Origin of the sequence: Moorena sp. SIO3A2, from assembly GCF_010672265.1 — a bacterium.
Taxonomy (GTDB): Bacteria; Cyanobacteriota; Cyanobacteriia; order Cyanobacteriales; family Coleofasciculaceae; genus Moorena; species Moorena producens.
In genome coordinates, this window is sequence record NZ_JAAHHC010000025.1 from 57,429 (window position 1) to 114,248 (window position 56,820).

The following is a 56,820-nucleotide window of genomic DNA, read 5'->3' on the forward strand; positions in this document are numbered from 1 at the left end:
ACTACGAGGATAGGGGACAATAAACTCGCCAAAACTCGACTGATACTCTGCGCTATCGATATAAGAATCGATTTCAGCGTTGTAGCCAGCAGTGTTATAAATTTGAACGTGTTCGGCAATTTCTGTTTGATCCTGGGGAGCACGACCTAGAAAATGCTTGTAGTTCAGCTCAATGAAACGATACTGGGAAGCAGAATCAAAAAACAGGGACTTATACAAGTCTGATTTAGCGACCATGCGCACAAAGCCCCGTACACTGATGTCTCCATTGCGCAGCATCGCTTCAGCAGTAGTTAAGCGATCGCATTCCAGCAAGTGCGGGTTACCTAGAACCTGTTTGTAAACTGCCCGAATCACTGTCTGCACATCATCTTCTGTTGCACCAGGACGCAACTCTACCGGGTCAGCATCGATTACCCAAAGTGACATTTAAATTCCTCCTAGATTCTTTGCTCAGATTTAGCTGAATTACACAGCTATTCACTTACCAGTTATCAGTTATCAGTTAACAGTTAACAGTTTTTCTTGATTACCATTAACTGTTGACTTGTAAGCATTCAGCTATCAGCTATCAGCTATCAGCTATCAGCTAGCAGGCGCTTTAACTGAACGGGGTGGGATGAGTAAAACGAGCAGGGATTTTCAACTAGCTGTACCAGCCCGTAAGGTTGTTTACTAATTCCCGTTGATTAGCTGACGGCTGACAGCTGACGGCTGAATACTTACGTTGACTTAGTAACTGATAACCGGGCTACTCGATCAATTTAACTCAGTAATACTGAGAATCTTGCCACCGCTTTTATGAATACTCTGCACTTGTTCAGAGAGTTGCTCGTAGCTAACCTGATAGTTCAGCTTGCTATACTTATTCAACCGGGCTGCAGCAGCGCATGTGGAAACAGCAATCTGGTAACGCTTGCCAGTGTTGCCATAACCTGCCCCATTTCCAACCGCTGGAGCCTTAACTTTTGGAGATATATTACCAGCTACAGCAGTAATTAGCTGGGCTGGTTTTCCACTATCACTGGTAGCAGAGCCTCGCAGTAACGAGAACATCCGATTAAAGCCCACATTCTTAATTCCCAATTGGCTACGGATGCTGCGGGGGTAGGGAACGACGTTCTCCCCAAAATTCTGGAGATATTCGTCACTATCGATATAGGAATCGATTTCAGCCTCATAACCCTGTTGATTGTAAAGGCTGACGTGCTCAGAGATTTCAGCTTGATCTAGCGGAGCACGACCTAGCAAATGTTTGCAATTAAGTTCAATGAACCGATAGGGAGAAGACCCCTGGAAAAATCGGGATTGATACAGGGATGATTGAGCGACCATGCGCACAAAGCCACGGACAGTAATATCCCCATTGCGCAACATTGATTCCCCATTAGCGAGTCGCTCGCTATCCATCAGATGGGCATTGCCCAAAACCTGCTTGTAAACAGCTCGAATTACCGTTTGTAAATCATCTTCAGTGGCAAAAGGCCGTAATTCTAATGGATCACCTTCAAAGGCATCCAAGCCTAGAACAGCTGACCGAGTTAAATTTCCCATTTCTATCTCTCCTTTAAAACTTCCGAAAAGACCAAACCCCAGACATTAGGAGATTTCTGTAATGCTGACGATTGTCCCACTAGTGCGATTAATCCGCTGAATTTGGGGTGTCATCTTGCTGCCAGGAACAATGTACTCAGTGGTACTACGACGGCGACGACCGCTGTACATGGCACCCCGCACTACAATTTTGAACGTCTTTTCGGTAGCATCAGCATAAGCGGCAGCACGACCACCTGCCAATGGCACAATTTTGCTGGTGCTATTGGTGGCAACTGCTTCTACCAAGCAAGAGCTTTTGATGGAGCTATCAACTTCTGAATTACCCCTTAACAAGGAGAGGGTACGGTTATAACCCACCTGCTTTTGGCCGATTTGGCTACTAGAACCACAATAGTAGGGTACGGTATCATCCCCAAAATTATTTTGGTATTCGTCACTATTGATGTAAGAATCAATCTCAGCATCGTAGCCCTGCTCAATACAGATGCGGATGTGTTCCGCAATTTCTGTTTGATCCAGGGGAGCACGACCCAATAAATGCTTAAAGTTCAGCTCAATAAATCGGTAGGGCGCACAGGATTCAAAATAACGAGCGCGATAGAAATCTGATTTGGCCACAGCCCGGACAAATTCCCTGACACTGATGCTGCCATCGCATAATTGCGATTCAGCATTCACCAGCCGCTCGCTCTCCATAATGTGGGGGTTGCCCAAAACTTGACGATAAACTGCCCGAATTACAGCTTGTACTTCATCAATGCCACTAGTGGGCCATAGTTCAAAGATCAAATCTGAATCTAGACCAAACTTGGCAGTAGGCGCTGTACTGACCATTTAAATTTCTCCTTGCAAAAAACTTATTCAAACTAAAGGGGATTTTCCTTGCCAAAACAAAGCAACCAACCCTTAATTTCACTGCACCTCTACCTTCTTTGGCAGCAAACTAGTTGGCTTGCTGCCAAAGCACGCAGACATACACGAACTTTTCCAGATTAGAAACGTTTGAATCCCGATTGAATCCTAATTACACAACGGTGATGCTGGCAATCACGCCACCTTGCTTATGAATCCGCTGGTACTCTTTGGAGAGCTGATCAAACGGAACCAGGTAGACCTGGTTACTGCGCCGGAATTTGGATACCCGATTCACTGCACCAGGGGACTTATAGCCAGTGACCTCAATCCGGTAAACCTTACCTTCAGCACTAGCTCCAGCACCATGGCGAGTTCTGGCACCAAATGGTGTGTCTTGGAAAGACCAGCCAGATACACCACCAGACGGGGGAATCACTGCTGTAGGAATTTCTTGAATTACATTCTTATTTAGACAGGGAGTCTTGCCAGCCAAGCTTCCTTTGAAGTCGCTACTAGACGCTCCTCGCAACAGTTGGAACATGTGGGTAAACCCAACCATCTTCTTGCCTGTTTGGGTTTTGTAGCCCCGGTAGAAGGGAACAGTGTCTTCCCCATAGACTTCCTGGTACTCGTCACTGTCGAGGTAGGAATCAATCTCTGCCTCGAAGCCCCCTTCATCCCAGATAATACTGTGAGCTTTCATCTCCTCGAAGCCATCGGGAGCCCGACCAAGTAAATGTTTGAAATTCAGCTCAATTACCCGGTAACGGGGAGATTTGTCGAAAAACCGGGAGCTGTAAGCATCGGATTTAGCGACTGCCCGCACAAATTCCCGAACGCTGAGTTCACCTAGTTTAAACTGAGACTCTGGGACAGCGAGTCGCTCACTTTCCATGACATAAGCATTGCCCAAGACTTGCCTATAGACCGCCCGAATCACGGCCTCAGCGTCTTCGCTTGAGATACCTGGCCATACTTCAATTGGATCTGTGTCTTCAAATAGGCCGACACCTAGCTGTGATGCTGGTCCGAATGCCATTAACAGATTCTCCTAGATAGCAACAAATTTTTTAATCAGGGTTTTCTCAGGGTGTTTAAAAAACTTTACAAGCTTTTAAACAACAACATAACCTCTCTCACGACTCCTGATGGAGGAATCTTGGGAGCTCATAGTTCCTGTGAGCAAGATTGTGTCAGTGTTTTACACCTTCACACATTTATTTATACAATGCCCTGATCACCCTAAATTATCAAGATTTGTAAACTTCTGGGATTCTCTGTGATTGAAACTGACAACTATCTTAGAAATTATGAATTATCAAGTATGACTTATGAAGTATGACTTATGAAATATCGAAACTTTGATTGTTTTATTTTTCACTCATGCTTTTTAAGCTACTCTCAACCTAACCCCAAGGTCGAACAACCTCTAACCTTCAACCTTGGCCAAAAGGCCACGTTACGGGAACAACCTCCAACCTTCAACCTTCAACCCTTCAACCCTTCAACCTTCAACCTTCAACCTTCAACCTCTAACCTTCAACCTTCAACCTTCAACCTCTAACCTTCAACCTTTAACCCTTCAACCCTTCAACCCTTCTGAATTTGTGCGATCGCTACCTTGACCAGTTGGCGAATTTCCTCTCGCTCATCGCATAACTTGGCTGTTAAGGCAGGTAAAGCCGCTTCATCCTTCAGCTTCCCTAAGGATAAGATTGCCCTCCGCCTTACCTCTTGGCTAGGGTCTTCCAGTAACGGGATTAAATGGGGAACCCCTACCTGGGGGTTAAGTTGGCTCACCGATGTCGCTGCTTCTGCACGAACATTGACAGATTCATCTTTCAGTGCTACCAGGAGAATTTCTGTAGCCTGGTCATTACCCGGTTCATCCACCAAATTAGCGATCGCACCGACTACTGCCATCCGCACATCTTCTGATTCCGAGTGGATTGCCTGATACAGGTGCTCAGCTGCGTCTGACCCAATAAAAGCTAGTGCCCAAGAGGCATGACCTTTTGCCGTTTGGGGATAATCCGCTGATTCCAACACCTCAATCAACTTTGGCACAGCCGCTTCTCCCATTCTGGCTAAGGCTCCAGCCGCTGAACTCTTGACCACTGTATCCTCATCATTTAACAAAGCATTGATCAGGGTAGGAACCCCCTGGGGATCCCTGATTTTTGCTAAAGCCTTGCCACAAGACCTGCGCACCACCGGGTTTGGGTGATTAGCTAGTGCTTCGAGCAAAAACGGAGAAGCTGGCTTACCAATTTTGCCGAAGGCTTCCACGAATCCAAGTCTGACCATGCCCCGGCTATCAGCCAGGGATTCAACCATCTGTTTTAACTGTTGCGCATTATTATTAATGTCAACGTTTCCCTCAGCAAGTTGGCTATTAACATCAGCCAGCAAGCGGTCAGTTTCAGAAGGAGCTGGTGGTTCAGTTTGCGATGTAACCATGGGTAATTCCAGTTGCTTCAGTCAGTTGCTTTAGGATGATGGCAAAGAGGATTCCTGGGGGCGGAGATTTTCCAGAGCAGTGTCAATCTTTACAATTTCCGGGTGTTTTTTGATATGCTCCATGACCGCTTTTTTCGGCAATTTCACCTTCTGGGCCATTTTCATCACATCATTAACGAGTCTTTCCCGATATTTCTCTAGTTCAGTAATAACTTCCTCAATTTCTGCCGCTGATGGCTTGGCTTCTTGACTCTCAGACATTTTGGTGACGTTCTTAAATGGTGATTATTGTATAATAAGGTTAGAGCTTTCAAGTTTCAAGTTAAAGCTTACAGCTTACAGCTGACACCTTACAGCTTACAGCTGACACCTTACAGGTTTCAACCGCTTAACCTTGGCCAAAAGGCCACGGGTGCGCGTTCAACCTTCAACTACAATGACTGGCTCCTAAACTTTCCCGAGTATTACTTCGAGTATAGGGATTCCAGGTATCGAGTTCTTTATATGGTTGATTCAAAAGCATGGAACGGGTAGAATCACTGATGCCTTGAGCCATGGTAAAGTCAGCGCCAGCAATATTTTGTACATGGTTTAAATCTGCTCCAGTCAGGTCGGCCCCTCGCAAATCGGCTCCCTCCAGCTCCACGCCACTCATACGGGCATTGCGCAAGCAAGCCCCGGTCAGCAAAGCCTTCCGTAAGTTGGATCCACTCAAAGCAGCATCCTGCAAATTAGCACCAGTTAAATCCGCTCCGCTGAGATAACCTCCTATTACTCTAATCCCTTGCAAGTCAACTCCCCTGAGATTAGCGGTATTTAGAAAAGCACCATTGAGATTAGCACCAGGACCAACAGCACCAGAACTTTTGTAGCGAAATCCTTCTGGCCAAGTAGTTTCCCGGTCATACAGGGCTACTTGTAGGTTGGTTTCATTTAAGTTAGCCATCGTCAAATTAGCCTTCCTTAAATCCGCCCGGTTTACATAAGCCCCTTCCAAATCAGCGCCAGTAAGGTCAGCGCCAGTCAGATCAGCTCCCCTGAGATCAGCTCCCCTCAGATTCGCTTCGCGCAAAATTGCCTGACTAAGATTAGCCCCAGTCAGAGTAGCTTGGCTCAAATTAGCTTTATGTAGGTTAGCACCACGGAGGTTAACCTGGTACAAGTCTCTCTGACTCCAATCGATGCCCTCAAGATTAGCATCAGAGATATAGTCTCCGGCTTGGAACCGTTTTAAGATATCCATAGCTTGGTTGTTAGTGCGATCGCTTAACCGAGTTTGACTCATGGTAATTACTGAACTCTACCTGGAACTGCCAAGGTTAGTCTACCGTTGTGCTGGGAACACAGGATATTACAAATAATTACCATTTCCTGGGTAGGGACTAGGCTAGGGACACCAAATGATCGTACCCTAACCTAGACATAGAGATTAATCATCTCTAGCCATATACCACTATCCGGAGGTTTAAGCAAAAATGCGACTCAAGCCACCCATGACCATGATGGACTTCTTTCGTAAAAGCGAGGGCAAGTGGTTTACTCAACGGACAGTTCATCACTTTGATAACGCTGCCGATGAATCCGGAGAATCCAATCTGATTGTTCAAGTCATCGAAAAAGATAACCCTAAAGTCCAAACCGTGTGTGACCTCCAAAAGATTGACCCAAGCCAGGCGATGGGGGGAGCGAGCTTTATGTGGCAAATCAATTTAGATGACCGGGAACCAAGTTCAAAATATGCGGCAATTCTGATTGATGTTCCAGACGATGAAACTAAGCTTAGTGGTAAATTGATTCGAGACCAGGGCTATGTGGAAAGTATTCCGGTAGTTAGTCGGTATTGGTTTGGCAAAGACGGCATCCTCACCATTGATACCAATTATCAGAATAATCAGGGTCAAGAACGTTGTTGGTTTATAACCGATGATTTTCGTGTCCGAGTCAGCACTGTGCGCATGATGAATGGCGTCAATCTCATGACCTATTGCTCTGAACGCCGTTGTGTTTCTAGGGAAATGCTAGAGCAAATGATTGAAACTAATCGCGCTAGAGCTATGGCGGTGCAATAGTAATTAAAGCATCGAAATAATAATTCATACTAATAATTCAGAAATGATTAGTATGATTATAAATAACCATTAGTTGATTCTTTCGAGAATTGATCTTAAAAGTTACTAGACAAGCAATAATTTTGACTCCTAAGTTGTGACTACTTACTCCTAAATCGGAGCATATTTGCTTAGATCACTCCCAAGGTTAAATATAGGAGGCTAAGTAAACATGAAAATATTGCAATCGCTAGTAATTTTTGGTGGCATAGGTCTGAGTGGATACTATGGGATTACCTATTCAGCCCATCCCGTTCTAGCTCAGATTGTTCCGGATCATACCTTGGGGGATAATCCAAGTGTTGTTAAACCCAATGTAGAGGTTAAAGGACTTCCTGCTGACTTGATTGAAGGTGGAGCAACCAGAGGGGATAACCTATTCCATAGCTTTTCTGATTTTAATGTTGGGGACTTGCAGCGGGTTTACTTTGCCAATCCCGCTGGCATTAACAACATTCTCAGCCGAGTAACTGGTAGTAACATCTCCAAGATCTTCGGAACCCTGGGAGTAGATGGTGCCGCCAACTTGTTTTTGCTCAATCCTAATGGTATTGTTTTCGGAGCCAATTCCCAATTAGATGTAGCCGGTTCCTTTGTCGGAAGTACCGCTAATAGTGTAGTGTTTGGCAATGGCACCGAGTTTAGTGCTACCAATCCCGAAGAACCACCCCTGTTAACCATTAACATTACTCCGGGATTGCAGTATGGCCAGAATCATCCTCAGCCGATCGTAAATGCTGGCAATTTAGCTGTGGGACAGGGACAGAATGTCACCTTAGTTGGTGGGAGTGTGATTAGCACTGGGGATATCCTAGCATCAGGGGGTGAGATTAATATATTAGCGGTCCCTGCTGAAACCTTAGTGCAATTGGGGCAAGCTGGACAGATTTTGACACTATCCACCCCAAAGGTGCCATTAACACCATCCGCTCCGGCCTCTGTCACTGAATTTTTGAGTAGTTTGGACCATGACACTGGCGTAACAGTTTCCAGTGACGGTCAGGTAACACTTACCGATTCCGGTACTGTAGTGCCACTTGAGCCAGGAACGGTGATGATCTCTGGTACCCTAAGCGCTGCCAACCTCTCCCCAGGACAAACCGGCGGCAAAGTAACGGTATTAGGAGATAACGTTGGCTTGTTTGACAGTGCATCAATTGACGTTTCTGGAGACAGTAGTGGTGGAAATGCACTAATTGGTGGGGATTTCCAAGGTCAAGGACAGCTGCCATTGGCCACAGCTACCTATATCGCTCCTGAAACCACCATCAAGGCTGATGCGGTTAGCACTGGTAATGGTGGTCTGATTCTGATTTGGTCCAATCAATCGACTCGCGCCTATGGCACCTTAACGGCACTGGGGGGATCCCAATCAGGCAATGGCGGTTTAATCGAGACATCCAGTGCAAATTTTCTCGATGTTACGGGAGTTAGAGTCGATGCTAGCGCCCCAAATGGTTTAGCAGGAACATGGTTACTTGACCCGAGGAATGTTACTCTTGGCTTTGCCGATACATCCAATGGCACCTTTGATAGTAATTCCAATATCTTCACTCCCACTGGAGATGATGCCGTGGTGAATATCCCAGATATTGAAGCTCAACTCAATGCTGGCACTAATGTCACTATCACTACTGGAACCACAGGCGCTCAGGAAGGAAATATCACCGCAGATGGCTTTGGCATTACCAAAACTACACCAGGGGAAGTCACTCTAAGTTTGCAAGCGGCCAATGATATTAGTCTCAAAAACTTTGGCATCAATGCCAACAGTGGTTTCCTGAATCTAGTCCTGGAAGCGGATAGTGACAATTCCGGTAGTGGTGATGTGGAATTGATGAATGCGGGAATTGATACTGGCGGAGGAGCAGTCACCATTACTGCGGCTGGTGCGATCGCATTGGAAAGTATCGGAATTAATAGAAATAACAACCGTACCGATCAGGCACCACCAATCACCGTGATCAGTGATGAATCCATATCCCTCAAAAGTGCTGGAATCAATAGCCTCACCTCTGGGAATAATGGAAATGCTGGAGACGTTATCGTTCAAACCGGTACCCTTACCCTAGAAGAGGCGGGGATTGGTAGTACGACAGAGGGTAAGGGGGATGCTGGCAATATCACTGTTACTGCTGCTGACTCAGTTGTGGTCACAAACAACAGTGGTATTAGTACCAACACTCAAGATAACAGTAGTGGCAATGCTGGAGAGATCACCATCACCGCCGGTTCTTTATTGTTTGAAAATCAAAGTGGTCTTGGCAGCGATACTCGAAACAATAGCAGTGGGGATGCTGGAAAAATAACCATTACTGCTGACTCACTTGTGTTCAGAGAACAAAGTGGTATTGGTACCAACACAAGAAATAACAGTAGTGGCAATGCTGGAGAGATCACCATCACCGCCGGTTCTTTATTGTTTGAAGGCGAGGATAGTGGTATTGGCAGCGATACTCAAGACAATAGCAGTGGGGATGCTGGAAAAATAACCATTACTGCTGACTCACTTGTGTTCAGAGAACAAAGTGGTATTGGTACCAACACAAGAAATAACAGTAGTGGCAATGCTGGAGAGATCACCATCACCGCCGGTTCTTTATTGTTGGAAGGTCAGGAAAATGGTATTGGCAGCGAGACTCAAAACAATAGCAGTGGGGATGCTGGCATAATAACCATTACTGCTGACTCACTTGTGCTCAGAGAAGGCAGTACTATTGGTACCAGAACGATTAATGACAGTACTGGGGATGCTGGCATAATAATAATTAATGTTGACTCCATCTCCCTAGAAAACAATAGTGCTATTCTAAGTACTACCGAAACTACTGGCGAAATAGGAACAATCACACTCAATGCCAACTCCATTTCCCTCTCAGACAGCAGAATTACTACAGCTGTAGAGGAAACAGCAGTTGTTAACTCTCAACCAGACCCAGAGCCTAACATCATCATTCGGGGAAGCTCGCTCTCCTTAACCAATAACGCTCAAGTGACTGCTAGTAGTTCTGGCCAAGGAAATGCTAGTGACATCTTGGTAGAGGCTGACTCTATCTTCCTTGAAGAAAGTAATATCTCTACTGAAACCGTTAGCGGAGACGGTGGCAATATTACTCTGACCCTACAGGATTTATTACTATTGCGCAACGGTAGTCAAATCACCACTAGCGCCGGTACCGAAGACCAACCAGGAGATGGTGGCGATATCACCATTAATGCTGATTTAATTGTGGCCTTCCTGGAAGAAAATAGCGACATCACCGCTAATGCCTTTGAGGGCATGGGGGGTAATATTACACTTACCGCTGAAGGGATCTTTGGGTTCAACTTTCCGGATCAACTAACCAACTTGAGTGATATCATCGCCAGTTCTGAGCGTGGTGTAGACGGTGACATACAAATCAACATCCTTGGGGTTAATCCCTCTCATGGTTTAGTAGAACTCCCCACTACTGTAGTTGATCCATCTACACTGATTGCCGCTAGCTGCACCGACAATGTCAAAGTAGGATCAAACAGTTCCAAAGGGGATGAATTCATTATTACTGGACGGGGTGGCTTACCTCCGAGTCCCCTTGACCCAATCATCAGCCAGACGGTGATAGCAGATTGGGTGACCATAGATAACTCGGCAACAGAAAATGATCAGAGTCAGATCACTCCTGCTGCTAGGGAGGAGTCGGCTCGAAAGCTTCCAAGGCGGCGAATTGTAGAAGCTCAGGGTTGGCTGATTGGCCCTGATGGTACCGTTATTCTCACTGCTTTCCCTACCACCCCCGATACCTGGGCTAACTCTTCATTGAAATCCCCCTCTTGCCAGGATCTCAGGAGAATTAGTAATCGCTCCTAGGGATTAATCCTTTGGTGGGCAGTGCTTAGCTTGGCTATCACCAGGTTGATGAATCGGTCTGATGCACTGCCCACCCTACATCTCTGCCCACCCTAGATCTAGCTAGGGATTAATCCTGTGGTCGCTAGTGCTTAGCAACGCCCTTGGCCAGCTTGATCAATCTCTGTGTGGCCGATAAGCTCGACTAGCTCAGTGGGTTGGTTGCCCAATTTTGCCTAAGTGCTGATTGACCTGAAAGGGGGGATAATGGCAAGTGAGGTAAAAATCAATCACCCCTAATCTTATCATGTGTGCTACAATTCGGAAGAAGCTTAAGGTGAGCACTATGCAAGCTAGTACGGATTGTAAAGATAATATTTTAAATTCAAGATTGTAAATTTAAACCATTAACAGCCAAGGGGTCTTGGTAAGAATTCCTTGACTATCTAATTACCTAAGTATCTAATTCCCTGAGTATCTCGATGTTCTTACGTAAGTCGAAATTGCTAAAATACACTATTATTATCTAGTAGTAGCCCAGCAAGGGCTAAAGCGCTAGGATGGCTATTAGCAGGTTCAGATCAGCAGCGAAGGTTTAGATTATAGGCGTTCCCATGCTGGTGTAGATTATTCCACTTTAGGTACGACTGAGGCACCCCTTAAAACAAGTCAAGCAAAGTGAAACCTTCGCAGCTAATTAAGAGTTAAGCGTTTTTGAGTAGATGGCGGAATAGATTCTCCTTAACCATCATTTGACGCAAAACTTCCAAGAGATAGGACTGAGCCTCCTCCTGGCTCAAGAGCTTGACTTGGTCTTGGTAGATTTTCATCTGGAACTGTTGCTCCAAACTTAGCTTTCCAGGCGTTTCCATAGGTTTACTCCTAAGCTTACATACGTTGATTAGGGCAGGCGGACGAATGTTCCGACTGCTCTTTTTTTTGGCCGTTGTTAATCAATCTAACACACTTATAGAATACTGTCGATTCTGTCAAGCAATAAGTAATCAAAGATACAAATTGTAATAAAAATCCGGAAAGGCATTATTTACCCTTGTGCCTGTATGTCTGATAGGCTGAGCTCTTTGAATACCGATCATAAATAAATATTGATGGGGAGATGGGAAGATTTTGATTAAAAGTAATTATTCGGACATGATATTACGCAAAACCTGAGGCCAAACCCACCTATATAGTGGCACAATTCCAGTTAGTATCAGTATATGTAGCGTACCAGCGGAAAAGCTGATGGCTTGGGCATCGATGGCTTGTTTGGAAAAATCTCAGGAATATGCAAAAATTAAAGTTTAAGTAAAATTTAAGTAAAAACTCGGTAAACCAAATACTATAATATGGATCCAATTATTGATGCCATGGAATTTTTCCAGCTCAGTGCTGGCAACTGGCGATCGCAACGCACGACCCATCACCTAGCCTTCCGACAAGCAGAGAAGGGAGAGTTGGACATAAATGTAGCTACCTTAGAGGCTGCTCATCCCCAAGTCATTGAACTGTGTGAGCTTCATAAGATTAACCCGAGTTTGGCAGCAGGTGGAGCTTTGGTCAGTTGGCAGGGCACAATGGCTTGGGATCAGAGTGATGACGGTCACAAAGACTCGACGGTGATGGTGGTGGTTCCAGATGCCGACTCTCCTAGAAAAGGTAAGTTATTGCGGGAAAAAGGTTACGCTGAAACCATGCCAGTAGCTGGTCTTTATAAAATGGATGCTCAAGATGGGCTAGTGCTGATTACGGAATATGAAACCATGAGTGCTCATGAGCGTTTCTCGTTTATCACTCCATCTCGGCGGATGCGTACCAGTATAGTGAAACGTTTTGGTGGATTTAGCAGCGCATCATTTTGTATCGAAACCCGGATTGACTCTAATTTAGATAATGGGGCTAGTGCTGGCGCTAATACTGGGGCTAATATTGGCGTGACATCTCAAAAACAACAAAATGTCTTGGCACCGGAAGAGTATTATTCAATCTTGGGCTGGTGATTCCACCATCAGCGATGATCCTTTAATCCGGGGCTACCAGTATCTGAATGCTGTGGGTCAGCTGGCTTTAGACCCAAGTATGGTAGAGATCACTGATAATGTTAAAGAACGCGATCGCATTTATACCTGGATTGGCAATCACATTGATGCCATTAATGGTGAACTCCAGACTTGCCTAGAAGCCTGTCATAGCTGCTATCATGATTCCGGATCTCCCCCAATGCGGATTTTGGCAACCCCTTTAGGGGAAAAGTTTGGTATTGATGGCTTTTGCAACATCTTAGCCACTCCGGCGGTGATATTAATTGATGTCGGACGCATTGCACGGTCTGATTGGTTGAGTATTGTCATCCATGAATATGCCCATGCTCATTTAGGTTCCCCTGGTCACGATCAGCGTTTTTTTGATGTCATTTCCCATCTCTGTTTGGGTCTAGGATTAAAACCGCCACGCTGGCAGTTAGATCTCGAAACTTACCTACGGGATTGGCCAGAGTGTCCATCCAAGACTAATCCACTGTCTTTTTGGATGGGGTATTGAGGGTAGGAGCGATAGGCGAAGGTTAAGCCAGAGCCTAAGGAGGCTATTGTCTAATTCTTTTGGGCTATCCTAATAAATATTAAAAATTATTGCTTTGATTAACGTTTTAATTAATCAAAATTAATAACCTATTCGTGATTGAGGCGATTAACTTAAAAAGGGATACTCAGAGTAATCCCAAAAGAGTACCCTTAGTTGATGAACCGATGACTATTGGCTATTGACGGCTGTCCCGGCTATCACTAGTCGCTTTAGGGATTAAAATATCGATTAAAATATAATTTTTTTATAGACTGACACAGGATTCATTATATATTTGATTAAGGTTTGTAAGATTTTCTAAGAATACGGAGATAAAAACGTGGCTATTCCTTTACTAGGCTACGCCCCTGTGACGCAGAATGCGCGCATAGATGGGTATGAGATACCAGGAGAAGAGCAACCCAGAATTTATTCCACTGAAAACTTGCTCTCCCCCGGGGACATGGATGCCCTAATCGAGGCAGGATACCGTCAGATCTTCTTCCATGCCTTTGCTTCGGATCGTGAACCGTTCCTGGAGTCTCAACTCCGCTTCGGTCAGATCACAGTGCGGGACTTCATTCGTGGGTTGTTGCTTTCTGAAACCTTCAAGACCAGCTTCTATGACAAAAACAGCAACTATCGGGTTGTAGAGCAGTGCGTGCAGCGGGTGCTTGGACGTGATATCTATGGCGAAAGGGAAAAATTAGCCTGGGCAGTTATAATTGCCACAAAGGGTATCCAAGGCTTCGTCGATCAACTGCTCGACAGCGAAGAGTACATGGAGAATTTTGGGTACAACACCGTCCCCTATCAACGGCGTCGAGTGATTCCCGGTCGGCCTCAGGGTGAAACACCATTCAACATCAAATCTCCACGTTACAACGAATACTACCGTGCAGTACTGGGCTTCCCACAAATCATTTGGCAGACCCAGGTGCGCAGTTACGTCCCACAAGACAAGAAGGCCAAGTTAGGGGATCCGTCTCTGTATATGGGCATGGCACGGGAACTGTCTCCCCAAGGCAACACTATCCCACGAATATCAGCTATAAACATCGATTACGAATCCTTAGTGCCATATCGGGCTCAGGAATCTCCGCAAAAGGAACTAGCTGAAGCGAAGTCGTAGCACGTCTAAGAGTTTGATCAAGGCTAGGGGGGGAGGGGCAACAAACTCAATCCACTCCCCAGAAACGGGATGCTGTAGTTGTAGTCGCCAAGCGTGAAGTGCTTGACCCGGTAGATTAACACCGACAGAACGAGCACTGCTGTAAACGGTATCTCCAACAATGGGATGACCAATATAGCTACTGTGGACACGAATTTGGTGGGTGCGACCAGTTTCTAATTGGAAATGCATGAGGGTATAGTTGCCCAGTCGTTCTCGGACTTGCCAATGGGTAATAGCTGGGCGTCCCCCTTTTTCTACTGGCACGACAGCCATTTTCTTGCGGTCTACAGGATGCCGTCCAATCGGTTGGTTAATGGTGCCAGACTCAGCAGACGGAGCACCGTAGACTACACCTAAATATTGTCTTTGAGCAGTTTTGGCTTGGAGTTGGGCTTGTAGATGTCCATGAGCCTGGTCAGTTTTTGCGATCGCAATTGCACCAGTTGTATCCTTATCCAAGCGGTGGACAATGCCTGGACGCTGAACACCACCAATACCTGTAAGTTTAGGACAGTGGGCTAAAAGGGCATTGACAAGAGTACCACTTTCATGACCAGGTGCGGGATGAACTACCAAACCAGCCGGTTTATTGATAATAATCAGAACCTCATCTTCATAAAGAATGTCTAAGGGGATGACTTCCGGTTGTAATTCCAGGGGTTTGGGGTCAGGTATGGTCAGGGAGATGCGATCCCCTAGCTGAACTTTAGCTTTTTTTGAGATGCACACGTGATCATTCACTTGCACGTTGCCTTGTTCAATCAGCTTCTGGATACGAGAGCGAGACAAGTCAGGTGTTTGTTGGGCAATATAGCTGTCAAGGCGATAACTGGGAGTGGAACCAGTAGACTTGCTAGTTTCCTGAACTTGCAAGAATTTGATAGAAAGCTGAGGGGTCATTGTTGAGCGTTGATTGTCAACCGAACTGAGAATTAGGAATACAGAAGACTTTAATTATGTATTCATTATCAATAATTAACAATTAACTAAAGCCGATCAACTATTGTAGAAGTGATTAACCGGATTTGATATTATTAATTATTTGGGTTCGTAGCAAAGTGCAGCGGTAGGGTAACCGTAAATGTAGTTCCCACCCCAACTTCACTGTTTACAGCAATTGTACCCTCGTGCAAGTCTAAACATTTTTTGACAATTGCTAAACCCAGTCCAGTCCCAGGGATGCTGCCAACATTACTTGCTCTTTCAAAGGACTCAAATAGTTGATCTTGGTCTTTTTTAGGAATACCGATCCCCTGATCTTGGACCTGGATTACTGCGGTCGAAGAATTGCAATTGAGTTCAAATTTGATAGTACCTCCTTCTGGAGAATACTTAATGGCATTTAAGAGCAAATTGTTAACGACATGACTCAAAAGTCTTTCATCGATTAGGACATCTTGGCAACTACCATGACTAAGGAATATCAGGTTATGGTTAAAACCCAGGTTAATTTTGATATTTTCGAGTATGTCCTGACACAAAGCAACTAAATCCATGGGTTCTGGCTCAAACTTGAGTTTCCCGGCATCGGCTTTCCCAATGGTTAGAACATCATCCAAAAGTTGAGTCATCCGGAGCACAGCATGCTGGATTTTATCATGGTGCTTCAGTTTTTTCTCAGCGGACAATTTTTGCTCATAGCGTTGCAGCATTTGAGCAGAAGATTGAATGGTAGTCAGGGGCGTACGAAACTCGTGAGAAACTAATGAAACGAAACCTGAGCGGAGTTGACCGAGTTCTTTTTCCTTAGCCAATGCCTTACGAATATCTGCTTCTGCTTGCTTGAGTTCAGTGATATCCCTTCCCACCGCCTGGCATTCTATAAAGTGGCCATGTTCATCAAACATAGCTCGATCACTCCACTGCTGCCAGCGAATTTCTCCAGAGTCGAGAAGAACTCGGTGTTCGTAAGTGTTGATCGGATTCTCTACAGAAAGAGAACGGAAGTTCCGGGTCACAATGTCTTCGTCTTCCGGAGGCATTTTTGGCAAAAATACTTGCCCTACTAATTCAGATCGGTCTTTGCCAAAATAGCGGCAGTAAGCATCATTGACAAACGTTAGGGTGCCATCAAGTTTCAACCGACAGATCAGTTCAGTTTGATCTTCAATGATGGCACGAAATCGTTCTTCACTGTGTCGCACCGCCTCCTCTGCCTGCTTGCGTTCTGTAATGTCTTCAACCATGCTCAAAATACACAGGATTTCTCCTGCTTGATCTCGCATAGCCATCATGGTTAAATTACCCCAGAGGGTATCTTGATTCTTTTTTAGGTAACGTATTTCTAACTTAAAACTATCAATTTCTCCTTGTATGACCTGCTTAATATAAGGCTTGGCTTTTTCTAGGTCTTCAGGATGAGTAATTGCCAAACCATTGAGAGCCATTAGTTCAGACTTGGTGTATTCGAGCATTTCATAAAAAGCCCGATTCACCTGAATAAACTGATAATCCAAATCTGAAAGTGACATTCCGATAGGTGCTTCATCAAACACCCTTCCAAATTGGGCATCTTTCTCGTCTAAAGCCGCTGCTGTATTTAGTCTCAATTGCTGATAGGCTTGGCGTAGTTCTACCTCTGCCTGCTTGCGCTGGGTAGTATCTTGGATAATCCCGATAACTTGATAAATATTTCCTTGCTCATTTAGCAGGGGAATATAGGTAGCAAGGACAGTGAGTTCACCAACCTCTGGCAAAGTCAGAGTAAGTTCTTCGACTTGTGGTGTACGGGTTTCCACAGCCTTTTGTAGCAGTTTCACATAGATATCCTTAAATACAGGTGGATAGATTTCCTCGTCAGTGTGACCCAGTAGTGGTGAATCAGACACTCCAGTAAGCTTAACGCCTTGTTGATTGATAAACTGGAGCCGCCGCTGGGCATCATAGATCATAAATGTACCGGGGAAATTATCCACTGCTAGGCGAAATCTTTTTTCGCTCAGGCGTAATGCCTCTTCTGCCTGTTTGCGCTCCGTGATGTCAACAATTAACCCCAGCACACGATTGAGATTACCCGAACTATCTAGGTAAAACTGTCCTTTGTTCTCAACCGTGATGTATGTGCCATCCTTCTTACGGATCCGATACTCAAGATGAATAGGCTCCTTAGTGACAATCACCCGTTCTATGGTGTGTCGGTATTGTTCTAAATCATCAGGATAAATTAATTCATCCCACCCTTGCCTAGTGTTGGTGAGTTCTCCTGGGTAATAACCCAATACTTGTTCAATATTGTGACCCCAAATCAATTCATTTGTCTGGGTATTCCATTCGTAGAGCAACTGACCACTGATTTTACTAACCGCTTCATAGCGATAAAGCCATTCGGTTAATAGAGCAAAGTAATTTTTGAAGTTTTGCTGATCTCGATTCAGATTTTCACAGCCCTTACTACCTTCATAGGAGCCAGTAGAGTTACCATCGTCCAATCCAGATTTTAGCTCTTTAATGCTAGTGATATCTTTAGCAACAGCATAGAAAAGACCCTGTTCATCCTGTGAAATTCTCCAAGCCAGCCAACGCAAGCTACCATCTTTGTGGTAAATTCTATTCCGGTATTCGACTAGTTTTCCTTGACCACAATCACGAAGGGCATTGAGAGTAACTTCCCGATCTTCTGGATAAATCCACTCAATCCAAGGTCGCGATCGCAATTGGGAGCAAGTCCAACCTAGAACCTTTTCCCAAATCGGATTGAGTTGTTGAAAATATCCGTTTTGACCAAAGGTGCATAATAGATCAAGTGATAAAGAAAACAAGATCTTTAGGGCGGACTCTGCCTCTGCCATTGTTTCAGTACTTTTTATGTGAGACTGAGTGGTGTTCATTGCTGGGCTCGATCCGTCAGAAATTCTACAGATAAGCTAGGGATACATCTACCCACAGTCTTCCCTCAATAATCAGTATAATCACAAGATCATCAGCAGGAGTATTTTAGAAAGCTCAGAAGATTTCTCTAAGGAAAGGAAATTTTGAGGACATTTTGTGGTAATATTTTTTAGTCTTTTGCCCTGAAGCCCTGCTGAGAGCTTTACAGTAAGCCTGATTGGCATGTTCTCTTCGAGCAGTACCGTCCTAGATAACTGTGCTAGATAATTGGGCTAGATAATTGGGCTAGGTGACTAGGGCTGATAACTTGCCACAACTCGCCCAGCTCCGTAGCGCTGTCGGTAATAATACTTTGTTATCTCATCCCCTTGTTCTGAAAGCTGGTCAATTGCAATCCCATTACGACCATGATCAATACCCGAACTATGAATGTAATCACCATCACCTAGATACAATCCTACATGGTTCACTTTTTGGGCGGTAGCGAAAAAGACCAAATCTCCTGGTTGTAATTCCTCCATTCTAATGGTTTGGGTGAAAGCTGCTTGCTGATAGGAATCTCTGGGTAACCAAATCCCCGATGCTGCAAACGCTGCTTGCATCAACCCTGAACAGTCATAGTTGGGAGCTACTGTACCCCCCCAAAGGTAGTAGGGATTTTGGTGCATTGCTGCTTTAGTAAACCCAATCACCGCTTTTATTCGTGCTTGGATTTGAGCTGGAGACAGAGAAATGGGGCGATAAGGAGTGTTAGCTATGTCCAGTAGAGCCAAATCCGACACAGGCAACCAACCAGAATAGTTATCTTCGCACAGACATACTTCTAAGGCATTACCGACAGGTGGGACAGACTTGACCCACAAGTGCCTTCCCGTAGCTGCTTGTGTTGTTAAACGCTTACAGTTGGGCGAATCATAGAGGTTGAGATTAGCAAGACAGTAGTATTCCAAATCATTGGCTCGTAATTGCTCAAGCAAAACCATAGTATAGGAAGCGGGAACTCACACTCAGATTATGGTCCTTTTCTAGAAGGATAAACAACTAGGAAGATTAAGCAGCGAAATCAACCGTTGCCCCAAGAGCCACCTTTCCCTAACTGCCTCATGATCAAATTACTCTGATCGAGCGCCTCAGGAGCTGGCAAGTGGACTTACCCCACTCAGAGGAAAAATCAGGGGCCAACGCCAATCGGTAATTTCCGATCGGGCAACCGGAAATAGAGAATTGCAGAGGTTTTACAGGTGTAGATGCCTAAGTCCTGTGTTAGTGATGTTTACGCAGGGCAAAACTAAAAGCCAAAATGAGGTTATTCTGCTCTTTGTATCTGGTAAAGTTCAAGGGATGAGTAGACTATCCTAGGATAGGGTTCAAATTTTTGAGTACCTGACCTGATCTGATGTGACTAGCAGCTACAAGTTACTGACCAAGAACTATAACTTTTAGCTTTTGGCTAACTGCTAAGTTTGTTACCCCTAACCAGTCACCAAGTAGTTTTTGAGGAGTGAGTGTGAAGAGTAATTTTCCTAAGACCCTTTCGATCCAACTGAGTATGGCAGTATTGACGATGGTCAGTTACCAGCTGTCTGCTACTGCTGAAACACCTCGCTATAATTCATCGGTAAAGCAATTTACCCAGACAGCAGCAGCCGTCAGACCTGAGCAATTAGCAGCAACTTCCACCATCACAGTTGACCCTAATCGATTTAATCCGGAAACTACACAAACTCCTAAAAATATATTCAGACCAACTAGTCTGCCATCAGGGAATCTCAACACTATCACTGACCATCGAGCTAATTCCCGTTTAGGGCAATTGGACAGGATAGGAGCAGCGGTTCGTGCCAGTAAGTCGGTAGGGTCTCCTAGTGAATTAGTCAACCGCTCCCAATTCAATGGCTCAGTTGCACCAATTGCTGACTATACAGTCAGACAGAAGCAGGTACCATTAGCCAATTTAGAAACTATCCAGGAGTATCCTGCTGATCCCCCCAAACAAGAGCTAGAACCGATCACTGAGGAATACCAAACACCTTCTCAAGAGTTTAATAATCCTGTGGTAGCTCCACCGAGACCAGGGACTTTAGCTACATCTGTGGCAGCTCTAAAAATACAACTAGATCAAGCCACCTCTGACACCTCACCAGCCATCTCCTATGAAGTAGGCACCCCTGTAGCTCAGAGAAATATTGATCCTACTGGCAACAGCCTTGGGGTTGGAAACTATGTTGGAATTGGCGGTCATATCGGTTTTACTGATGATGGCACCAATATTGGTCGAGGTGGCTTTATGATTAACGGCAAATATGATTTATCCCCCACCTTATCAGTTCGTCCTAGCATACTAATCAATGATGATGCTACCTTTGTGATCCCAGCTACTTACAACTTTATTTTCCAGGATGAACCGTTTGAGCCGCCTACTTACTCAGCTTTCGCTGGTGGTGGTTTGGCTTTTTCTACAGGTGATGACAACAATGTGGGTTTAATCGTTACTGGTGGTGTTGATTGGCCATTTGGACCCAATTTTGTGGCCAATGCTGCCTTAACTACTGGAATTTTTGTTGATGGTGCCGCAGATCTCGGAATTTCCTTTGGCATTGGTTATAGCTTCTCTAACTTTGGCAAGTAGAAAAGGGACAAATATAGCAGAAGTCAGAAGTCAGAAGTCATTTGTCAGAAGTCATTTGTCAGAAGTCAGAAGTCATTTGTCAGAAGTCATTTGTCAGAAGTCAGAAGTCAGAAGTCAAACTCTTGCGCTTCTTGATGCAGTCGCTCATGGGGGAAACCCCCAAGACCGTAATGGTGCGCTTGACCTTGGCGAATTAAATTCGCCACGGGTCGCACCTCTGCATCGCTTACAAAGGGTGTGAGACTAATGTCGATGTCCTAACTGCCCTGGCGACTGCTATATAAGCAAAGGAGGGATAAGATTCAGTAATGACCCATCTTATCCCTCCTTTTTTACAAGGATCTAGGTAGACTGCTTCCCCAAGCAAGGAAAGTTGGATTTTTGCCAAAAGTAGATTTTTGCAAGTTAGTTGATGATACTCAACGGAGAGGGAGGGATTCGAACCCTCGGATAGGCCTGAACCTATCAACAGATTAGCAATCTGCCGCTTTCGACCACTCAGCCACCTCTCCAAGGTGGTGTCAATCCATAATAGCACATTTTTGAGGTTGTCAACTGCTAGTAATGTAAATTTTCTGATTAGAAACCATGAGCGATCGCTCACACCACTGCAATAGGAAAATGCAATACGAAAATTTATGATGACTCTCGGACTCTCCCAATCTCTGTCTTGATGCAAAGCGCGAGTGGGGGAAACCACGGCAAAGCGCGAGTGGGGGGAACCCCCAAGACCGTAATGGTGCGTTTGACCCGTAATTAAATTCGCCACGGGTCGCACCTCTGCCTCCCCAAGACCGCCCTGCATCGCTGAGAGATCTACTATTTTTAAGTGAGGGAGATTCAGCCTAATACGTGGGTGAAAGCCCAGAAGCATCTTGAATCTGAAAGTATACCATATAATGTCCCCACTTAAGTTATAATTTATATAAATAAATTGTTAAAAATTTACTTCTGTTCACTGATGTGTTAAGCACACCTGAGAGGTTAAAATTTGTTAAGTGAGTGTGTAAAAGCTCGACGCTGAGGGTTTAGCCGGATAGAGGTCAGACTCCCCATACCTGAAAACCTTCTGTAAGCTCCAACATCAAAAAAGCCTATGAATACGAAAAATACACAGCACATTGCTCTGATCTCCGTTCACGGAGATCCAGCGATAGAAATCGGTAAGGAAGAAGCTGGAGGACAGAATGTGTATGTGCGCCAAGTGGGTGAAGCTCTTGCTAAGCAAGGGTGGCAGGTCGATATGTTTACTCGCCTCTCCAGTTCCAATCAAGCCACAATTGTTGAACATACTCCAGGTTGTCGCACTATTCGCCTAACTGCTGGTCCAAAAGCATTTGTGCCACGGCAGGAGATTTTTGAATACTGTGGTGAGTTTTTAAGCCAATTGCTTGAGTTTCAGGAGCAATCAGGCATTGACTACTCAATAGTACATACAAACTACTGGCTTTCAGCTTGGGTAGGTATGGAGTGGAAGAAGCGTCAATCCCTTCTTGATGCAATAGCGAGTGGGGGAAACCAACGGCAGTCGCTCATGGGGGGAACCCCCAAGACCGCGCTGCCTCCCCAAGACCGCGCTGCATCGCTCATTCAAGTTCACACCTATCACTCCCTAGGCGCAGTTAAATACGAGTCAGTAGAAACAATTCCGAAGATTGCTGCTACTCGCTTGGAGATAGAAAAAGCAGTGCTAGAAACATCAGAACGCATTGTTGCTACATCTCCCCAAGAAGAAGAACACATGCGTACGCTAGTTTCAAGTAAGGGCGACATTGATATTATTCCCTGTGGCACCGACATTGACAGATTTGGCAAGATTAACCGCTTAGAAGCACGGCAAAAACTTGGGCAAAGCCCTGAAAACAAAATCATCTTTTACCTGGGAAGGTTTGACGAACGCAAGGGCATTGAAACCCTAGTTCGAGCTGTTGGTTGCTCCCAGTTACGGGGTGATGCTAACTTAAAGCTGATTATTGGTGGTGGTTCTCGTCCCGGAGAGAAAGATGGTATGGAACGCGATCGCATTGAAGGGATTGTAGCTGAATTGGAACTGCAAACTATCACTACATTTCCTGGACGCATTGCTGATGAACTACTGCCAGCTTATTATGCTGCAGCTGATGTTTGCATAGTACCAAGTCACTACGAACCTTTTGGTTTAGTTGCCATCGAAGCCATGGCTAGTGGCACCCCTGTAGTAGCTAGTGATGTCGGTGGTCTTCAGTTTACCGTTGTATCTGAAGAAACTGGCTTACTGGCACCACCCAAAGATGCTAGTGCTTTTGCGGCTGCTATCGACCGGATTCTCTCGGATCACGACTGGAAAAATCAACTTGGTTTAGGGGCAAGAGCAAGGGTAGAACATATGTTTAGCTGGAATGGTGTTGCCCATCAGCTGAGTCAGCTCTATAAGAGCTTGCTGGAAGCAAAATCCGAGAATTTGGCAACAACTAGTGCCTGAAATCTATTGGGCACATTCATTCCCTGGCAATCAGGATAGATCTCAAAGGTTAAAGGATAAAGTTAGGACGCTACTATTCCTTTTGCCTTTTTCGTTAATCCTATTCATCCTGATGGGTGGCATAACTCTTGTATCTGTAAATTGGGAAAGTTTGGTAAATTGGATATCCTCTATTTTGTTGGCGATAGCCTCTTGCTGAGGAATGATATTACATGAACTTTCTTGTTTTCACCTTCAAGCAAGGAAAATTAAAGGTTATTGCTGTTCGCGTAGCGTAGCCCTTCGGGCTAATCGATACTGATCACAATCAACCGCGTTCATCATTGCCTCTGTTGCTGTAACTATCATGTAACTAGGGTTTATGCATCCTACCAGTTATCCAATCTCCAATTCCCAATCCCCAAGTACCAAGAAGAACTTGAATTATGGGTTCCCAAGGAGCTTATAAGCCTTCCCTATCTAACCATAGTGGTCAACACCAGTATCGATCTTCTCCACAACTAACAGGGGGAGCCTATGACTTGGAAGCCAGCAAACTCGATCTGCGTCGTATATTAGCTGCTGCTCGTCGTCGAGCTGTCTTGATGGCAGGGGTGGCCCTTACTGTGACATCGGGAATTATTGCCAAAACCTTAAGTGCAGTTCCGATCTATGAAGGCAAATTCCAGCTGTTACTCGAACCCATATCTGGTGAAAACCCGTTGGAGTTGCAGGGCAAACCCGGGGTAAATAGCATTGCTGCTCCAACTAAAAGTTTCGACTATGACACTCAAATTCAGCTATTAAGCTCTCCTCAGGTTATGTCTGAGATTGTGGAGCAAATTCAAACCCAATATCCAGAAATAAACTATCATACTCTCCGGGAAGGAATCATGGTATCCCGACTGCGAGAAACCAAAATTTTAGAAGTTGCCTACCAAGATTCAGACCCGGAAAGAATTCAATTTGTTTTGGAAAAGGTTGCTCTCGGATACATCGAGTACTCTAAGCAACAACAACAGGCTAGCATCAGACAAGGCATTCAATTTGTCTCGAATCAGCAGCCTAAAATACAAGGGCAAATTAATCAGCTCCAGCTACAACTCCAGCAACTCCAGCAGAAGTACAACCTGATTAATCCACAACTTCAGGGTCAACTGTTGACAAATCGGGTCAATGCTATTGTCGAACACAGAAAAGCTACCCAAACTCAGCTCCGAGAAACGATTATACTGTATGGGAAACTCAAAGGTCAGTTGGGGCTATCGTCACAGCAAGCGGAAGCAGTAGCTAAGCTTATAGAAACACCCCGTTATCAACAATTGCTCAGCCAACTTTCTAACCTAGAAAGTCAGATGGTGTTGGATTTGGCACAATTCAAGGAAAACCAATCTACCTTTGACGGATTAAGGCAACAACAGCAAAATTTACTCCCCCTGTTAAGTCAGGAAGCAGAAAGGGTGATGACTAGCCGTATTCAGGAGTTTGGTGGCAATCCTCAATCGGCTTCTTCAAGTACACTTCGCCTCAATTTGATTCAGCAGCTAGTAGAGACGGCGAACCAAATCAAGGTTTTAGAGATGCGCCAGGCCGCCATCACTAAAGGGGAAAGTCTGATGAGTGAACAACTCAAACAACTAGCTGTGATTGCCAATCGATATACAGAACTCAAGCAGAAGATTGAGGTAGCAACAGAAAGCCTCAACCGCTTTGAGTCAGTTCGGGAAACTTTGGAACTTGAGTCAGCTAAAACCAGCATCCCTTGGCAGACAATTGTCGAGCCGCAACAACCTCAAAAACCAATATCCCCCAATTTGCCTGATACTTTGCTCCTAAGTGCAGTAGCAGGGATAGTTGCAGGTGCCACAGCTGGGTTTTTAGCAGAAAAGTTACATCACTTACTGAACAGCACCGACGATATAAAAGAGTATACTCGCTTACCAATATTAGGCACAATCCCCTTTAACAAAGAACTCCAGAAATCCAATACCGTTACTGGTGTGGGCATAATACCTGAGCCGGAAGCCTCAGCTCCACAACTCGGCGTGGGATCTGGTAGTTACCAGATTTCTCCTGTTTTAGAGGCCTTTCGCTCTCTTCAAGTTAATCTCCAATGTCTGTATTCTGAGAAACCCATTAGCGCTATAGTGGTAAGTTCTGCTGAACCAGCAGATGGTAAATCCACTACAGCTATATTTTTAGCCCTGGCAGCAGCAGCAATGGGGCAAAAGGTTTTACTGGTGGATGCTAATCTGCGCTTTCCTCAGATTCATCAAAAAATGGATTTACCTAATTTGTGGGGACTGAGCGATGTTCTTTCTAGCGAAATCAAGGTTGATGATGTGATTCAGCGATCGCCTCTGGAGGAAAATCTCTGTGTCCTAACTGCTGGTCAAATTTCCACCGACCCCACCCGACTTCTCAATTCCCCAAAGATGCAGAATTTAGTTCAATATCTCAAAGAGCGGTTTGAGCTGGTAATTTTTGATACCCCTCCCCTACTTGGTCTGGCGGATGCAAGACTTCTGGAGCCTAATACCGATGGGATATTGATGGTCGTAGGTTTAGGTAAAGCTAACCAAGTTTTGTTTAAAGAAGCTCTCTCGGAATTGAGAATTGCTCATAGCACAGTATTGGGTATAGTTGCTAATGGTTTAAAAGGTTACACAACCAGAGCCTATGATTACTATCATTATTACTTCGGTAATACTCTTGAGGAAACCAAAGTTTCATAGTGATTGGTCATTGGTGATTGGTGATTTTTAACAACCCTAAGAACAAAGAGTGAATCATAAAGGAATAACGACAAATAACTAACGACAAATACATCAATGATTAAGTACTCACCAAGGTAGACTTAAGATGAAGCGACTACTGAAGCTGTCATGACTAACCGCCTTGCCCAATCCCAAAGCCTTTATCTACGTAAGCATGCTGAAAATCCGATCGATTGGTGGCCTTGGTGTGAAGAAGCGCTATTAACAGCTAAAAAACAAGATAGGCCAATTTTCCTGTCTATCGGTTACTCTAGCTGCCACTGGTGTACGGTGATGGAGGGCGAAGCGTTTTCCAATCAGGCAATTGCCGAGTATATGAATGCTAATTTTCTTCCGATTAAGCTAGACCGGGAAGAAAGGCCGGATATTGATAGCATTTACATGCTAGCATTGCAGATGATCACAGGTCAAGGAGGCTGGCCCCTTAATATTTTCCTGACACCCGATGACTTGGTACCCTTTTATGGAGGTACCTACTTCCCACTGGAACCACGCTACGGACGACCGGGGTTTTTGCAGTTGCTCCAATCAATTCGTCGCTTCTATGATTTAGAAAAAGGCAAGCTTAACACTTTCAAAGAAGACATCCTGGGATACCTCCAACAGGCAGCAGTACTACCCGAATCAGAGCAGCTTGGTGATGATTTGCTCTTTATCGGTGGGCAAGTTAGTGTGGGTGTCGTTAATGCTCTTAATCCAGGTCCACGTTTCCCAATGATTCCCTATGCCAGTATGGCACTACGGGTTACTCGCTTTGATTGGGCATCGGAGTATAACCCAGAGCAGGCTTGTGCAAAGCGGGGATTAGACTTAGCTCAGGGCGGTATTTACGATCATGTCGCTGGGGGTTTTCATCGCTACACAGTTGACCCCACTTGGACAGTACCCCACTTTGAAAAAATGCTCTATGACAATGGGCAGATTATGGAGTACTTGGTAGATTTGTGGAGTGCAGGGATTCAGGAAGCCGCTTTTAAACGAGCGATCGCAGGAACAGTTCAATGGCTCAAGCGCGAAATGACCGCTCCAGAAGGTTTCTTTTATGCTGCTCAAGATGCAGATAATTTCGCGACCCCAGCAGACACTGAACCTGAAGAAGGGGCGTTTTATGTCTGGAGTTATTCAGAACTAGAACAACTGCTAACCCCATCGGAGTTGAAAGCAATTGAGGAGGAATTTACTCTCACCAAAGAGGGCAACTTTGAAGGCAAGAATGTGTTGCAGCGCCGTTACCCAGATCAGTTTTCCCAGAACACTGAAGCTGCTTTGGCTAAACTGTTTGAAGCACGTTATGGTGCCAAACCGGATCTTCTGGAAACCTTTCCACCAGCCAAGACTAATCAAGAGGCAAAAACCCGGAACTGGCTCGGTAGAATTCCACCAGTAACAGACACCAAAATGATTGTTGCCTGGAATAGCTTAATGATTTCTGGTCTAGGGCGAGGCTATAGTGTGTTCCATGAACCGGACTATTGGCAACTAGCAACAGTTGCTGCTCAATTCATCCTCAACAATCAATGGGTAGCAGGACGATTCCACCGACTAAACTATGATGGTCAACCGGCAGTGCTGGCTCAGTCTGAGGATTATGCCTTGTTTATCAAAGCTCTACTGGATTTACATCAGGCAAGTTTGTCAGTAGAACACGCTTCACCAGTTAAACAACCTTGGCCAAAAGGCCACGCTACGCAAACAACAGTTGAACGTTCAAACCTGCCACCGACCAACCTTCAACCGACCAACCTTCAACCGACCAACCGGCAACCGACCAACCTGTCACCGGCCAGTTGGCTAGAGAAAGCTATTAAGGTTCAGGAGGAGTTTGATGAATTGCTGTGGAGTTTCGATAATGGTGGTTACTATAATGCTGCCACTGACCCTAGTGATCAACTGTTAGTACACGAGCGTAGTTATACCGATAATGCGACACCATCTGCCAATGGGGTAGCGATCGCAAACCTAGTACGTCTGGCTTTACTTACTGAAGATCTCCGATACCTTGACCGAGCAGAGCAAGCCTTGAAAGCATTTAGTAGCGTGCTCAACACATCCCCTCAATCCTGTCCCAGTATATTTACTGCTTTAGATTGGTACCGCAATTGCACTCTGATTCGCGCTGGCGCTGACCAACTTACCTCCCTGATCTGTGGGTATTTCCCCGTCAGTGTTTATCAATTAGATACCCATCTGCCAGATTCAGTTATTGGTTTAGTTTGTCAGGGACTTAGTTGTAAACCAGCAGCAACTAACACTGATCAGTTATTAGCACAGGTGCGGACAAGTCAAACCAGAGCTTGAACTCTAGTCATTTTAAAACCGAGTTTTCCTACTGCCGGAAATTTTGAGATGATGGTGGAATTCGCTCAATGGCAATCAGTGCTTCTATAACTGATTTGACTAATGGTGCAGCTACGGTAGAACCAAAGGCAATGCCTTGGGGTTCATCCACTACTGCTAAGACCACATAGCGGGGAGATTCTACGGGCAAAATGCCCACAAAGCTAGTTATCTTGGCATCGCTGTAATAGCCCCCAGTAGGACTGGCTTTCTGAGCCGTACCGGTCTTACCAGCAATCCGATAACCAGCAATGCGGGATGCCTTTCCAGAACCATCGGTTACTACAGTTTCCATCATTTCCACCACTGTCTGAGTAGTGTTGGGGGAAAATACTCGTCTCGGTACCGGACGCCGTGGTTGCCAGTGGGGATTCCCTTTGGTGTCAAACAATCCCCGAACCACATGGGGAGTCACTAGCTTACCACCATTGGCAAGGGCACCTAGCATCTGAGTTAGCTGAATTGGGGTTAAGGAAAAACCTTGACCAAAGGAAGCCGTAGCTGGTTCAATTGGCGAAACTTTAAACTTGTACTTACTTTTGAGCTGTCCAGCGGTCTCAGCTGGTAACTCAATTCCTACTTTTTGCTTTAAGCCTAGCTTCTCTAACCAGTCATAGTAAACCTCAGGTTTCATCTTTCTGATCATCCGCACCATGCCCACATTGCTGGAATGTTGCAGAATCTTGCTGGGATTGATCATGCCCCGAGCGCCTACTGATTTATAGTCATGGTTGAGAATCGGCCATTCGCCAATTTGAATCTTGCCAGTGTCGTTGAACAAGCTTTGGGCTGTAATGGTACCAGTTTCTAATGCGATCGCAACGTTTAGGGGTTTGAATGTAGAACCAGGCTCATACAAGTCTGACAGCGCCCAATTTTTAAACAAACTCACATCGAATTTGGAGTACTGATTGGGGTTGTAGGTTGGCTCACAAACTAGGGCTAACAAGGAACCATTGTGTACATTCATCACTATGATACTGCCACGCTCTGCATTAAACTTCTTGATGGTTTGCTTGAGGGCAGAGCGAGCCGCTCGTTGCAGGCGAGTATCGATAGTTAGTTGTAGCCGCAGGTCATCAAGGTGCATGAATCCTTCTGGCACATGACCTGGCATCAAGGCTCCATTCCCAGCACGGCTCAGTCGGATGTTTCGGATCTCCCGTTCTAGGAACTTTTCTTGGGTGTATTCTAGACCCGCTTGACCCCGATGATCGAAAATGTTTACATAACCCACCACATCCGATGCCAATTCATTTTGGGGATAAAAGCGGGAGTATTGTCGAATCAACTCTAAACCATCTAAGTTCAACCGAGAAATTTGGTCAGCGATCGCTTCTGGGATCGTATTGCCCAAGCGAATACCACTCTTGCGTTTACCGAACCGCTCCTCCAAATCTGTTGGTGTTTTTTTGATCATCGGAGCCAGCAAAGCAGCAATTTCCTGTAAGGATTTTTTGAACAACTTCGGGTGAGCATACAATGTATAGACAGGTCGGTCGATGGCTAAAACATTCCCCTTCCGGTCAACAATAGGACGGCGAGGTACAAACGGCCGCATATATACCATTTGCTGCCGCCGTGCTTTTTCCTCTAGGGACGATCCCTCTGAAACTTGCAAACGGTATAAATTTAGCAACAGCCCACTGCCGCCTGCCATCATTATTACCCATATCATTAGCAGTCTCAAACGGTTGTTTCCCAGTGACTTACCGGGTTTCATAGGGGTTTACGTGACTATCATTGTTTAACAAATATACCTAAATAAATATACTTAAACAGACACACTTAAGTGACATACTCCCGACACTGGCCTATCGGCACAGTGCGGGCTTCTTACCAACACCACCCAAAGGTATCGGCTTTCGCCGACGCTGCGCGAACGGTTACTCGGTAAGCTTTATTAACGACACGGGATGCCCCTCCGCGCCGGAACAATACAAAAAGTCTTGCTTTTAGTTGGCAGGTGGCGGTTAGCTCTTAATTTATCTTCCCTACCATCTCTAGTCTATCACATTAGACCCTATGCCTAGGCACAAAACTAGTAACCCAGGGGTGTTATTTTCTTGGGTTTTGGCTCAGGAGGTTTGGTGAAAGCGGTAAATGGCTGGCGCTGAGGACGTTCAGGAGCTCGTTTCATAAAAATTGTATTACTTGGATTGGGAGTAACCAGCCCTGTAGCTGGATTTTCAGCCTGTTGAGCGAGTTGATCTTTGATCACTTCCGTTGTTGCTGTCATATTGCGCTCATCTCTTTGCAGCTCCTCTAGCTTACGATACTCTTGGCTCCATTGTTGCTGGCTGTAAACTGTCCAAGAATAAACCGTGACCGCAGTAGCAATTAGTGTAAATGTTACTAGATCTGAGCCACGTTTTAATAATAGTAAGGCTTTCAACAAAAATGGTGTTTGCTGCTGCAAAACACTCAGGTTTTCAACCTTTGGCTTAGGGTTTTTCGGTGACATCATAGTATGTGTGGGAGGTCGTGCTATCCTGGAACGTTTGTCTTTTGAAATAGCCAATGATTGCTGAGACCGATTTCTTTGAGTGCGAGCAGAGGGAGGAACAGCATTCATAAAAAACTCCTTAGTTATTGGAAACACCTATGGCAAACCGGTAACTTTTAATCAGGGCAGGAAAACTATCTGATGGCCGAGACTACTGACTGACTTTCTGATGGTGAACCAGAACAGGTGCAGTTCTTAACTGTTTCGGGGTTTGAGCCCGTGACAATGCCTATCCTTTGCCGTTGAAGCAAGACGTAACCAATGCCCATGCTAAAGTTACTGGCGGTAGATTCCTCCCCGTTTAAAGACCTAGTTCTAGAGCAAAGAAGTGGATATTTGACCCTAAGCTAGGAACCTTAACCCTTACCAGTAACCTAGACCTCTGAGGTCTTAGGCTGGTCAGCTAACTCAAGAAGCGCTGCTAACCAGGATTAACTTGGTAGCAGTTATTACTAGCTAGAAAGATGATGCTAGAACGCAACTATCTTAGCATCAGCTCAGATTCAGGAGGAATCCTTAGTTAGCGACAGACGGGGATTTGTGATACCCTAGGAATTATTAGTAAAAATCACAAACAAACCCCTGAGAAAACCCATAACCCTAGCCATCACCCTCAGGTTAGACCAAAACAGGAAACAAATGCGCAAAGTGTGCGCTCGGGTAGCGTGGCCGTAGGCCAATCCCATCAATGGAAATCCCTGTAAATAAATCACACAGCCAAGCTTATAAATCCAGACGCCACACCCACTCGTGAATCGGTTGAGATAGGATTTGATTAACGACTCAATCCTGTTGGTCATGGCTAAATTGTTGAAATTGTTAGGAATTGGCCTAGAATTAACTATCGCTATACTTCTAGTTAGACCAGCTTGGTGTTTACCACCTCCGGAGGATGTACCGGAAGAGGTGTTGAGAACTGAGATTATTATTGAAGCGCGATCGCCTCTTGATGGCAAGCCACTTAGTGCCGCTGAATACGCCCAACTGCAAGATGCCATAGCACAACGCTCAACCAAACCTGGCCTTGACCCCAAGATTAGAGAATTGATTTTTCTGCTGCAACTGAGCGATTTGTTTCGGACAATCCTTCCCTTCTAACGGTGATATTGCCAGACCTGTATACCCTTAATGTCTTCAAGAATTACTCCCGAACAAATTGACCGGATCGTAGGAAACCAACATCATAACCCCTTTGAGGTGCTTGGTTCCCATAAATTTGAGCAGGATGGTAAGGTTTGTTGGGTAGTGCGGGCTTATCTACCAAATGCAGAAGCAGCATGGGTACTTCTGCCAACGGAAAGGAAGTCTTACCCAATGCAATCGGTACACCATCCTCACTTCTTTGAGGTGGAAATTGAAATACCTCGGCTGGCTAATTACCAACTGCGGATTAAAAAAGGCGGACGCGAATGGGTTAGCTATGACCCCTATGGCTTCCGTTCTGCCAAACTAACCGAGTTTGATTTGCACTTATTTGCCGAAGGGAATCATCACCGCATCTACGAGAAACTGGGGGCTCATCCTACAGAAATTGATCGGGTTGAGGGAGTCTATTTTGCCGTTTGGGCACCTAATGCTCGTAATGTTTCAGTCATCGGAGATTTTAATGATTGGGATGGGCGTCAACATCAGATGCGCAAAGGAGCCACCGGTATCTGGGAACTATTTATTCCTGAACTGGGAGTAGGAGCAGCCTACAAGTACGAGATTAAAAATTCCGAAGGTCATATCTATCAAAAATCTGACCCCTATGGTTTCCAACAAGAGGTCAGACCGAAAACTGCTTCTATTGTTACCGACTTGGATGGCTATGAGTGGCATGATCATGACTGGATGGAGCATCGGCGTCACACTGACCCCTTGAGGCAACCGATTTCTGTCTATGAGATACATCTGGGCTCTTGGCTTCATGGGTCCTCAGCTGAACTTCCTCAGGGAGCAAATGGTGAAACCCTAACGGTGGTAACCGTTTCAGACCTCAAACCAGGAGCCCGTTTCCTGACTTACCGAGAACTAGCCCAAAAATTAATTCCTTATATCAAAGAATTGGGCTTCACCCATATCGAAATCTTGCCTTTGGCGGAGCATCCCTTTGATGGGTCTTGGGGCTATCAGCTTACCGGTTACTATGCTTGTACCTCGCGCTATGGTAGCCCACAAGACTTGATGTTTTTGATCGACCAGTGCCACCAAAATGGGATTGGGGTAATTTTGGATTGGGTCCCCGGTCATTTCCCCAAAGATGCTCATGGTTTGGCTTTCTTTGATGGTACTCATCTCTATGAATACGCGGATCCCCGTCAGGGTGAACATCAGGAGTGGGGAACCTTAGTCTTCAACTATGGCCGTAACGAAGTGCGGAATTTTCTGGTAGCTAACGCTTTGTTCTGGTTTGATAAGTACCACATTGATGGGATGCGGGTGGATGCCGTAGCATCTATGCTCTATCTAGACTATTTACGTGGGGATAGACAATGGATACCAAACCAGTATGGGGGTCGGGAAAATCTTGAAGCGGTGGATTTCCTCAGGCAAACTCATCACGTAATTTTTGGTTATTATCCTGGTGTTCTCTCCATTGCGGAAGAGTCAACGGATTGGCCGATGGTCTCTTGGCCAAATTATTTAGGAGGTTTGGGATTTAATCTGAAGTGGAATATGGGCTGGATGCATGATACCCTAGACTATTTTAGCATGGATCCCTGGTTTCGCCAGTTCCACCAGAATAATGTTACCTTCAGCATGTGGTACAACCATGCTGAGAATTATATGCTTGCCCTATCTCATGATGAGGTGGTTCATGGCAAGAGTAATATGCTCGGGAAAATTCCCGGGGATGAGTGGCTCAAGTTTGCTAATCTCCGCTGTCTGTATGCTTATATGTTTGCTCACCCAGGTAAGAAAACTCTATTTATGAGTATGGAGTTCGGTCAGTGGAGTGAGTGGAATGTCTGGGGAGATTTGGAGTGGGATTTGTTGCAATATCAACCCCATAAAAATTTGAAGCAGTTTATTACTGACCTGAATTATTTGTATCGTAGGGAACCAGCGCTTTATACTCAGGATTTTGACCAGGACGGGTTTGAATGGATTGATTGTAGTGACAATCGCCATAGTGTCGTGTCATTCATTCGCTATGCTCACGATTCGGAAGAGTTTATTGTGACAGTGTGCAATTTTACCCCTCAGCCCCATAGTCATTATCGAGTAGGAGTCCCCGAGATGGGATTCTACAAGGAATTGCTCAATAGTGATGCTCGCCAATACGGTGGTAGTAATATGGGGAATCTAGGGGGTAAGTGGACAGATGAATGGTTCTTCCACAATCATTACTATTCCCTAGATTTGTGTTTGCCACCCCTGGGAGTGTTAATTTTAAAGCTTGATGATCAGAAGACTCAAGCAGAGTTGCAGTAGTGGGGAACTTCTGGAAGTGTGGGGAGATGGGGAGATGGGGAGCCAGATCAACAACTTTTCAAAACTTTCCTGTATGGCTACTCCCGATTCCCGATTCTAAATTCTCAATTCTCAATTCTCAATTCCCAATTCCCTGCTGCCCTCAATAACAATATTTCTTACTGTTATTCGGTTTAGGATGATATCTACCCTTGCGCAGGGCTCCGATTAGGGTGGATACGTAAACGCAACGTTGGGTGGTGATATTGTTATTATTATTCTTGGTGATTAGGGTGATTTGTCCCAGTTGTCCGTTGGTGTTTCCTTTGTGGTTAAACTGGACTCGCCATGGTCCAGTATTTGAACAGTCTCCCTTTGGTTTGGCTAGGGTAGTTTCGGATTTACCTTTCTTATTTTTGTCTTTGTAGATGGCAATGGTAGGGCTTAGGCTATGCCAATGGACTTGATCTAAGATGCATGTTTTTCCCATCGCTCGGTGAATTGACCACTGGACAATACCATCTTGTTCTCGAAAGCTAGTTTGCCAGGTCGCTTTGTCTCGTTTGGCGTTGCTTTGGGCAATCCGCATGGCTCGGTAGATTTCGTCTTGGGCTATGTTGAGCTGCAGATGATTGATAAAGGTAAGCCAGCTGGGGGTTGCGATCGCAGCCAATATTCCAACTACTAACACGATCAGAATAGTTTCCAGTAGAGTGAATCCAGCGATCGCACCAGCTCGGGATTGATCGCCCTGTTGGCTATTGAATTGCATGGACTATCACCCTGATTTTAAGTTTGACCTTTGGTTTAATTGTGCCTAAGCTATCAGCTATTAGCTATCAGCGTGTCGCGTATCAGCTATCAGCTTAAGGCTGACGGCTGACGGCACCTCAAGTAGCGTGGCCAAAGGCCACGGCTGACGGCTGAATACTTACAATTGTTGCTTGATATAGTTTGATTTAATTTAATTTTTTGAACGACTAACAGGGAGAATGTTCTGAAAAAAAAAGACCTGAAATAGCGATTTCAGAACTTTTTCGGTTGTCTTTAGTTTAGCTTTATTGTTATTGGGAAGGGATTAGGGAGTAGGGAGTAGTTGCGTAGGGTGCGTGATCAGACGGGCTGGCACTCATTTTCCGCCTCGTCGTCAGCCTTTGCACAGCCCGCCCCGTAACGCACCACCGGGTCTATAAGCTAGTCTCCCAGACTCAACAAACCAGCTTTTTTGTCTACCACTAAGGGTCTTTCCTCTAGCCAGGGTAAACCCAACAAAACTTCAGTAATTTCTGTACCAGCTAATACTGGTATAGTTAATTCTTGACCATCTAGGCAAAACTCAGCACTATGTTGACTCAGGACATCCCCCTTTTCTGTCAGTTTCTAGGGCACCCAAGATAGTTTTTACTATTACACATCTCTTGGTTGATTCAATCGGATTATCTTTATCCTTAGAATTCGGAACAGCGACTACGATAGCTAAGCCATTTCCAATGTCTGGATCGTCTAGAACGCCCTGATTATCAAAAGTAATTTTTTTATCTTCACTTAAACCCGATAATGTTGCACCAGATTTGTTGTCACCAGTTAGGTTTGTACGCACCAAAACTTGCTCTGGTTTGACCCCTAAATCACCAACTAAACTCTGCCATTGAAAGGTCTCAGGTGTTTGAGCATTGCCCTGATTATCCTTAGCCTGATGAACAGCAGCTTGTGGATCATTGCCGTTCATCCTAAAACTAACGCTATAGCTGAGTTTCTTATTTTTAGCTTGTCGCTGGGCTTCTTGGATAACACTTAATACTCTCTCATTGACTTTACCCACTCGTTGTCGATTCACAAACGCCAGCCAGCTGGGAGCAGCAATTGAGGATAAAATTCCTACTAGTAAGATGACTATTATTAATTCGATCAACGTGAATCCAGCATCATTATTTAGTTTCTGGTTTAGTGTTTTATTATCTTCCATTTTTCTGTAAAATTTCAACCAACATATAATTAATAAAACAAGATAGCTACATTAAACAAATGCTATACTATTTATGATACAACCTTTTTCATAACTATCAGAGACACAATATTTTTTTATCTTACCTTTTACCTACTCCCGACTCCCGACTCCCGACTCCCTCAAAAAAACGTACCTCACCCAATTAAAACTGCTCTATTATTTAATATTAAGGAAACCCCGTCCTTCAATTTGCATGGTTACGGTCGGGAAATAGCTAGACCGTGCTGGTTTGTATTCATAGTCTTTTGGATTAGTCTTGAGCCGAGCTAAAGCATTTCCTCTCAAAGATAATTGGGCTATTTTTTTGTCTGCATCCACACAGGCATAGAACCCAGCTTTTATCTCCTTTGGAACTTGCAAATCATCCTTGTCATCTGATTTGGGAAAGACACTTGGACAATCTGGTGTTATTTGCGTTGTTTGCTTGTTGTCAATGTAATCTACCAAAATTTGAACTGGAGTATCGTAATTACCCTCTTTTGTCCACTGATTTAATTTTTGCTTCAGCTTGCTTCCTGGCTCGTTGAGATTAAAGTCTTTAAAGCCTGGGCTAGGCTCGGAATCACCTATATTGTCATTTTCACTGACAACTTTATCGTGAATTTCAAACCGACCAATTCTAGCAATATTTGACCAAGTCTGATTTTCATCATCAATTAAGTAATAGGCAACCAAAGCATAGACAAAGGTATCATTTCCATTGGTTAACTCCTCAATGTTTCTATCTTTGCCCTGGACCTTGACCTTGTCTGTTCTATCAAAATACTTCCGCTTCCAGAATACCAGCACAGGTGTACAGGTATTTGCATCATCACAACCCGTTGTTTTAGCAAATGGTGGGATTTGGTTTTTGATTCCAGAATTATTAGCATCTTTTTCCTTATGGTCTCTTTCTACTCCAGAGTTATCGTAGATATAGACTGCTTGCTCCAAGTCTCTGGCGATGTAGTCCATAGCCGCTTGGATTTCTTGTTCTGAAGTAGTTTTGGCTTGCTCTTTACGGTCGGTATCGACGATAGTAATCATAAATCTCAATAGTGGTGCGATGATTAGCACCGCCACAATCATGGCTACCAGGAGTTCAATTAAGGTGAAGCCCCCATGGTTGAGCTTAGGCTTATTGTTTTTAAGTTGATGGATGAGTAAGGTTCTGAGTGAGTTAATCATGGTTGGGGTTTTTGCTTGTGATTTATATCAGTAATATTTGCGTAGGGTGTGTTAGGGGATTTTCCGCCTGGTAGCAAGTGTTGGGACAGTCCGTCCCGTAACACACCACCAGGTCAAACTCATCATAGTGACCGTATTAGTTACAAGATTATTTACAACCTAGGCGCTGGCAAAAAAGGCTATAACTCGGTGTATCTGTGGTAATTTCTGTAGTCATTTCCACTAGGGGGGCTTTGCGATCGCTTAATCCAGGTCCCCCGGCTTTCGCCTTATACACCTTACCCTTCTCCTTCTTCTCCTCATCCTTTTTTCTTGTCAATTCACCTGTATCCTTAAAGGCATCCGCTCGGTAAACCCGCACCCCCAGAAAGTAGGTTTTCTCAGGATTTATGGCCTTTTCGTCTGCCGGGATACTCCGAAATGCCTGGATGATTAAGTCTCTTGAACTGTTCTTGCTACAGCCCGCCTCTTCATCAAGGTCTACGCAGTAGAGACTCTTGTTCTTGTTGCAATAGGGATAATTTTTATTATTTGTTTGACAATTCAACTGTGGTTCAGGAGCGCCAACCTCAGCCAATTTCTTTCTTTCTGTTAAGATATCTTTTGCGTCCATCTTTTCCGTCTTTTCCGGAGGAGCAATCGCTTCACTCCGCACACCATCGATGTAGGCCCTAGCCGCTTGCACTCCTATTTCTACTCGTCGCGACTGGACTCGATTGGCCACTCCTAAGACAATCATGGGTGAGATGCCAAGCATCAGAATTGTAATTATCATCATTGCCATCAAAGATTCCATGATGGTGAAACCGGCATCTGATGATTGGGAAAGGGGTTGTTGCTTCTGGGGATTGATCATGATTTAACTATTAATAATTAAGGGAACCGAAATATGTAGGGTGGGCAGTGCTGGAGTTAGATTGATTTGCGTGCCATAGACTTGGATTGGCACTGCCCACCACCGATGGCAGTTGCGTAGGGTGTGTTAGGGGCGGGCTTGCCATTATTTTTCGCCTCGTAGCCAGTCTTGGGATAGTCCGCCCCGTAACGCACCACCCAAGCTGGGGTTGGCACTGCCCACCAACCAGGAAGTGACAGATCCCCCCTAACCCCCCTTAATAAGGGGGGAACCGGAACCAGATATAGATGTAGGGTGGGCAGTGCATCAGACCAATTCATTTCCTGGCAAATCAGGGTGCTAGGCACTGCCCACCACCCTCAAATTAATCACAATAGTGCTTGATTATTCATAGTTCAACTTTCAACCAAACAACCTTCAACCTTCAACTTGAAAACCTGAAAACCTTTTATTTCCGGCAATAGCGCTGGTTAACCGCATCAGCTCCACCATCCTCCTCCTTAGCACACAGTAAGGTTTCCACCCAGCTGTCATCTCGGGAAACTTCCCGGAAAAACTCATCGGGGTCTCCCGCTGAGGGAGTGGTAAACCTGGAGGAGAACAGGTCTGGTAACTGAGTCAGCAGAGCCACATCGAAACCATATCGACGTGTGGGTGCCATGTAATAGGGGAGTTCACCACTAGCAGTGGCATAGGGCATGGAAGTTGCAGCCCCTCGATCTCGATCATCTATGTCGTATCCAAATCGAGTGGGGACTGATTGTGCACCAGCGTCCTGATTGGCATGGACGAATGGAGCTGTATCATAGGCGGCACGCTTGAACTGGATTAGGGAGCCGCTGATCCGCACCGGGATACCCTGATTGTTTCTGCAGGTTCCGCCAGCTTGCCGCCAGTTTTCTAGGAAGCGTACGAAGTTCTCTAAACTACCGTTATATTCCTCTGGCCTTGGGGGACTATCACCCGAAGCAATCACTACATTGAAGGTTGCTCCGTCTTCATTGGCTCGCTGTGTCCAGCCATCTTCCATTTCCACACATTCCCCTTTTTCTATCGGGAATCTGTTCTCTCTTCCTCGGGGTTGAGCAGTCAGGGAGTGAACTTGTAGGACTGGTACTAACATTGGTTGCTCTGTTGTTCCTACGCTTGGAGCTGTTTGCTGTAATGGCTTTTGGTAAAACAGTGGTCTGTCCGTACCGAAGCTTAGAGCGGCATCGGTAGGGTCATTTTGATTTCTAGCTGTTCTATACCACAGAGCATGTGGTGCTAATCGAGGCCTGTTGGTATTGAAGCTATTGTATGGGTAAGCTCGGACAATCCCATTATCTAGTTTTCCATTAGGTCCGTCGATTCCCAGAGGAGTCGGACGATTATTGCCATCTAGCACCAAGTTGTTACCATCCCGTTGGAAAGCAATGCGACGGGGATAGCGTCGATCTGCTGGATCTATGGCAGGTCTTGCGGTTGTGCCGGACAAAAGTAGATTGACATTAGTTGTCAAAATCCTAGGGTCACTAGCCGGTTCATCTTCTCCTGGATCAAATTGACGATTACCATCATCAATGCCAACCACCCAATCACCGGGATTACAGGCTGAAACCGGCACTCTGCGACAGATTTCCATCACATACTCTGGAAATAGCACCCGTCGCTGAATCGGAGTGACAAAATTGCTTAGGTAGGAACTGTTTACAGTTCTATCATTCGGATTTTCTGGAGTAATAGGTCTTGTTTCAAGACTAGGTTGAGGGTTGCCCTTGGCATCTGGAGTATCAATATTACCGTCATCATTGACATCCCACCAGTTGGCACTAGTGACAAAATTATTGTCAAATATGCCATTAAGTTTTAGTCCTACAGCAACAGGTATCTGAGACTCCTGAACGTTAGTGTTATCTACAACACCATCACCATTAAGGTCAACGTTAATGTTCAGGTCTGTCTCAGTGAAAGTTCCTGTTAAGTTACCATCCCCATTCAAGTCATAACCATAGACAATTTGAGACTCTAGAACCTGTTCATTTGGAACACCGTTGCCATTCAGGTCAGCACCACCAGGCTCATTTACAGGATCTGTTAAGTTACCATTCGGATTCAAGTCATAACCCATTGGTATCCCCCTCAGGTCATAGTCCCCATCGGAGCGGTAACCAAAGTTAAAATCCCTGGACAGCAGAGTAACGCTATCAGCAATCACGACTGCTGGTCGCCACAAATCTCCCTGTTTACAATCCGGCAATCGACTATCATTTTGGCGACAAGCAAAGTTGTTGTCGAGAGTTTTACGACTGTAGAAATTGCCACGTGCATCATCCTGCCATTTCTGATTTTCCAGTGTATCCGTAAACTCTTCCACCAAAGCTCCCCCAGGGGTTTGGTGCAAATTAAAGCCGGATGGTCCATTATCGGGATCGATAACATTGGGATCGGCTTTGATATACACTGGCAAATTGGTGGCTAAAATTAACCCTTTCTCTGCTCCTGGGGGATTGGTCAATTCAAATGAGTTACTGTTGTCTTGACGGGCTAGCACTGTCCCATTGCGTAAAATAATTCCATTGGGACGGCGGGTGGGGTCAAGCTCAAAGTCCACCGAACTTAAGCGCCTCCTTTCTTCAGGAGTAGCGTCAGGATCTTTATTACTGAGGTCTAGTAACGCATCATCACGGGTGGCGTAGATAATCCCGCTATTCGGTAGCAGAAATTCTGGGGTGGGACCGTTGGGTGATTTACCACTTGTTTCTGTTTTTCTGAGTAGATCGAGATCCAACACTGTCGCCCGGATTTCCAGGGGTTGACGGTCTTCTATAGCTAGGTCATAGAGCTTGGGAGTGTTAGGATCCTCAATTTCCTGGACTTGTCTGGCATTCAAAAAAGACTGTTCGTAGATTGCCCCATGGGGGATCGGTGGACTACCCATAGGAGTAGCACTGCCATCTAAAATGGCTAGGGCGCAAAGGGCGGTATCAATGGCTGAATTATCAGCTAGGGTGCGCTCACCTGCTGGTTTGAGTAAAGCTGTTCTCAACGGTTCATTGGCAAGACGCCCATTGGGAAATACTAATCGGGATTGTCGTTGCAGTGTTTGGTCGCCAGCATTTCTACCGGGAAAGGGGTAAACGATGCCATTGTTAGACCTGCCGTTGTCAGGATCAAATCGCTCTGGGTCGTCCCAATCCCCACCCCCAGATGGCACATTATTTTTAGCGGAGTTTTCATCTGTGGGGTCATAGTAGCTACTGACACAGGCAATCGGTTCTTGGTCAAAATTTTTGGTTTCTGGGTCAGTGCCTGGTGGCTTTTTGGTGTAGTGATAAACGGCACTTGCCCTCATCAATAGGTCACTTTTCTGGTCAAAATCAGTAATGTCATTACCAGGAGGAGGAAAATCATTATTATCACTTAAATCACCACCTACCCCACCATGCATGGGCATGGTATCTGGCCAGACAAGTATGGGTTGTGCCAACAATTGGGTTGTTATGTTATTAAGCTGTATTCTGTCATCAATACCCTGACTTCCGGGATCGACAAACCTAATATCCCAAGCCGGAGGGGGTAAATAAGATTCCAACTCAGCCAACTGAGGATTAGGATTATTGCGGGGAAAGTTTGGCGTATCACCAGGCAAAAGATTATCATCCACATAAATCCCAGCACCGGTGACTACCCGCAATCCCCCATACCCTTCTAGAGGTTGAACCGGTTGCCTGGCCGCTGCTGCTTCCCAGAAACCATTGCGGTCAGTATCCCCTAAGTCAGACAAGGGAGTGACTTGGGTAGTGCGGAAGCGATTCTCCTCGCTGTCATTCCACTTAACGTTATCCCCATCTATTTCTTGTGGAGCTCTGGCACCCTGGAAGTCCCCTGCCCCTGCTGTGTCATCCCACCATTGAGCCGGTAAACCATGACCGATCAAAACGCGATCGCCAATTTTTAGTTCCTTACCTTCTCCCTGTTGTTTGCTTGGTTCCGTTGCTGCAGGACTGAGGGTGTTTCCCCTGATATTGAGAGTCAGGCCATTGTTACTGTTGCTAGTACCTGGGTCATAGGGAAATATCCAGTCATCCTGGGGTCGGAGCTCGTCACCCTTGCCTTGTGGAGTTGCCTTTGGAGGATTTGCAGTCAGGTCAACTTCAGGCCCAACTTCACCATAGGGAACACGACGGGTGCGGTCTTTGAAGTATGTCTCTAGAGCTTTGTTCCGTTGTTTCTCACGCTCATCACCTGTAAAATTTTTGTACCTTTCAAATACTTCATCTGGGTCAGTACCATCAGGGTTACCTAACTGAGCGGTTACCAGAGCATTAATTCTTGCGGTGAAGGCTCTGCTGTTATTGCCAATTTCATTGGGGGGTTCATTAACCGATTTATCATTCTTTTTTAATTCGACGACTGCCGGTACTTCTTTGCCATTGAACAGATGTATCTTTCCTCCGTCTTGATCTTCATCCTGATCTACACGACCAAAGGCCATATTGCCCCCGACAACGATCTTGCTGTTTTCTTCCGTGTAGTAGCAAGATTCCGGGCTACTGACTTGAAAATACTGATTGTTACCATTACCGGTGAGAAAATTCCCGTTAGTAAAAACCCGGCCATTAATCTGGATGCCACTTCCAGGAGTGATTTGTAAATCATCCTCGTAGACAATGGCATTGTTGGCTAGGGGAATTCTGGCTCGGTCTTGCTGATACTCTAGAGCTGAAAATCCCGCCTCACCCTTGTAAGTTTCATAGGTGTTATTATCTGGTAGTGTATCCCCAGCCACAATCGGAACGGTGGCGGTGTAAACAAATATACTTTTCTTTAACTTCGACCCAGACCTAAACCACCCGGAATTATCCACTAGGCTAGCGCTAGTATTAGCCGCTAGGGGACATTTATTGCTGTCGGCCGACTCCCCCATCGGTGGGGTTCTCGCTTGTAGAGGGGTTCTGGGTTTAATTTTTTTATTTGCGTCTAAGTCTAATGGATCTGGACTTTTGAAGTAAATTCCGTAGAGAGTATAGCTATCGAATTTGCCATTATTATCCGTATCAACCGGAAACCTCCAGGCAGTGTCTATGGTGCTTTCGTTGCCTTGACTGTCTTCGTCTTTGAGGAGCAAACGGGTTTCATCACCAAAGTTATATTTGCTACTATTGAAGGCATTTTCCAAGGCTTCCTCTGATGGGGTGGAGCGGGGCAGGGTGGGGTCCTCAAACAAGGCTTCCAATTTGGCTTGAGCCCGCTCAATGGCTGGAGCAGCAGCATTGAACACCGCTTGATTGACGCGATAATTACTGGCATTTTTGACCCGGTCAAAGGAGCGCAACACAATGGCAGTTACCAGCAAGGTTACCACCAAGGTCACCATAATCGCGGTAGGCAACACAAAGCCTGCTGTTGCCACCCGCGACCGACGGTGTAAAATAAATAAGCTACGCAACAGCCAACGCATCAGGGGTTTGGTGATGGCTTGAGACAGTTTTACTACCTGTTTGAGTAGTTTTGCGATCGCATTCGCTAACTTCTTCCTGGTTGACTTCCTGGTTGACATAGGGATTTTCCTGTCACATTTCCTGAGTAGATTCCTAAAGACGAACTAGTTCAAGCACCCTAGATGATATTAATAGGACTTACGAAGTTTAGTTGCTTTTGCCCCCCTAACCCCCCCATTTTGGGGGGTAATGTACTTAAAGTCCCCCATTATTGGGGGATTTAGGGGGCAATCCCTAAGTCCTGAGCCAAATTGTTCAATATGCTTCAACGAAGCCAAGGGTTACCCATCAACGGTCAACCCCATAGCGTTACCTCTACCTACGAATAGAGAATAATAAATATTTCATTATACTATCGAGATTTACGAAAAATACAACGATTTGTTAACAGTTTACCTAACCTAGGATTTTCCTACCTCCTCTTATGGTGGATAACTGTGGCCAGAATTTCTGATCATCAGCTTGTAGGGTGGGCAAAAACCCTTTGGAGGTTTTGAGTATTCTAGGTTATCTTACTTTGCCTCCTCTTATGGTGGATAACTGTGGCCAGAATTTCTGATCATCAGCTTGTAGGGTGGGCAAAAACCCTTTGGAGGTTTTGAGTATTCTAGGTTATCTTACTTTGCCCACCCTACTCACCTACCTCCTCTCAATGCATACGTAAGCATTCAGCCGTCAGCCGTCAGCCGTCAGCTTATTTTATTCAAAAGCACCGATCTAGTAGCGTGGCCTAAGGCAAATAGCTGATAGCTGATAGCTGATAGCTGATAGCTGATAGCTGATAGCTGATAGCTGATAGCTGATAGCTGATAGCTGATAGCTTACAGGCAGACTATTGCCCTTTACCAAAAACTCATAGATTTAACCTACCCACATTAAGCCAAAAAACCATCATCCCCAGAGAAAAACTTGGGGAGATGGGGAGTGTAGGAAGTGTGGGTAGTGTGGGTAGTGTGGGTAGTGTGGGGCGGGGGCGCGGGGAGATGGGGAGATGGGGAGATAGGGATATGATGAATTATCGGGTTATTATATCATAATCTGTTTTAAAATGTTCCCGATTTAAAATGTTCCCGACTCCCGACTCCCTCGGTGCGCTTACAGTCGTCGAATTAAATTCGCCACGGGTCCCACCGCTCCCGACTCCCGACTCCCGACTCCCTGCTCCCTGATTTAATAATGATTCAGATTAATCCCAGCTTCCTTAGCCATGGCTTGCAGGCCCTTCTTCTGCAAGGTCTTAATCGCCTTAGTGGAAATCCGCAGCTTCACCCAGCGTTTCCCTTCTTCCCACCAAACTCTTTTAACCTGTAAGTTAACGTTTTGTAAGCGCTTAGTCCGACGGTGGGAGTGAGAAACAGCATAGCCGTTATTGGCCTTTTTACCAGTCAACTGACATCTACGGGACATGGGGTACCTCTTGATTCACATCTGTTCTTGATCATATCTCGCAGATGGCGCGGGGAGTGGGGAGTCGGGAGTGGGGAGTCGGGAGTCGGGAGGTGTGGGTAGTGTGGGGCGGGGGCGCGGGGAGATGGGGAGGTAGGGGGAGTGATTAATCGTAGGTGGGCAGTGCCTAGTCACCCGATGACGAGCTTGGTGAATCGGTCTGAGCCACTGCCCACCCTACATCTTCTACCTTCTTTGGTGGGCAGTGCCTAGTCACCCGATGACGAGCTTGGTGAATCGGTCTGAGCCACTGCCCACCCTACATCTTCTACATCTCCAACCTCGAACCTTCAACCTCGAACCTTCAACCTTCAACCTTCAACCTTCAACCTTCAACCGAGCCTTTACTATTGCGTCAAGCGCGTCATAACCTTATTGGACCGTTCCACAAACGCCTTCATGCCTTCGGCATCAAAGCCTTTCTGAGCCATCAGTGCCAGGTCATAGACATGCTGACAAATCATGCTAGCCAATTCCGCTGAGGGAGACTGACCGCCACTCTGAATAATACTGCCTTGACTGAGGTTGACTAGATTCTGAATCAGTGGGTGGGTAGTATTCACTACTAAAATATGTTCCTCTGGGAACTGCACCGACTCCTGCTGCATCATGGCAGTCATTTCCTGTAGACGGCGCATGGCTTCCGGTAACAATACCATTGCCGGTGGGGTGCCTTGGGGGTCATCAGACTTGAGGGCTTGAGTCCGGATATTAACCTTAGGCTTATTAATCGCTTGCTCAAACAGTTCCTTAATCAGGTCAGAACGAGTTTTGTTGGTCTTCGGGTCAACAATCTCTTTTTCCTGCTCCTTATCAACCAGGGTATCATCCAAGTCCGAATCCACCCGAGAGAACTTAGCCTCTGTATATTCCCGTTCCAAGAAGCTAATGTAGTGGGTGTCGATAAAGGAGTCCATGAATAGGACTTCTAACCCTTGATTTTTGTGCAGTTCTACATAAGTGGCTTGGCTAGCCTCATCAGTGCAATAGAATACCCGATTTTCGTGATTTTCTTTATTGCGCTCTAGATACTCTTTGATGGTGGTGTAGGGTTGAGAGGAAGAAGACTTGCCCTGTTCGGTGCCCTCATCCGGGGTGACATCCTCCCAAGCATCCCCATCTTGGGATTGCACTTCTACCTTAGGGGTGTCAGTGCTTGGAGCTTCCGAACTTTCCACCGGTTGATAGGTGGTGCGGAAGATCACAATATCTTCTACTTGTTTCTTAAACTTATCGCTATTGAGGCAGCCAAACTTAACAAATGTACCCACATCTTGCCAAGAACGGATGTACTCATCCCGCTCATCCTGGTACTGTTGCTTTAAGCGATCGCCAACTTTCTTAGCAATAAAGTCACCAATCCGAGCCACTGTCCGGTCTTTGGTGAGAGCAGAACGGGAGACATTCAGGGGAATATCAGGACTATCAATCACCCCTCGCAGTGGCATTAGGAAGTTAGGAATCACTTCCTCACAATTGTCACTAACAAACACTTGATTGCAGAAGAGCTTGATTTGCCCCTTAGTCACATCCACATCTGGCTTCAGTTTGGGGAAATAGAGAATGCCATCAAGCAAGAAAGGATAATCTGTGTTTAGATGTACCCACAGCAAGGGTTCATCTTGGAACGGGTAAAGATAGCGATAGAACTCCAGATAGTCTTCTTTGGTCAGGTCCCTTGAGGATTTCTTCCACAGTGCCTCATGCTTGTTGATCACCTCCTCCTCAAGCTTGATGGGCACTGCCATGAAATCACAGTAGGATTTCACTAGCTGGCGAATCCGTGAGGGTTCTAAGTACTCCTGTTCCTCCTCTTGCATGGTGAGGGTAACAGTAGTACCCCGTTCCGTCCGCTCTGAATCCGATAGTTCAAAGGCTGGAGAACCATCACAGCTCCAATGAACGGCTGTTTCCCCTGATTTATAAGAGAGGGTATCAATTTCTACCTTCTGAGCCACCATGAAAGCAGAGTAGAAACCCAATCCGAAGTGACCGATAATCTGTTGGTCAGCTTGCTTTTGGTACTGCTGGATAAATTCTTCAGCGCTAGAAAAAGCAACTTGATTAATATACTTTTTCACCTCATCGGCAGTCATCCCAATGCCGTTATCCGAGATGGAGAGAGTTTTTTTATCCTTATCAATGGTAATTTTAATTTCCGGGTCTCCCACATCCCCGTCAATCTCCCCAGAATAAGAGACCATCTTCAACTTCTGGATGGCATCCACTGAGTTGGAGATCAGCTCCCGCAAGAAGATTTCGTGATCCGTGTAGAGAGACTTCTTGATAATCGGGAAGATATTCTCAGTATGAATCGTGATTGTGCCTTGTTCCAGTACAGTCATTGTTGGTATAGCTACATTAATATGATGAATGTCCCTTTAACGATTTTGAGGGATTATTTTTGATACGACAGATAGGGTTGTCCACCGATAGGGATTCGGATTTCCGTATTTTGGGGAATACTAATGAATTTGTAAGCCTATGCGCTACGCCCACGCTACTTGAGGTGCGGTCAGCAGTCAGCGGTCAGCGGTCAGCGGTCAGCTATTTTATTCAACAGCTGTTCGGTTTAGTGTGGCTTTTCGCCTTTAGCTGTTCCGTGTAGCATGCCCCTAGCCCATAGGCTGATCGCTGATAGGTGAACGCGATCGCACCTCAAGTAGCGCTAATCGCTGATAGTTTAATTATTGAAAATCCACTAGTCATCAATCTCCAGGTTAGCATATTGAGCGAAATCACGTGACATACTCCCGACGCCGAATCTTTGATTACGGCGCGGGCTTCTTAACCTCACGATTAAGAGTTTCTGCGTAGCACTTATCTAGGTACAAAACCCCCGACAGTACGCTGTCAGCAGACAGTTTCCTTTCCCCAATTGTCCTTGGGTACTTATTGATTCCACGATTACGCATTACTTCCGCTGAAGCGACATTATATGGTTGGAATACCCGCATTCATCACAGGTATGCCAACGGATTGAAAGGTTATTATCCCACTCGGTTCCACATTCAGGACATTGCTTTGATGTCCCTTTATGGTCAACTTGTGCGAAAAACTTTCCTCGTTTCCAACATACCCATTTCAATAATTCTCTGAACTGACCAAAGCCAGCATCAAGAGAATGCTTACCCAGAAAGCCCTTTGCCATTACTCTGTAATCAATGTCTTCAACAAAAAGCGATGCAGCGCGGTCTTGGGGGTTTCCCCCACTCGCTATTGCATCAAGACAATTGAATCAGCCTGGTCACAAAGTTGATGTGCAACTTTAAGGTGAAAATCTTTACGGGTATTACCAATTTTATGATGTAACCGTGCTACCTTGATTTGTGCTTTTTCGTAATTCTTAGACCGTTTCTTTTTTCGAGATGCTCTACGTTGCAGCAATTTCAGCTCGCGTTGTAGGTCTATGAAAAACCTCGGTCTAGGAATCGTTAAATTATCTGATGTAGCTAGGAAATCAATCAACCCGACATCTACTCCGATTGCTCGTCCAAAATGAGGGTTGTCCGGAACAGAAATATCAGCTTGAATTGTGATAACAACAAACCATTTTGTTCCTCTACATCTTGATACAACTCGTACACCCTTGATTTGAAATCCTTCAGGGATTTCTCGATGTAATTTCAGATCTACAAGCCCAATCTTGGGTAGTTTGATTTGATCGCCCTTAATTGGATTAGTCGCAAACTGAGGAAACAAAAACGATTGATAGCGACCGTACTTTTTAAATCTTGGAAAACCTCTTCCTCTTTGTCTGAACGACTCCCAAGAAGTATGTAATCGCTTAATTACATCTTGAGTGACTTGAGAGTGAACTTCTTTCAAGTCAGATTCAGTCTTTTTCCACTGCGTTAACTGTCGCTTCTGTGACCTGTATCCGGGGAATGGAATGTCAGGCGACATGATATATTCCCTATTAAGCGAGCACCGATCAACTGCACACTTCCGACTATTCATCCAGTCCTTTAAGTCTCCCAGGCAACGGTTATAAAGTCGTCGGCAAGTTTCTAGCCAACTTAACATTAATTCCTGTTGAGCTGTATCTGGATAAATTCGATAAGTGTAGTTCATGATTAGTACCATGAAAATATCTTAACACAAACCAGGTGAATGATAACTGTTAATTTACATAAACCCTGTCCCGGCTATCATCCCGACACCAAATCAAAGATTATGGTGCGGGGCTTCTCGCCGGGGTAGCTAAATATTTTCCTTGACCTTCTGCTGCTTGGTGGATACCCCGTTTCACCTGCGCCAGGGTTTCGGGATTTTGCCATAACCACTGTTCTTCTTCTGGAATTGGGTCGAGTAGGATTTGTCCTGTATCGTTAATCAATACTCGGTAGACTTTTGCCTTAGCTTGCGGTCCTAATTTTAAACAAAAGTGGTCATCAATTTGGGCAGCATTCTCAATTACCTGGAAGTTTTGGTTAAGAATCATTTTTGATATACGAATAGATAATATAGCATTTTTATTTGGCTCTTCCGTAATTGTTATGCTAAATTAACACTTTGCCAAAGGGAGCAGGGAGCAGGGAGCAGGGAGCAGGAGGAAGAGGCAGCTATATTGGAAAAATTTATGGTTAAATAGCCTCATAACCCTTACACAGTAAGCTTTTTGGTGGTTCTTAAATATAAATTTAGCATAGTAGGTACTGAAGAACCTTTTATTTTAGTTGTGAACATACTCCTTTAAGGAAAGGCAATAGTAATTTTTCCTTCCCTTGATTAACTTGCCAAAATAAATTAATTTTAAATAGTATATTATGATAATTAGCAGCTAAACAGATACATTAATTTTTTGTTATTCCCTATTCCCTATTCCCTGTTCCCTGTTCCCTATTCCCTCCCCTATACAACTATATACCGAGAATAAATCAATCCGCCATACCATGACTAAAGTTTTTCTAATCTGTTCTGGTCTGGGTCATATCCAGCGGGGGTATGAATCATTTGCCCAAGAGTGCTTTGCCGCTTTATCTCAGGAATCGTCTCTTGATATCACCCTGTTTAAAGGAGGAGGTAAGTCTGATCAAAAAATGATTACATTATGGAATCTGCCACGGTATAGTTGGATGGCAGGTCAACTGGGAAGATTGGTTAAGCAATTAAGTGAATTTTTAAAAAAAGGTGACTACTTTGTCAGACAAGAAGGCTACTTTATTGAACAAGCGTCATTTATCTTAAGTTTATTATCACATATATATCGTGAACGTCCAGAGGTAATTTACTTCAGTGATGATGGCTTAGGCTATCTACTGTGGCACTGGCGGCGTTTGACAAAACAGAATTATAAGCTACTTTTCCGTAATGGAGGAGCCTTATCCCCTCCTTTTTCCCGTTGGGATCATGTACAGCAGTTAACCCCAATTCACTTGAAACAGGCGTTAACTTATGGAGAGCCTGCTGATCAACAAAGTCTACTGCCCTCTGGATTCTTTATCCCTGCCAAATTACAGATACTGTCACGAGTAGAACGAGAGGGGTTACGAGAAAAACTAGGACTACCGAAACAGCAACCGTTAATTCTTTCTGTGGCAGCAATTAACAAGTCTCATAAACGCATGGATTACATCATTCATGAAGTAGCGAGTTTACCAAAACCTAGACCATTCCTATTATTATTAGGTCAACAGGATGCTGAATCAGCAGAAATTATTCAGCTTGGCCAAGAGCTATTAGGGCTTAATCAGTTTCAAGTGCGAACTGTTGCTCGTGAGCAAGTAACGGATTACTATCAGGTTGCTGATCTTTTCGTCTTAGCTTCTCTCCATGAAGGATTACCACGAGTAATTGTCGAGGCGATGTCCCATGGTTTACCTTGTTTAGCTCATGATTATGACATTACTCACTTTGTTTTAGGCAATGAAGGCTATTTCGCTAATTTTGAATTAACTGGAAGTTTAGCTAATTTAATTACTCAAGTCTTGGGGGAAGGGTATAATCAGAGTAAGCGCGAAAATTGTCATCGTACGGTCTATGATCGGTTTAGTTGGCAGGAGTTATCGACCGCCTATGTTGATATGATTGAACGGTGTAGATTAATAGAAAAGGGAGTCGGGAGTCGGGAGTCGGGAGTCGGGAGTCGGGAGTCGGGAGTCGGGAGTCGGGAGTAGATAACTTCGGATTTTACAAATTTACTGTTGTTGAAGCTTTCAGTAATATTACTCCGAAAAAAAAACGCGATTGACCAAAGGTCACGCTACGCGATCGCTAACTTGTTATGACAATTTTAGCTAACCGATTTTATCGGTAATATTACTCCTAAAAAAAACGCGATTGCTTCCGATATTTTCCCTATTCCCTGTTCCCTATTCCCTATTCCCTATTCCCTTTTACCGATTCCCGATTCCCTATTCCCTATTCTCAATTCTCAATTCTCAATTCTCAATTCCCAATTCTCAATTCTACTTGGTGGTGCGTTACGGGGCGGGCTATCCCAATACTGGCTACGAAGTGGAAAATTAGGGATAGCCCGCCCCTAACGCACCCTACGCTAAATTCTAAATTCCCAATTCTAAATTCTAAATTCTAAATTCTAAATTCCCTCGTTTCCTTTAAATTATCCCTCAAAAAAAAATTTATAAAAACCCTTGAAAATTTATTTTGTAATCATTATGATTATATTAATAAACCTAAAAAGAGTTTTTCGACTATGCATCACAATTTTCTGCCAAATTCAGACAACAATCCAGAGGATATCACTCCGAAGATTACTCCTGAGGAGTTTTCCGAAAAAGAATTCCTTGTTCCGTATATTCTGAAGGGAACTCGCCAGCAAATAAGCCATACAATGCATATCCTTAATGCCATGGGCTATGCACAGCTTTCGGAGTGGAGTCCTCTTCAACCCACTGGAATTCCAGGCCAATTTATTACGATCATGAGGAGATACTGGATTTGGCGTTAACACCTTGTCTTGATGCAGTCGCTCATGGGGGAAACCCCCAAGACCGCGCTGCATCGCTAAATTTCTGGGGGGGTTTCCCCCCCCGGCCAAAGGCTCCGGTCTGTTCGCTACGCGAACAGATAGGTGAGAAAATTCAGTGCATAGTCGAAAATTCCTAGCCGTGGAAAGTATTTCTGCGGCTATTTTTTTGGGTTAGCAGGTTTAAGGTTAGGATGTTGAAGGTTAGCAGGTTTAAGGTTATTAGTGTTGAAGGTTAGCAGGTTTAAGGTTAGGATGTTGAAGGTTAGCAGGTTTAAGGTTATTAGTGTTGAAGGTTAGCAGGTTGAAGGTTAGTAGTGTTGAAGGTTAGCAGGTTGAAGGTTAGTAGTGTTGAAGGTTAGTAGTGTTGAAGGTTAGGATGTTGAAGGTTAGTAGTGTTGAAGGTTAGGATGTTGAAGGTTAGTAGTGTTGAAGGTTAGCAGGTTGAAGGTTAGCCATCAGCATTCAGCCAAAGACCTTGGCCTTCGGCTGAATGCTGATAGCTGAATGCTGAATGCTGATAGCTGATGGCTGATAGCTGATAGCTGAATGCTGATAGCTGAATGCTGATAGCTGATAGCTGATAGCTGATAGCTGAATGCTGAATGCTGAATGCTGAATGCTGATAGCTGATAGCTGATAGCTGATAGCTGAATGCTGAATGCTGATAGCTGATAGCTGATAGCTGATAGCTAAATGCTTACGATGCACCCGTCTAAGGTTCTGTTCGTAGGTATCCAAGAATAGTGCTAGTATTCAACAATCTTGGAAATCGATTCAGTAAAGCAGTATACTGAGGAGCAGGTAATATAAGTAATAGGATAATTTTCAGCAATACTTTTAAGGTCACCTTTGTCAGTAAAAAGCTTGGATCATGTCTGAGGGCATGGCCAATAAATCGGAGTGCGGCTAGGGCTTTGTGTCGTTCTGGAAATGATTCAAAAGCCTTGAAAATTAGGTACTTATACAGGTTAGCTAGGCTGTGCTGTTTCAGATATTGTAGAGAATCAGGAGCACTAGCAAAGGCTCGTTCAATTACTTGTAAGCAACCTGCTTCCATCTTGGCAGTATCAGAAGAGGCGGAATTAGCCGAGACTTGATATAAAATGTGTGGGTATGGTACAGCGACAAAGGGATAACGAGCCGCCAGCCGCAGCCACATATCCCAATCTTCTGCCTGGGTTAGGGATTCATCAAATTGACCAACTGTGTCAAATGCTTTCCTACGAATTAGGACGTTAGAACCATTTTCCAAAAAATCTGTTAGCAACAGCTGAGGATAAACATTACCATTGAGAGTGATATGGTTACCTCGCCGCAAAAACTGACCTGATTCATCAATGTAATCTGTCCAACTATAGGCAACGGCGGCTTGGGGGTTTGCTTGTAAGGCGTTTAACTGGAACTCTAATTTATCCGGATGCCAGAGATCATCGGCATCTAGGAACGCAATATAGTCCCCTGAAGCATGGGATAGTCCACGATTACGAGCTCGGTTGACACCCGCATTGGGATAGGAAAAAATTTTTAAGCGAGCATCTTTGATACTAGAAATTATTTCCCCTGTCGAGTCTTGGGAGCCATCATCAATGACAAGTATTTCAAAATCCGTAAATGTCTGATTTAAAACCGATTCAATCGTCTGTTTGATAGTTTTTTCGTCATTATAAACTGGTATAATTATAGATATTAAAACCATATTATATTGACTTAGTTCTGTAGTTGATTAGCCCCTGAATAGTTTCTTCTGGAGCATTTTGCTGCTTCAAATAGTTTTTGAGAGTTGTTTCAGTTTTACTCAATAGTAAAAAATCACTGACTAACAGTTTAATAACTTGCCTAACATATAAAATAGCATACCTCCAGAAAGGGACATGTTGTGAGTCTTGATAAATTATATTGACCATATGCCAGATATTATAATTTGACTTTAAATTAGTGAATCCTTTCAAAATTTGGATTCTTTTGGCTGTATTCGGTTGGAGATACCATTGTAGTAAAGGGGGCATATAACGAATCAAGTCATTTAAATTATAATCAGTAGTGGCTTGGAGCTTACTTGACAAAATTACATTAAATCCTGATTTATTAGCACGACTAACAAACTCAAAGTCACCGCCGTAATGCCGGAATCTATCAGCATCTGGAAACCCAAGTTTATCGACGACTACTCTGGGGATGATAGCTATATTACCATTTAGGGTATCGACTGACCTAGCCTCTGCTGTAGCAAAATAATCCATACTCCGAATTGGCTGTTTTTTATGCATTCCACTGAACACAATCCAATCGGAATAGGTTTTATCCCGGACAATACCCCCAACAATAGTCTTCTGGTACAGTGGAGACTGACAAATGTCAATCAGGTTGTTCAGGAAATTGTCTGACAGAGAAATATCATCATTTAGCCACACTAGGTAATCGGAGTCTAATTTATCTATGGCATAGTTCATCCCCATACAAATCCCACCTGTCCACCAAAGATTGCCATCTCCTTCAATTAAGTAAACATTTTGAAATTCACTTCTAATCATGTCTGGTGTACCATCTGTGGAACCATCATCTACTATGATGACTGAGATAACTGAGATATTATCGGTATTTGCTTGAGGAATTTGCTGAAAAATTTGACTCAGAATATTCTGAGTATAGTGTTGCCTATTTCTAACTGGAATAATTAAGGATATTTGGGTCATGATAGCAAAGGGAATAGGGAATAGGGAATAGGGAGTCGGGAGCGGTGCGACCCGTGGCGAATTTAATTCGACGACTGTAAGCGCACCGAGGGAGTCGGGAGTCGGGAGTCGGGAGCAGAAAAAAAATCTGAAAAATACTGTTATTTAGTAAGCATTTAGCCGTCAGTTGTCAGGCGTTAGTTTAAAATAAACCTATGCAGGCCTATGGCCACGCTATGGGAACGGGACAATTTAATAGTTCGAGATTTTAGAGAATTGAAAGTCTGGAGATTTGCCCATCAAAGCATTAAGCTGATAGCTGATAGCTGATAGCTGATAGCTGATAGCTGATAGCTGATAGCTGATAACTTAGGTTATTTATTATAAGGATTGTGTAAAAGCTTTCTAATAGTAAAAAATGGACTGAGGAAACTGCCCCAGAAGAATTCTAGTTGAAAGGCGGCAATGAGATTAGTTTTAAATTGTCCTCGATACTTAAGGAAATGTAGGATAAATCGGCGCAAATTTCCCAATAAGGTTCTGGTAATTACTATAGGCTTTTGCCAAAAGGTAGTATTAATCAGACGGAGCTGACAGGTAGCTAAACCACAACCACGAGCGAGAGTGAGTAAGTAATCTCTCTGAAGACGCCACTGGGGAATCTGATGATAGCTATGCATGGCGGGGTTATACCAAATTTCCCAACCTGCTTTGTACATATACAGCAATGGCTCATAATCATCTCCCTGGACGAATAATCCGGGCAGTTTGCCTGTCAAACTGGGACGAGGTGGCACACTATCGAGCCAAGCTTGTCTACGAACGACTAAGCTTGCCCCTGGGGGTAGTCTGATGTGTTCAGGTTGAAAGGGATGGGGGTTTGGTCCATGTTCCCGAATTGCCAGAAATTGCTTGATGGGTTCAAAATTTTCTGGGGGTTCGACTTCAAAATCACCATGAATTTGACCACTGTAGGCTCCTGCCTTAGGATACTCTTGACCAAAGCCATAGGCTGCAGCAATCCAGTTGGGATCAGGTAAATTGTCATCATCTAAAAAACCGATTAATTCACCTTTAGCCTCCTGGACAGCTCGCAACCTGGCAAATGCTGATCCTTGTTCGAGTTCAAAACAATATCTTAAGGGGACAGATACATCCCAATTGCTTTGATAGTTCTGAATAACTTGGGCAGTATCATCGCTACTATTGTTGTCAACGACAATAATTTCCCAACTGATCGGGTTTAGGAAAGTTTGCGATCGCAGTCCCTGGAGCAGTAATGGTAAACGCTTCGCCCCATTATAGGTCGGAATCGCTACAGTGAAGTCAACAGACATAGAACTAGCTCATTTGGCTTTGTTAGGAAATCACCACAAATTGGCCAATTTGGCTCAACTAAGAGAACCATAATTTGATATCCTGAGATATCGTGATTGGTGATTTGAGATTGATGGAGAGAACCTCCTTCACCCACTCAATCATAATTATGATCAAATAAACAACTCTATTTTCCTAGAATTCAAGGGCGATCTCATTGGCCAGCATGGGTGAACTTACCCATATAACTCGTGGTCTAACGTTCAAACCCCTTAAACCCGGGACAAAACCGGATTTAGTGTTACAAATCAGACATTGACGTTTGGCTAGCGCTAGAGTATAACTAAAATATTAGGACTTAACCATTGACGATGCCCAAAGAAATAGGAGCAACCAAGAAAATATCGACTCAGATTGTCCCCGTAGTGGGGATGACTAAGTCAATTGAACTTGAGTTGTTCTCTATTATGAAAAAGCTA

Annotated in this window: 46 protein-coding genes, 1 tRNA gene and 1 pseudogene (1 of these 48 cut by a window edge); 18 read left to right on the forward strand and 30 right to left on the reverse strand. The window is 44.7% G+C overall.

Features of this window, described 5'->3' with window-relative positions:
• The 4 genes from F6K64_RS24300 to F6K64_RS24315 all read right to left on the reverse strand — a co-directional run.
• Positions 1 to 429 carry the 5' portion of a phycobilisome rod-core linker polypeptide gene (locus F6K64_RS24300; RefSeq protein ID WP_008183171.1) on the reverse strand. It extends 333 nt beyond the left edge of the window, so the window shows 429 of its 762 coding nt (coding positions 1-429); the start codon lies at positions 427 to 429; its stop codon lies off the left edge, out of view.
• Between the two features lie 330 nt (positions 430 to 759).
• Positions 760 to 1,554 (reverse strand): phycobilisome rod-core linker polypeptide, encoded by a 795-nt coding sequence (locus tag F6K64_RS24305; protein ID WP_008183173.1) that lies wholly within the window; start codon positions 1,552 to 1,554, stop codon positions 760 to 762.
• Between the two features lie 45 nt (positions 1,555 to 1,599).
• Positions 1,600 to 2,391, reverse strand: coding sequence for a phycobilisome rod-core linker polypeptide (locus F6K64_RS24310; protein ID WP_008183175.1), 792 nt, complete (start codon positions 2,389 to 2,391; stop codon positions 1,600 to 1,602).
• A gap of 190 nt (positions 2,392 to 2,581) precedes the next feature.
• Positions 2,582 to 3,451, reverse strand: a complete 870-nt coding sequence (locus F6K64_RS24315; protein ID WP_008183177.1) for a phycobilisome linker polypeptide — start codon at positions 3,449 to 3,451, stop codon at positions 2,582 to 2,584.
• A gap of 403 nt (positions 3,452 to 3,854) precedes the next feature.
• Between F6K64_RS24315 and F6K64_RS24320 the strand changes: the two genes are divergently transcribed.
• Positions 3,855 to 4,037, forward strand: coding sequence for a hypothetical protein (locus tag F6K64_RS24320; RefSeq protein WP_287266547.1), 183 nt, complete (start codon positions 3,855 to 3,857; stop codon positions 4,035 to 4,037).
• On the opposite strand, the gene F6K64_RS24325 is transcribed toward F6K64_RS24320, so the two are convergent.
• From F6K64_RS24325 to F6K64_RS24335, 3 genes are all read right to left on the reverse strand, one after another.
• Positions 4,003 to 4,872: a HEAT repeat domain-containing protein gene (locus tag F6K64_RS24325; RefSeq protein ID WP_008183179.1), complete on the reverse strand. Its 870-nt coding sequence runs from the start codon at positions 4,870 to 4,872 to the stop codon at positions 4,003 to 4,005. The genes F6K64_RS24320 and F6K64_RS24325 overlap by 35 nt on opposite strands.
• 30 nt (positions 4,873 to 4,902) lie before the next feature.
• Entirely contained in the window at positions 4,903 to 5,133 is a 231-nt protein-coding gene (locus F6K64_RS24330; protein WP_287266548.1) for a DUF8630 family protein, read from the reverse strand.
• 166 nt (positions 5,134 to 5,299) lie between these two features.
• Positions 5,300 to 6,157 (reverse strand): pentapeptide repeat-containing protein, encoded by an 858-nt coding sequence (locus tag F6K64_RS24335; protein ID WP_287266550.1) that lies wholly within the window; start codon positions 6,155 to 6,157, stop codon positions 5,300 to 5,302.
• 190 nt (positions 6,158 to 6,347) lie between these two features.
• Between F6K64_RS24335 and F6K64_RS24340 the strand changes: the two genes are divergently transcribed.
• Both F6K64_RS24340 and F6K64_RS24345 read left to right on the forward strand, forming a co-directional pair.
• Positions 6,348 to 6,941 (forward strand): phycobiliprotein lyase, encoded by a 594-nt coding sequence (locus F6K64_RS24340; RefSeq protein ID WP_008183185.1) that lies wholly within the window; start codon positions 6,348 to 6,350, stop codon positions 6,939 to 6,941.
• A gap of 211 nt (positions 6,942 to 7,152) precedes the next feature.
• Positions 7,153 to 10,830 carry a two-partner secretion domain-containing protein gene (locus tag F6K64_RS24345; protein WP_008183187.1) on the forward strand — a complete coding sequence of 1,226 codons (3,678 nt, stop codon included), beginning with the start codon at positions 7,153 to 7,155 and terminating at the stop codon, positions 10,828 to 10,830.
• Between the two features lie 683 nt (positions 10,831 to 11,513).
• Here F6K64_RS24345 and F6K64_RS24350 read toward each other — a convergent pair.
• Complete coding sequence (locus tag F6K64_RS24350) at positions 11,514 to 11,681, reverse strand: NblA/ycf18 family protein (protein ID WP_008183188.1); 168 nt, start codon at positions 11,679 to 11,681, stop codon at positions 11,514 to 11,516.
• A 477-nt stretch (positions 11,682 to 12,158) separates the two neighbouring features.
• Here F6K64_RS24350 and F6K64_RS24355 point away from each other — a divergent pair, with 477 nt between their 5' ends.
• The 3 genes from F6K64_RS24355 (at position 12,159) to F6K64_RS24365 (ending at position 14,503) form a co-directional block, all read left to right on the forward strand.
• The gene (locus F6K64_RS24355; RefSeq protein ID WP_502708064.1) at positions 12,159 to 12,809 is read left to right on the forward strand and encodes a phycobiliprotein lyase; all 651 of its coding nucleotides are present in this window, start codon (positions 12,159 to 12,161) and stop codon (positions 12,807 to 12,809) included.
• On the forward strand, positions 12,766 to 13,350 hold the full coding sequence (locus tag F6K64_RS24360) for a hypothetical protein (protein ID WP_287266553.1): 585 nt from the start codon (positions 12,766 to 12,768) through the stop codon (positions 13,348 to 13,350). The genes F6K64_RS24355 and F6K64_RS24360 overlap by 44 nt, the downstream gene beginning before the upstream one ends.
• A gap of 361 nt (positions 13,351 to 13,711) precedes the next feature.
• Positions 13,712 to 14,503: a phycobilisome rod-core linker polypeptide gene (locus tag F6K64_RS24365; RefSeq protein ID WP_008183195.1), complete on the forward strand. Its 792-nt coding sequence runs from the start codon at positions 13,712 to 13,714 to the stop codon at positions 14,501 to 14,503.
• Here the strand turns inward: F6K64_RS24365 and F6K64_RS24370 are convergent.
• The 3 genes from F6K64_RS24370 to F6K64_RS24380 form a co-directional block, all read right to left on the reverse strand.
• Positions 14,483 to 15,445: an RluA family pseudouridine synthase gene (locus F6K64_RS24370; RefSeq protein ID WP_287266555.1), complete on the reverse strand. Its 963-nt coding sequence runs from the start codon at positions 15,443 to 15,445 to the stop codon at positions 14,483 to 14,485. The two genes, F6K64_RS24365 and F6K64_RS24370, sit on opposite strands and share 21 nt — an antisense overlap.
• Before the next feature lie 134 nt (positions 15,446 to 15,579).
• Complete coding sequence (locus F6K64_RS24375; RefSeq protein ID WP_287266557.1) at positions 15,580 to 18,372, reverse strand: PAS domain-containing sensor histidine kinase; 2,793 nt, start codon at positions 18,370 to 18,372, stop codon at positions 15,580 to 15,582.
• A gap of 294 nt (positions 18,373 to 18,666) precedes the next feature.
• A complete protein-coding gene (locus F6K64_RS24380; RefSeq protein WP_008183202.1) occupies positions 18,667 to 19,356 on the reverse strand; it encodes a C40 family peptidase in 690 nt (229 codons plus the stop codon).
• A gap of 524 nt (positions 19,357 to 19,880) precedes the next feature.
• On the opposite strand from F6K64_RS24380, the gene F6K64_RS24385 reads away from it, so the two are divergent.
• Positions 19,881 to 21,002 (forward strand): hypothetical protein, encoded by a 1,122-nt coding sequence (locus tag F6K64_RS24385; RefSeq protein WP_131827235.1) that lies wholly within the window; start codon positions 19,881 to 19,883, stop codon positions 21,000 to 21,002.
• A 423-nt stretch (positions 21,003 to 21,425) separates the two neighbouring features.
• Here F6K64_RS24385 and F6K64_RS24390 read toward each other — a convergent pair.
• Positions 21,426 to 21,514, reverse strand: a tRNA-Ser gene (locus tag F6K64_RS24390).
• Between the two features lie 584 nt (positions 21,515 to 22,098).
• On the opposite strand from F6K64_RS24390, the gene F6K64_RS24395 reads away from it, so the two are divergent.
• From F6K64_RS24395 to F6K64_RS24405, 3 genes are all read left to right on the forward strand, one after another.
• On the forward strand, positions 22,099 to 23,463 hold the full coding sequence (locus tag F6K64_RS24395) for a glycosyltransferase (protein WP_008183208.1): 1,365 nt from the start codon (positions 22,099 to 22,101) through the stop codon (positions 23,461 to 23,463).
• Between the two features lie 425 nt (positions 23,464 to 23,888).
• The gene (locus F6K64_RS24400; RefSeq protein WP_287266559.1) at positions 23,889 to 26,177 is read left to right on the forward strand and encodes a GumC family protein; all 2,289 of its coding nucleotides are present in this window, start codon (positions 23,889 to 23,891) and stop codon (positions 26,175 to 26,177) included.
• Between the two features lie 150 nt (positions 26,178 to 26,327).
• On the forward strand, positions 26,328 to 28,517 hold the full coding sequence (locus F6K64_RS24405; RefSeq protein ID WP_287266561.1) for a thioredoxin domain-containing protein: 2,190 nt from the start codon (positions 26,328 to 26,330) through the stop codon (positions 28,515 to 28,517).
• Between the two features lie 28 nt (positions 28,518 to 28,545).
• Here F6K64_RS24405 and F6K64_RS24410 read toward each other — a convergent pair whose 3' ends face one another.
• From F6K64_RS24410 to F6K64_RS24420, 3 genes are all read right to left on the reverse strand, one after another.
• On the reverse strand, positions 28,546 to 30,234 hold the full coding sequence (locus F6K64_RS24410) for a peptidoglycan D,D-transpeptidase FtsI family protein (RefSeq protein WP_287266563.1): 1,689 nt from the start codon (positions 30,232 to 30,234) through the stop codon (positions 28,546 to 28,548).
• A 363-nt stretch (positions 30,235 to 30,597) separates the two neighbouring features.
• Entirely contained in the window at positions 30,598 to 31,131 is a 534-nt protein-coding gene (locus tag F6K64_RS24415) for a hypothetical protein (RefSeq protein WP_008183217.1), read from the reverse strand.
• 479 nt (positions 31,132 to 31,610) lie between these two features.
• On the reverse strand, positions 31,611 to 31,862 hold the full coding sequence (locus tag F6K64_RS24420; protein ID WP_008183220.1) for a hypothetical protein: 252 nt from the start codon (positions 31,860 to 31,862) through the stop codon (positions 31,611 to 31,613).
• Here F6K64_RS24420 and F6K64_RS24425 point away from each other — a divergent pair.
• Genes F6K64_RS24425 through F6K64_RS24435 form a run of 3 tightly spaced genes read left to right on the forward strand, consistent with a single transcriptional unit; the run spans position 31,861 to position 34,628 of the window.
• Positions 31,861 to 32,160, forward strand: coding sequence for a hypothetical protein (locus F6K64_RS24425; protein ID WP_008183222.1), 300 nt, complete (start codon positions 31,861 to 31,863; stop codon positions 32,158 to 32,160). The genes F6K64_RS24420 and F6K64_RS24425 overlap by 2 nt on opposite strands.
• Before the next feature lie 30 nt (positions 32,161 to 32,190).
• The gene (gene glgB, locus F6K64_RS24430) at positions 32,191 to 34,479 is read left to right on the forward strand and encodes a 1,4-alpha-glucan branching enzyme (RefSeq protein WP_008183225.1); all 2,289 of its coding nucleotides are present in this window, start codon (positions 32,191 to 32,193) and stop codon (positions 34,477 to 34,479) included.
• 26 nt (positions 34,480 to 34,505) lie between these two features.
• Positions 34,506 to 34,628 (forward strand): hypothetical protein, encoded by a 123-nt coding sequence (locus F6K64_RS24435; RefSeq protein ID WP_267872021.1) that lies wholly within the window; start codon positions 34,506 to 34,508, stop codon positions 34,626 to 34,628.
• On the opposite strand, the gene F6K64_RS24440 is transcribed toward F6K64_RS24435, so the two are convergent.
• The 8 genes from F6K64_RS24440 to rpmB form a co-directional block, all read right to left on the reverse strand.
• Positions 34,622 to 35,230 (reverse strand): pilus assembly FimT family protein, encoded by a 609-nt coding sequence (locus F6K64_RS24440; RefSeq protein ID WP_287266565.1) that lies wholly within the window; start codon positions 35,228 to 35,230, stop codon positions 34,622 to 34,624. The two genes, F6K64_RS24435 and F6K64_RS24440, sit on opposite strands and share 7 nt — an antisense overlap.
• A gap of 570 nt (positions 35,231 to 35,800) precedes the next feature.
• On the reverse strand, positions 35,801 to 36,424 hold the full coding sequence (locus tag F6K64_RS24445) for a prepilin-type N-terminal cleavage/methylation domain-containing protein (protein WP_287266567.1): 624 nt from the start codon (positions 36,422 to 36,424) through the stop codon (positions 35,801 to 35,803).
• 198 nt (positions 36,425 to 36,622) lie between these two features.
• The gene (gene hpsC, locus F6K64_RS24450; protein WP_287266569.1) at positions 36,623 to 37,633 is read right to left on the reverse strand and encodes a hormogonium polysaccharide secretion pseudopilin HpsC; all 1,011 of its coding nucleotides are present in this window, start codon (positions 37,631 to 37,633) and stop codon (positions 36,623 to 36,625) included.
• A 148-nt stretch (positions 37,634 to 37,781) separates the two neighbouring features.
• Positions 37,782 to 38,489: a hormogonium polysaccharide secretion pseudopilin HpsB gene (hpsB, locus tag F6K64_RS24455; RefSeq protein ID WP_287266571.1), complete on the reverse strand. Its 708-nt coding sequence runs from the start codon at positions 38,487 to 38,489 to the stop codon at positions 37,782 to 37,784.
• A gap of 56 nt (positions 38,490 to 38,545) precedes the next feature.
• Positions 38,546 to 38,836 (reverse strand): hypothetical protein, encoded by a 291-nt coding sequence (locus tag F6K64_RS24460; protein ID WP_287266574.1) that lies wholly within the window; start codon positions 38,834 to 38,836, stop codon positions 38,546 to 38,548.
• A 101-nt stretch (positions 38,837 to 38,937) separates the two neighbouring features.
• Positions 38,938 to 44,031, reverse strand: a complete 5,094-nt coding sequence (gene hpsA / locus F6K64_RS24465) for a hormogonium polysaccharide biosynthesis protein HpsA (protein WP_287266576.1) — start codon at positions 44,029 to 44,031, stop codon at positions 38,938 to 38,940.
• Positions 44,032 to 44,689: 658 nt separating this feature from the next.
• On the reverse strand, positions 44,690 to 44,821 hold the full coding sequence (locus tag F6K64_RS24470; protein WP_287266578.1) for a hypothetical protein: 132 nt from the start codon (positions 44,819 to 44,821) through the stop codon (positions 44,690 to 44,692).
• A 321-nt stretch (positions 44,822 to 45,142) separates the two neighbouring features.
• Positions 45,143 to 45,379 carry a 50S ribosomal protein L28 gene (gene rpmB / locus F6K64_RS24475; protein ID WP_008183615.1) on the reverse strand — a complete coding sequence of 79 codons (237 nt, stop codon included), beginning with the start codon at positions 45,377 to 45,379 and terminating at the stop codon, positions 45,143 to 45,145.
• A gap of 259 nt (positions 45,380 to 45,638) precedes the next feature.
• On the opposite strand from rpmB, the gene F6K64_RS24480 reads away from it, so the two are divergent.
• Positions 45,639 to 45,788 carry a hypothetical protein gene (locus tag F6K64_RS24480; protein ID WP_193431541.1) on the forward strand — a complete coding sequence of 50 codons (150 nt, stop codon included), beginning with the start codon at positions 45,639 to 45,641 and terminating at the stop codon, positions 45,786 to 45,788.
• Here the strand turns inward: F6K64_RS24480 and htpG are convergent.
• Complete coding sequence (htpG, locus tag F6K64_RS24485) at positions 45,766 to 47,763, reverse strand: molecular chaperone HtpG (RefSeq protein WP_071106861.1); 1,998 nt, start codon at positions 47,761 to 47,763, stop codon at positions 45,766 to 45,768. The genes F6K64_RS24480 and htpG overlap by 23 nt on opposite strands.
• 59 nt (positions 47,764 to 47,822) lie before the next feature.
• On the opposite strand from htpG, the gene F6K64_RS24490 reads away from it, so the two are divergent.
• Entirely contained in the window at positions 47,823 to 48,026 is a 204-nt protein-coding gene (locus F6K64_RS24490; RefSeq protein ID WP_137985774.1) for a hypothetical protein, read from the forward strand.
• A 163-nt stretch (positions 48,027 to 48,189) separates the two neighbouring features.
• On the opposite strand, the pseudogene F6K64_RS24500 reads toward F6K64_RS24490, so the two are convergent.
• Positions 48,190 to 49,492 (reverse strand): annotated as a pseudogene (locus F6K64_RS24500) (RNA-guided endonuclease InsQ/TnpB family protein).
• A gap of 100 nt (positions 49,493 to 49,592) precedes the next feature.
• Complete coding sequence (locus F6K64_RS24505) at positions 49,593 to 49,862, reverse strand: hypothetical protein (RefSeq protein WP_071106862.1); 270 nt, start codon at positions 49,860 to 49,862, stop codon at positions 49,593 to 49,595.
• A 451-nt stretch (positions 49,863 to 50,313) separates the two neighbouring features.
• Between F6K64_RS24505 and F6K64_RS24510 the strand changes: the two genes are divergently transcribed.
• From F6K64_RS24510 to F6K64_RS24520, 3 genes are all read left to right on the forward strand, one after another.
• A complete protein-coding gene (locus F6K64_RS24510; RefSeq protein ID WP_287266583.1) occupies positions 50,314 to 51,537 on the forward strand; it encodes a glycosyltransferase family 4 protein in 1,224 nt (407 codons plus the stop codon).
• Between the two features lie 163 nt (positions 51,538 to 51,700).
• Positions 51,701 to 51,889 carry a hypothetical protein gene (locus F6K64_RS24515; protein WP_287266585.1) on the forward strand — a complete coding sequence of 63 codons (189 nt, stop codon included), beginning with the start codon at positions 51,701 to 51,703 and terminating at the stop codon, positions 51,887 to 51,889.
• A 187-nt stretch (positions 51,890 to 52,076) separates the two neighbouring features.
• Entirely contained in the window at positions 52,077 to 52,331 is a 255-nt protein-coding gene (locus tag F6K64_RS24520) for a hypothetical protein (RefSeq protein WP_071106864.1), read from the forward strand.
• A 483-nt stretch (positions 52,332 to 52,814) separates the two neighbouring features.
• On the opposite strand, the gene F6K64_RS24525 is transcribed toward F6K64_RS24520, so the two are convergent.
• The 4 genes from F6K64_RS24525 to hpsE all read right to left on the reverse strand — a co-directional run bounded on the left by F6K64_RS24525 (position 52,815) and on the right by hpsE (position 56,361).
• Complete coding sequence (locus tag F6K64_RS24525) at positions 52,815 to 53,090, reverse strand: hypothetical protein (RefSeq protein ID WP_287266586.1); 276 nt, start codon at positions 53,088 to 53,090, stop codon at positions 52,815 to 52,817.
• A complete protein-coding gene (locus F6K64_RS24530; RefSeq protein ID WP_287266587.1) occupies positions 53,065 to 54,048 on the reverse strand; it encodes a glycosyltransferase in 984 nt (327 codons plus the stop codon). The genes F6K64_RS24525 and F6K64_RS24530 overlap by 26 nt, the downstream gene beginning before the upstream one ends.
• A 1-nt stretch (position 54,049) precedes the next feature.
• The gene (locus F6K64_RS24535; RefSeq protein WP_287266589.1) at positions 54,050 to 55,045 is read right to left on the reverse strand and encodes a glycosyltransferase family 2 protein; all 996 of its coding nucleotides are present in this window, start codon (positions 55,043 to 55,045) and stop codon (positions 54,050 to 54,052) included.
• Positions 55,046 to 55,398: 353 nt separating this feature from the next.
• Positions 55,399 to 56,361, reverse strand: a complete 963-nt coding sequence (hpsE, locus tag F6K64_RS24540) for a hormogonium polysaccharide biosynthesis glycosyltransferase HpsE (protein WP_287266590.1) — start codon at positions 56,359 to 56,361, stop codon at positions 55,399 to 55,401.
• Positions 56,362 to 56,820 lie beyond the last annotated feature (459 nt).

Coding starts and splice junctions, on each gene's coding strand:
- F6K64_RS24350 (WP_008183188.1), bottom strand. CDS start 11,681: ATGGAAACGCCTGGAAAGCTAAGTTTGGAGCAACAGTTCCAGATGAAA.
- F6K64_RS24535 (WP_287266589.1), bottom strand. CDS start 55,045: ATGACCCAAATATCCTTAATTATTCCAGTTAGAAATAGGCAACACTAT.
- hpsC (WP_287266569.1), bottom strand. CDS start 37,633: ATGATTAACTCACTCAGAACCTTACTCATCCATCAACTTAAAAACAAT.
- F6K64_RS24520 (WP_071106864.1), top strand. CDS start 52,077: ATGCATCACAATTTTCTGCCAAATTCAGACAACAATCCAGAGGATATC.
- F6K64_RS24480 (WP_193431541.1), top strand. CDS start 45,639: ATGACGAGCTTGGTGAATCGGTCTGAGCCACTGCCCACCCTACATCTT.
- F6K64_RS24370 (WP_287266555.1), bottom strand. CDS start 15,445: ATGACCCCTCAGCTTTCTATCAAATTCTTGCAAGTTCAGGAAACTAGC.
- F6K64_RS24325 (WP_008183179.1), bottom strand. CDS start 4,872: ATGGTTACATCGCAAACTGAACCACCAGCTCCTTCTGAAACTGACCGC.
- htpG (WP_071106861.1), bottom strand. CDS start 47,763: ATGACTGTACTGGAACAAGGCACAATCACGATTCATACTGAGAATATC.
- F6K64_RS24510 (WP_287266583.1), top strand. CDS start 50,314: ATGACTAAAGTTTTTCTAATCTGTTCTGGTCTGGGTCATATCCAGCGG.
- hpsE (WP_287266590.1), bottom strand. CDS start 56,361: ATGTCTGTTGACTTCACTGTAGCGATTCCGACCTATAATGGGGCGAAG.
- glgB (WP_008183225.1), top strand. CDS start 32,191: ATGTCTTCAAGAATTACTCCCGAACAAATTGACCGGATCGTAGGAAAC.
- F6K64_RS24395 (WP_008183208.1), top strand. CDS start 22,099: ATGAATACGAAAAATACACAGCACATTGCTCTGATCTCCGTTCACGGA.
- F6K64_RS24380 (WP_008183202.1), bottom strand. CDS start 19,356: ATGGTTTTGCTTGAGCAATTACGAGCCAATGATTTGGAATACTACTGT.
- F6K64_RS24355 (WP_502708064.1), top strand. CDS start 12,159: ATGGATCCAATTATTGATGCCATGGAATTTTTCCAGCTCAGTGCTGGC.
- F6K64_RS24420 (WP_008183220.1), bottom strand. CDS start 31,862: ATGACCAACAGGATTGAGTCGTTAATCAAATCCTATCTCAACCGATTC.
- F6K64_RS24440 (WP_287266565.1), bottom strand. CDS start 35,230: ATGCAATTCAATAGCCAACAGGGCGATCAATCCCGAGCTGGTGCGATC.
- F6K64_RS24435 (WP_267872021.1), top strand. CDS start 34,506: ATGGGGAGATGGGGAGCCAGATCAACAACTTTTCAAAACTTTCCTGTA.
- F6K64_RS24410 (WP_287266563.1), bottom strand. CDS start 30,234: ATGATATGGGTAATAATGATGGCAGGCGGCAGTGGGCTGTTGCTAAAT.
- F6K64_RS24425 (WP_008183222.1), top strand. CDS start 31,861: ATGGCTAAATTGTTGAAATTGTTAGGAATTGGCCTAGAATTAACTATC.
- F6K64_RS24335 (WP_287266550.1), bottom strand. CDS start 6,157: ATGAGTCAAACTCGGTTAAGCGATCGCACTAACAACCAAGCTATGGAT.
- F6K64_RS24330 (WP_287266548.1), bottom strand. CDS start 5,133: ATGTCTGAGAGTCAAGAAGCCAAGCCATCAGCGGCAGAAATTGAGGAA.
- F6K64_RS24400 (WP_287266559.1), top strand. CDS start 23,889: ATGGGTTCCCAAGGAGCTTATAAGCCTTCCCTATCTAACCATAGTGGT.
- F6K64_RS24310 (WP_008183175.1), bottom strand. CDS start 2,391: ATGGTCAGTACAGCGCCTACTGCCAAGTTTGGTCTAGATTCAGATTTG.
- F6K64_RS24415 (WP_008183217.1), bottom strand. CDS start 31,131: ATGAATGCTGTTCCTCCCTCTGCTCGCACTCAAAGAAATCGGTCTCAG.
- F6K64_RS24345 (WP_008183187.1), top strand. CDS start 7,153: ATGAAAATATTGCAATCGCTAGTAATTTTTGGTGGCATAGGTCTGAGT.
- F6K64_RS24445 (WP_287266567.1), bottom strand. CDS start 36,424: ATGGAAGATAATAAAACACTAAACCAGAAACTAAATAATGATGCTGGA.
- F6K64_RS24340 (WP_008183185.1), top strand. CDS start 6,348: ATGCGACTCAAGCCACCCATGACCATGATGGACTTCTTTCGTAAAAGC.
- F6K64_RS24375 (WP_287266557.1), bottom strand. CDS start 18,372: ATGAACACCACTCAGTCTCACATAAAAAGTACTGAAACAATGGCAGAG.
- F6K64_RS24405 (WP_287266561.1), top strand. CDS start 26,328: ATGACTAACCGCCTTGCCCAATCCCAAAGCCTTTATCTACGTAAGCAT.
- F6K64_RS24530 (WP_287266587.1), bottom strand. CDS start 54,048: ATGGTTTTAATATCTATAATTATACCAGTTTATAATGACGAAAAAACT.
- F6K64_RS24305 (WP_008183173.1), bottom strand. CDS start 1,554: ATGGGAAATTTAACTCGGTCAGCTGTTCTAGGCTTGGATGCCTTTGAA.
- hpsB (WP_287266571.1), bottom strand. CDS start 38,489: ATGATCAATCCCCAGAAGCAACAACCCCTTTCCCAATCATCAGATGCC.
- hpsA (WP_287266576.1), bottom strand. CDS start 44,031: ATGTCAACCAGGAAGTCAACCAGGAAGAAGTTAGCGAATGCGATCGCA.
- F6K64_RS24315 (WP_008183177.1), bottom strand. CDS start 3,451: ATGGCATTCGGACCAGCATCACAGCTAGGTGTCGGCCTATTTGAAGAC.
- F6K64_RS24360 (WP_287266553.1), top strand. CDS start 12,766: ATGTCTTGGCACCGGAAGAGTATTATTCAATCTTGGGCTGGTGATTCC.
- F6K64_RS24505 (WP_071106862.1), bottom strand. CDS start 49,862: ATGATTCTTAACCAAAACTTCCAGGTAATTGAGAATGCTGCCCAAATT.
- rpmB (WP_008183615.1), bottom strand. CDS start 45,379: ATGTCCCGTAGATGTCAGTTGACTGGTAAAAAGGCCAATAACGGCTAT.